The organism is Nonomuraea sp. NPDC050783, from assembly GCF_040802095.1.
In the GTDB taxonomy this organism is placed as follows: Bacteria; Actinomycetota; Actinomycetes; order Streptosporangiales; family Streptosporangiaceae; genus Nonomuraea.
The window spans coordinates 57,672-113,159 of the sequence record NZ_JBFAHK010000019.1 but is presented as its reverse complement, the minus strand read 5'-3'; the positions used below and the strand labels follow the sequence as shown (position 1 = coordinate 113,159).

At 69.9% G+C, this 55,488-nt stretch carries 57 protein-coding genes, 2 tRNA genes and 2 pseudogenes (2 of these 61 running past the window's edge); 33 read left to right on the top strand and 28 right to left on the bottom strand.

Annotated features, from left to right (window positions below):
• A protein-coding gene (locus AB0H75_RS37675; RefSeq protein ID WP_367804439.1) for an Lrp/AsnC family transcriptional regulator crosses the window boundary here: on the top strand, positions 1 to 231 show its final stretch. Its footprint begins 264 nt before the window's first position; 231 of the gene's 495 nt are visible here — the last part of the coding sequence; its start codon lies beyond the left edge, outside the window; it ends in the stop codon at positions 229 to 231.
• 31 nt (positions 232 to 262) lie between these two features.
• Here the strand turns inward: AB0H75_RS37675 and AB0H75_RS37670 are convergent, their stop codons facing one another.
• Positions 263 to 1,045, bottom strand: a complete 783-nt coding sequence (locus tag AB0H75_RS37670; protein ID WP_367804438.1) for a neutral zinc metallopeptidase — start codon at positions 1,043 to 1,045, stop codon at positions 263 to 265.
• 119 nt (positions 1,046 to 1,164) lie between these two features.
• On the opposite strand from AB0H75_RS37670, the gene AB0H75_RS37665 reads away from it, so the two are divergent.
• Complete coding sequence (locus AB0H75_RS37665; RefSeq protein ID WP_367804437.1) at positions 1,165 to 1,851, top strand: hypothetical protein; 687 nt, start codon at positions 1,165 to 1,167, stop codon at positions 1,849 to 1,851.
• A 66-nt stretch (positions 1,852 to 1,917) separates the two neighbouring features.
• On the opposite strand, the gene AB0H75_RS37660 is transcribed toward AB0H75_RS37665, so the two are convergent.
• Positions 1,918 to 3,150, bottom strand: coding sequence for a cytochrome P450 (locus AB0H75_RS37660; protein WP_367804436.1), 1,233 nt, complete (start codon positions 3,148 to 3,150; stop codon positions 1,918 to 1,920).
• A 158-nt stretch (positions 3,151 to 3,308) separates the two neighbouring features.
• Here AB0H75_RS37660 and AB0H75_RS37655 point away from each other — a divergent pair, with 158 nt between their 5' ends.
• The 6 genes from AB0H75_RS37655 to AB0H75_RS37630 all read left to right on the top strand — a co-directional run bounded on the left by AB0H75_RS37655 (position 3,309) and on the right by AB0H75_RS37630 (position 7,168).
• The gene (locus AB0H75_RS37655) at positions 3,309 to 3,914 is read left to right on the top strand and encodes a DinB family protein (protein WP_367804435.1); all 606 of its coding nucleotides are present in this window, start codon (positions 3,309 to 3,311) and stop codon (positions 3,912 to 3,914) included.
• 2 nt (positions 3,915 to 3,916) lie between these two features.
• Positions 3,917 to 4,462 (top strand): nitroreductase family deazaflavin-dependent oxidoreductase, encoded by a 546-nt coding sequence (locus AB0H75_RS37650; protein WP_367804434.1) that lies wholly within the window; start codon positions 3,917 to 3,919, stop codon positions 4,460 to 4,462.
• 65 nt (positions 4,463 to 4,527) lie between these two features.
• Entirely contained in the window at positions 4,528 to 5,178 is a 651-nt protein-coding gene (locus tag AB0H75_RS37645) for a hypothetical protein (RefSeq protein ID WP_367804433.1), read from the top strand.
• Positions 5,179 to 5,245: 67 nt separating this feature from the next.
• A complete protein-coding gene (locus AB0H75_RS37640; RefSeq protein ID WP_367804432.1) occupies positions 5,246 to 5,611 on the top strand; it encodes a bleomycin resistance protein in 366 nt (121 codons plus the stop codon).
• Between the two features lie 172 nt (positions 5,612 to 5,783).
• On the top strand, positions 5,784 to 6,800 hold the full coding sequence (locus AB0H75_RS37635) for a polysaccharide deacetylase family protein (RefSeq protein ID WP_367804431.1): 1,017 nt from the start codon (positions 5,784 to 5,786) through the stop codon (positions 6,798 to 6,800).
• 80 nt (positions 6,801 to 6,880) lie between these two features.
• Positions 6,881 to 7,168, top strand: a complete 288-nt coding sequence (locus AB0H75_RS37630) for a DUF4287 domain-containing protein (RefSeq protein WP_367804430.1) — start codon at positions 6,881 to 6,883, stop codon at positions 7,166 to 7,168.
• A 51-nt stretch (positions 7,169 to 7,219) separates the two neighbouring features.
• Here AB0H75_RS37630 and AB0H75_RS37625 read toward each other — a convergent pair whose 3' ends face one another.
• Positions 7,220 to 8,197 (bottom strand): hypothetical protein, encoded by a 978-nt coding sequence (locus AB0H75_RS37625; protein WP_367804429.1) that lies wholly within the window; start codon positions 8,195 to 8,197, stop codon positions 7,220 to 7,222.
• Positions 8,198 to 8,326: 129 nt separating this feature from the next.
• Between AB0H75_RS37625 and AB0H75_RS37620 the strand changes: the two genes are divergently transcribed.
• Both AB0H75_RS37620 and AB0H75_RS37615 read left to right on the top strand, forming a co-directional pair.
• Entirely contained in the window at positions 8,327 to 9,604 is a 1,278-nt protein-coding gene (locus AB0H75_RS37620) for a sensor histidine kinase (protein WP_367804521.1), read from the top strand.
• Positions 9,544 to 10,173, top strand: a complete 630-nt coding sequence (locus AB0H75_RS37615) for a response regulator (protein WP_367804428.1) — start codon at positions 9,544 to 9,546, stop codon at positions 10,171 to 10,173. The genes AB0H75_RS37620 and AB0H75_RS37615 overlap by 61 nt, the downstream gene beginning before the upstream one ends.
• Positions 10,174 to 10,182: 9 nt before the next feature.
• On the opposite strand, the gene AB0H75_RS37610 is transcribed toward AB0H75_RS37615, so the two are convergent.
• Positions 10,183 to 11,553, bottom strand: a complete 1,371-nt coding sequence (locus AB0H75_RS37610) for an FAD-dependent monooxygenase (RefSeq protein WP_367804427.1) — start codon at positions 11,551 to 11,553, stop codon at positions 10,183 to 10,185.
• Positions 11,554 to 11,626: 73 nt separating this feature from the next.
• Between AB0H75_RS37610 and AB0H75_RS37605 the strand changes: the two genes are divergently transcribed.
• On the top strand, positions 11,627 to 12,304 hold the full coding sequence (locus tag AB0H75_RS37605) for a TetR/AcrR family transcriptional regulator C-terminal domain-containing protein (RefSeq protein WP_367804426.1): 678 nt from the start codon (positions 11,627 to 11,629) through the stop codon (positions 12,302 to 12,304).
• On the opposite strand, the gene AB0H75_RS37600 is transcribed toward AB0H75_RS37605, so the two are convergent.
• Both AB0H75_RS37600 and AB0H75_RS37595 read right to left on the bottom strand, forming a co-directional pair.
• Positions 12,265 to 12,711 carry a DUF6461 domain-containing protein gene (locus tag AB0H75_RS37600; RefSeq protein ID WP_367804425.1) on the bottom strand — a complete coding sequence of 149 codons (447 nt, stop codon included), beginning with the start codon at positions 12,709 to 12,711 and terminating at the stop codon, positions 12,265 to 12,267. The two genes, AB0H75_RS37605 and AB0H75_RS37600, sit on opposite strands and share 40 nt — an antisense overlap.
• Positions 12,712 to 12,800: 89 nt before the next feature.
• Positions 12,801 to 13,163: a hypothetical protein gene (locus AB0H75_RS37595; RefSeq protein ID WP_367804424.1), complete on the bottom strand. Its 363-nt coding sequence runs from the start codon at positions 13,161 to 13,163 to the stop codon at positions 12,801 to 12,803.
• A gap of 104 nt (positions 13,164 to 13,267) precedes the next feature.
• On the opposite strand from AB0H75_RS37595, the gene sigJ reads away from it, so the two are divergent.
• Positions 13,268 to 14,218: an RNA polymerase sigma factor SigJ gene (gene sigJ, locus AB0H75_RS37590; protein WP_367804423.1), complete on the top strand. Its 951-nt coding sequence runs from the start codon at positions 13,268 to 13,270 to the stop codon at positions 14,216 to 14,218.
• Positions 14,219 to 14,240: 22 nt separating this feature from the next.
• Here sigJ and AB0H75_RS37585 read toward each other — a convergent pair whose 3' ends face one another.
• Positions 14,241 to 14,813, bottom strand: a complete 573-nt coding sequence (locus tag AB0H75_RS37585) for a TetR/AcrR family transcriptional regulator (protein ID WP_367804422.1) — start codon at positions 14,811 to 14,813, stop codon at positions 14,241 to 14,243.
• Positions 14,814 to 14,885: 72 nt separating this feature from the next.
• Here AB0H75_RS37585 and AB0H75_RS37580 point away from each other — a divergent pair, with 72 nt between their 5' ends.
• On the top strand, positions 14,886 to 15,458 hold the full coding sequence (locus AB0H75_RS37580) for a dihydrofolate reductase family protein (protein ID WP_367804421.1): 573 nt from the start codon (positions 14,886 to 14,888) through the stop codon (positions 15,456 to 15,458).
• A gap of 26 nt (positions 15,459 to 15,484) precedes the next feature.
• Complete coding sequence (locus AB0H75_RS37575; RefSeq protein ID WP_367804420.1) at positions 15,485 to 15,643, top strand: hypothetical protein; 159 nt, start codon at positions 15,485 to 15,487, stop codon at positions 15,641 to 15,643.
• Positions 15,644 to 15,663: 20 nt separating this feature from the next.
• Here the strand turns inward: AB0H75_RS37575 and AB0H75_RS37570 are convergent, their stop codons facing one another.
• On the bottom strand, positions 15,664 to 16,356 hold the full coding sequence (locus tag AB0H75_RS37570; RefSeq protein ID WP_367804419.1) for a TetR/AcrR family transcriptional regulator: 693 nt from the start codon (positions 16,354 to 16,356) through the stop codon (positions 15,664 to 15,666).
• A gap of 107 nt (positions 16,357 to 16,463) precedes the next feature.
• Here AB0H75_RS37570 and AB0H75_RS37565 point away from each other — a divergent pair, with 107 nt between their 5' ends.
• Positions 16,464 to 18,062, top strand: a complete 1,599-nt coding sequence (locus tag AB0H75_RS37565; protein ID WP_367804418.1) for an FAD-dependent oxidoreductase — start codon at positions 16,464 to 16,466, stop codon at positions 18,060 to 18,062.
• Here the strand turns inward: AB0H75_RS37565 and AB0H75_RS37560 are convergent.
• Both AB0H75_RS37560 and AB0H75_RS37555 read right to left on the bottom strand, forming a co-directional pair.
• Complete coding sequence (locus AB0H75_RS37560) at positions 17,967 to 19,214, bottom strand: MFS transporter (RefSeq protein ID WP_367804417.1); 1,248 nt, start codon at positions 19,212 to 19,214, stop codon at positions 17,967 to 17,969. The genes AB0H75_RS37565 and AB0H75_RS37560 overlap by 96 nt on opposite strands.
• A gap of 146 nt (positions 19,215 to 19,360) precedes the next feature.
• The gene (locus AB0H75_RS37555) at positions 19,361 to 20,554 is read right to left on the bottom strand and encodes an MFS transporter (protein WP_367804416.1); all 1,194 of its coding nucleotides are present in this window, start codon (positions 20,552 to 20,554) and stop codon (positions 19,361 to 19,363) included.
• Between the two features lie 87 nt (positions 20,555 to 20,641).
• Between AB0H75_RS37555 and AB0H75_RS37550 the strand changes: the two genes are divergently transcribed.
• Positions 20,642 to 21,610 (top strand): helix-turn-helix domain-containing protein, encoded by a 969-nt coding sequence (locus AB0H75_RS37550; RefSeq protein ID WP_367804415.1) that lies wholly within the window; start codon positions 20,642 to 20,644, stop codon positions 21,608 to 21,610.
• A gap of 18 nt (positions 21,611 to 21,628) precedes the next feature.
• On the opposite strand, the gene AB0H75_RS37545 is transcribed toward AB0H75_RS37550, so the two are convergent.
• Positions 21,629 to 22,540, bottom strand: coding sequence for a phosphotransferase (locus AB0H75_RS37545; protein WP_367804414.1), 912 nt, complete (start codon positions 22,538 to 22,540; stop codon positions 21,629 to 21,631).
• A gap of 225 nt (positions 22,541 to 22,765) precedes the next feature.
• Here AB0H75_RS37545 and AB0H75_RS37540 point away from each other — a divergent pair, with 225 nt between their 5' ends.
• The gene (locus AB0H75_RS37540) at positions 22,766 to 23,434 is read left to right on the top strand and encodes an erythromycin esterase family protein (RefSeq protein WP_367804413.1); all 669 of its coding nucleotides are present in this window, start codon (positions 22,766 to 22,768) and stop codon (positions 23,432 to 23,434) included.
• Between the two features lie 765 nt (positions 23,435 to 24,199).
• Here the strand turns inward: AB0H75_RS37540 and AB0H75_RS37535 are convergent.
• From AB0H75_RS37535 to AB0H75_RS37525, 3 genes are all read right to left on the bottom strand, one after another.
• Positions 24,200 to 24,757 (bottom strand): MerR family transcriptional regulator, encoded by a 558-nt coding sequence (locus AB0H75_RS37535; RefSeq protein WP_367804412.1) that lies wholly within the window; start codon positions 24,755 to 24,757, stop codon positions 24,200 to 24,202.
• 10 nt (positions 24,758 to 24,767) lie between these two features.
• A complete protein-coding gene (locus tag AB0H75_RS37530) occupies positions 24,768 to 25,628 on the bottom strand; it encodes an SDR family NAD(P)-dependent oxidoreductase (protein ID WP_367804411.1) in 861 nt (286 codons plus the stop codon).
• Positions 25,629 to 25,815: 187 nt separating this feature from the next.
• Entirely contained in the window at positions 25,816 to 25,995 is a 180-nt protein-coding gene (locus AB0H75_RS37525) for a hypothetical protein (protein ID WP_367804410.1), read from the bottom strand.
• Between the two features lie 254 nt (positions 25,996 to 26,249).
• Between AB0H75_RS37525 and AB0H75_RS37520 the strand changes: the two genes are divergently transcribed.
• Positions 26,250 to 26,543 (top strand): DUF1330 domain-containing protein, encoded by a 294-nt coding sequence (locus AB0H75_RS37520; protein WP_367804409.1) that lies wholly within the window; start codon positions 26,250 to 26,252, stop codon positions 26,541 to 26,543.
• A 592-nt stretch (positions 26,544 to 27,135) separates the two neighbouring features.
• A complete protein-coding gene (locus AB0H75_RS37515) occupies positions 27,136 to 27,396 on the top strand; it encodes a hypothetical protein (protein ID WP_367804408.1) in 261 nt (86 codons plus the stop codon).
• A 371-nt stretch (positions 27,397 to 27,767) separates the two neighbouring features.
• Here the strand turns inward: AB0H75_RS37515 and AB0H75_RS37510 are convergent, their stop codons facing one another.
• Together AB0H75_RS37510 and AB0H75_RS37505 are read right to left on the bottom strand one after the other, a co-directional pair.
• The gene (locus tag AB0H75_RS37510) at positions 27,768 to 28,154 is read right to left on the bottom strand and encodes a hypothetical protein (protein ID WP_367804407.1); all 387 of its coding nucleotides are present in this window, start codon (positions 28,152 to 28,154) and stop codon (positions 27,768 to 27,770) included.
• A 571-nt stretch (positions 28,155 to 28,725) separates the two neighbouring features.
• Complete coding sequence (locus tag AB0H75_RS37505; protein ID WP_367804406.1) at positions 28,726 to 29,670, bottom strand: C45 family autoproteolytic acyltransferase/hydolase; 945 nt, start codon at positions 29,668 to 29,670, stop codon at positions 28,726 to 28,728.
• A 1,512-nt stretch (positions 29,671 to 31,182) separates the two neighbouring features.
• Here AB0H75_RS37505 and AB0H75_RS37500 point away from each other — a divergent pair.
• The 3 genes from AB0H75_RS37500 (at position 31,183) to AB0H75_RS37490 (ending at position 33,551) form a co-directional block, all read left to right on the top strand.
• The gene (locus tag AB0H75_RS37500) at positions 31,183 to 32,325 is read left to right on the top strand and encodes a hypothetical protein (protein WP_367804405.1); all 1,143 of its coding nucleotides are present in this window, start codon (positions 31,183 to 31,185) and stop codon (positions 32,323 to 32,325) included.
• A 333-nt stretch (positions 32,326 to 32,658) separates the two neighbouring features.
• Entirely contained in the window at positions 32,659 to 33,315 is a 657-nt protein-coding gene (gene xerC, locus AB0H75_RS37495; RefSeq protein WP_367804404.1) for a tyrosine recombinase XerC, read from the top strand.
• A gap of 44 nt (positions 33,316 to 33,359) precedes the next feature.
• A complete protein-coding gene (locus AB0H75_RS37490) occupies positions 33,360 to 33,551 on the top strand; it encodes a hypothetical protein (RefSeq protein ID WP_367804403.1) in 192 nt (63 codons plus the stop codon).
• Between the two features lie 82 nt (positions 33,552 to 33,633).
• Here the strand turns inward: AB0H75_RS37490 and AB0H75_RS37485 are convergent.
• From AB0H75_RS37485 to galU, 7 genes are all read right to left on the bottom strand, one after another.
• Positions 33,634 to 33,707 (bottom strand) — tRNA-Ala (locus AB0H75_RS37485).
• A 50-nt stretch (positions 33,708 to 33,757) separates the two neighbouring features.
• Positions 33,758 to 34,351 (bottom strand): hypothetical protein, encoded by a 594-nt coding sequence (locus AB0H75_RS37480; protein WP_367804402.1) that lies wholly within the window; start codon positions 34,349 to 34,351, stop codon positions 33,758 to 33,760.
• A 124-nt stretch (positions 34,352 to 34,475) separates the two neighbouring features.
• Positions 34,476 to 35,129: a GNAT family N-acetyltransferase gene (locus AB0H75_RS37475; RefSeq protein WP_367804520.1), complete on the bottom strand. Its 654-nt coding sequence runs from the start codon at positions 35,127 to 35,129 to the stop codon at positions 34,476 to 34,478.
• 49 nt (positions 35,130 to 35,178) lie between these two features.
• On the bottom strand, positions 35,179 to 35,664 hold the full coding sequence (locus tag AB0H75_RS37470; protein WP_367804401.1) for a molybdenum cofactor biosynthesis protein B: 486 nt from the start codon (positions 35,662 to 35,664) through the stop codon (positions 35,179 to 35,181).
• Positions 35,661 to 36,131, bottom strand: coding sequence for a cyclic pyranopterin monophosphate synthase MoaC (gene moaC / locus AB0H75_RS37465; protein WP_367804519.1), 471 nt, complete (start codon positions 36,129 to 36,131; stop codon positions 35,661 to 35,663). The genes AB0H75_RS37470 and moaC overlap by 4 nt, the downstream gene beginning before the upstream one ends.
• A gap of 134 nt (positions 36,132 to 36,265) precedes the next feature.
• Complete coding sequence (glp, locus tag AB0H75_RS37460; RefSeq protein ID WP_367804518.1) at positions 36,266 to 37,453, bottom strand: gephyrin-like molybdotransferase Glp; 1,188 nt, start codon at positions 37,451 to 37,453, stop codon at positions 36,266 to 36,268.
• A 31-nt stretch (positions 37,454 to 37,484) separates the two neighbouring features.
• Positions 37,485 to 38,387: a UTP--glucose-1-phosphate uridylyltransferase GalU gene (gene galU, locus AB0H75_RS37455; protein WP_367804400.1), complete on the bottom strand. Its 903-nt coding sequence runs from the start codon at positions 38,385 to 38,387 to the stop codon at positions 37,485 to 37,487.
• 24 nt (positions 38,388 to 38,411) lie between these two features.
• Between galU and AB0H75_RS37450 the strand changes: the two genes are divergently transcribed.
• The 3 genes and pseudogenes from AB0H75_RS37450 to AB0H75_RS37440 form a co-directional block, all read left to right on the top strand.
• Entirely contained in the window at positions 38,412 to 38,981 is a 570-nt protein-coding gene (locus tag AB0H75_RS37450) for a 5-formyltetrahydrofolate cyclo-ligase (protein WP_367804399.1), read from the top strand.
• Between the two features lie 23 nt (positions 38,982 to 39,004).
• Positions 39,005 to 40,519, top strand: a complete 1,515-nt coding sequence (locus tag AB0H75_RS37445) for a potassium/proton antiporter (RefSeq protein ID WP_367804398.1) — start codon at positions 39,005 to 39,007, stop codon at positions 40,517 to 40,519.
• A 69-nt stretch (positions 40,520 to 40,588) separates the two neighbouring features.
• A pseudogene (locus AB0H75_RS37440) lies at positions 40,589 to 40,729 on the top strand (FmdB family zinc ribbon protein); the annotation flags it as partial.
• Between the two features lie 14 nt (positions 40,730 to 40,743).
• On the opposite strand, the gene AB0H75_RS37435 reads toward AB0H75_RS37440, so the two are convergent.
• Entirely contained in the window at positions 40,744 to 40,974 is a 231-nt protein-coding gene (locus tag AB0H75_RS37435; protein WP_367804524.1) for a hypothetical protein, read from the bottom strand.
• A 672-nt stretch (positions 40,975 to 41,646) separates the two neighbouring features.
• Positions 41,647 to 43,614: an MFS transporter gene (locus AB0H75_RS37430; RefSeq protein WP_367804397.1), complete on the bottom strand. Its 1,968-nt coding sequence runs from the start codon at positions 43,612 to 43,614 to the stop codon at positions 41,647 to 41,649.
• 115 nt (positions 43,615 to 43,729) lie between these two features.
• Here AB0H75_RS37430 and AB0H75_RS37425 point away from each other — a divergent pair, with 115 nt between their 5' ends.
• On the top strand, positions 43,730 to 44,536 hold the full coding sequence (locus AB0H75_RS37425) for an S-methyl-5'-thioadenosine phosphorylase (protein ID WP_367804396.1): 807 nt from the start codon (positions 43,730 to 43,732) through the stop codon (positions 44,534 to 44,536).
• The gene (locus AB0H75_RS37420; protein ID WP_367804395.1) at positions 44,533 to 45,228 is read left to right on the top strand and encodes an RcpC/CpaB family pilus assembly protein; all 696 of its coding nucleotides are present in this window, start codon (positions 44,533 to 44,535) and stop codon (positions 45,226 to 45,228) included. Before AB0H75_RS37425 ends, AB0H75_RS37420 begins: the two co-directional genes overlap by 4 nt.
• 141 nt (positions 45,229 to 45,369) lie before the next feature.
• Here AB0H75_RS37420 and AB0H75_RS37415 read toward each other — a convergent pair whose 3' ends face one another.
• A complete protein-coding gene (locus tag AB0H75_RS37415; RefSeq protein WP_367804394.1) occupies positions 45,370 to 46,473 on the bottom strand; it encodes a D-alanyl-D-alanine carboxypeptidase family protein in 1,104 nt (367 codons plus the stop codon).
• 918 nt (positions 46,474 to 47,391) lie between these two features.
• Between AB0H75_RS37415 and AB0H75_RS37410 the strand changes: the two genes are divergently transcribed.
• Positions 47,392 to 47,464 (top strand) — tRNA-Arg (locus AB0H75_RS37410).
• 333 nt (positions 47,465 to 47,797) lie between these two features.
• Here the strand turns inward: AB0H75_RS37410 and AB0H75_RS37405 are convergent.
• Positions 47,798 to 48,073 carry a hypothetical protein gene (locus AB0H75_RS37405; RefSeq protein WP_367804393.1) on the bottom strand — a complete coding sequence of 92 codons (276 nt, stop codon included), beginning with the start codon at positions 48,071 to 48,073 and terminating at the stop codon, positions 47,798 to 47,800.
• 36 nt (positions 48,074 to 48,109) lie between these two features.
• Here AB0H75_RS37405 and AB0H75_RS37400 point away from each other — a divergent pair, with 36 nt between their 5' ends.
• From AB0H75_RS37400 to AB0H75_RS37390, 3 genes and pseudogenes are all read left to right on the top strand, one after another.
• The gene (locus tag AB0H75_RS37400) at positions 48,110 to 49,060 is read left to right on the top strand and encodes an HNH endonuclease (RefSeq protein WP_367804392.1); all 951 of its coding nucleotides are present in this window, start codon (positions 48,110 to 48,112) and stop codon (positions 49,058 to 49,060) included.
• Positions 49,061 to 49,315: 255 nt separating this feature from the next.
• Positions 49,316 to 49,441: pseudogene (locus AB0H75_RS37395) on the top strand (IS630 family transposase); the annotation flags it as partial.
• 98 nt (positions 49,442 to 49,539) lie between these two features.
• Positions 49,540 to 50,529 (top strand): restriction endonuclease, encoded by a 990-nt coding sequence (locus AB0H75_RS37390; protein WP_367804391.1) that lies wholly within the window; start codon positions 49,540 to 49,542, stop codon positions 50,527 to 50,529.
• 136 nt (positions 50,530 to 50,665) lie between these two features.
• Here AB0H75_RS37390 and AB0H75_RS37385 read toward each other — a convergent pair whose 3' ends face one another.
• Positions 50,666 to 52,465 (bottom strand): hypothetical protein, encoded by a 1,800-nt coding sequence (locus AB0H75_RS37385; RefSeq protein ID WP_367804390.1) that lies wholly within the window; start codon positions 52,463 to 52,465, stop codon positions 50,666 to 50,668.
• 288 nt (positions 52,466 to 52,753) lie between these two features.
• Between AB0H75_RS37385 and AB0H75_RS37380 the strand changes: the two genes are divergently transcribed.
• Both AB0H75_RS37380 and AB0H75_RS37375 read left to right on the top strand, forming a co-directional pair.
• Positions 52,754 to 54,301, top strand: a complete 1,548-nt coding sequence (locus AB0H75_RS37380) for a DUF2397 domain-containing protein (protein WP_367804389.1) — start codon at positions 52,754 to 52,756, stop codon at positions 54,299 to 54,301.
• Positions 54,298 to 55,488, top strand: partial view of a TIGR02678 family protein gene (locus AB0H75_RS37375; protein WP_367804388.1) — the 5' portion only. The gene runs 60 nt beyond the window's last position; 1,191 of the gene's 1,251 nt are visible here — the first part of the coding sequence; the start codon lies at positions 54,298 to 54,300; the stop codon falls past the right edge of the window. Before AB0H75_RS37380 ends, AB0H75_RS37375 begins: the two co-directional genes overlap by 4 nt.

Below are 55,488 nucleotides of genomic sequence, written 5' to 3'. Positions count from 1 at the left end.
CTGCCCGAGACGCTGGCCGTCTTCGTGGTCTCGGGCGGGGACGACTTCATCATCCAGGTCGGCGTGCGCGACGCCGGCCACCTGCGCGACTTCGTGCTCGACCACGTCTCGCGGCACCGCAACATCGCCGACGTCCGCACCTCGCTGGTCTACGACCACATCCGCAAGACGTCGGTGGAGGTGCTGCCGCCGCAGGCCCCCTCACGCCCCCGCACCGCCCGCAAGCGGTAGTCGCGGGCCCCCGCTCGGGGGACGCGGACGCTCACGCCACCTTCGAGGACGGTGCCGTCCAGGTGTTGCAGGAGGCCGGGTCGCCGGTCTTGAAGCCGGCCCGCATCCAGTTCTTGATCGTGCCGGTCCTGCCGGACCAGCGCTTCTCGCCGCGCCGGTCGCCCTGGACGAGGTCCAGCAGCGCGTACCAGTCCTCCTCGGCCCGGTTCTTCATCGGCCAGACGCTCTTCAGGAACGCGGCGCTCAGGCAGTCGTTCTGGAGGCTCTTCCGCCGCGACTGCTCGTAGAACTCCGATTTGTTCTGGTACGGCAGCTTGTCGTAGGCCGCGTCGATGGCGACGAGCTTCTGCACGTGGTAGCCGTACATGAAGGCCGTCGTGTGGAAGAGCCACAGGTCGGAGGGGTCGTCGAGCCAGTCCTTGCCGATCTGGAAGGCAAACGTGTCATTACGGTCGCAGTACCACGCCTGCGACTCCTCATCGGTCACGTCGAATCCGCAGTACTTTTTCGGGATCCGTGACATGTGACGCACCTTGACCTTTTTGTAACCGAGTCCGGCGTCCACCAGGTGTCGTTCCCACGTCTTTTCCAGGCAGGCGAGTACCGCATTCACGTAGGCCCTGGCCCGCGCGCGGTCGCCGCGCCTGACGCGGGGCTCGCCGCACGTCGTGGCAGGCAGCGGGCCGGCCGCATAGAGCGGATTTTCGGTGAGCTGGCGGTCTTTGACGGGATATATGGCAGCATTCGCGGCCGGCGCTCCGGCAATGGGCGCCGCGAGCGCGCAGACGAGGGCCGCGAGTTGAAGAGTTTTCACGACCGGCGAGGATAAGGCCCCTCCGGTAAAGAGCGCTAGATCCAACTATGGAGTAATTCAAACACCACTAAGGGTAATGATCACTGCGGATGATCAGATAAGCACTCGCAGGAAGCATCATGTGCAAACACACCATCATGACCTTCGTCGTCGCCTCCGGCCTGCTGCTGGCCGCCGGCCCAGCCACGGCGGAGAGCCGTCCCGCCGCCGCGCTCTGCGGCGGCCAGCACCGCCACATCAGCTTCAACGTCTCGCCGCCGCCCTACGCCCAGACCTGGGCCATGGCTCCGACCGCCGCTGACGGTCCGACCAGGGCGTCCTACCGGGGGGTGATCAACCAGCTTCGCTCGTGCCTGGAGCACAACCCTTCCCGCACCTCGAAGTCCGGGCGACCGGGGATGCTCGGCTCCCCCGCGGTCGTAGAGCTCCTCGAAGCACTCGGCGCGGGGCCGGTGACCTGCGCGTCCGACGCGCAGGACGAGCCCCGCACGCAGTCCTGGCGCGCGGGCATCGCCCCGCGCCCGGCCTCGGCCTCGGGCCCGGCCCGGGGAGAGCAGCCCGTGCTCGACTCCGCCAGTCTGCGGGAGATCGTGGACGCCGTCCTCACCGGCCCGGCCGCCTGCCGCACGACCGGCGGCATGGCCGGTAAGGCGGCCGACGACATGGCCGATGACATGGCCGCCGACACGGACTACGAGCTCGCTCCGGCCGTGGGCACGCCGGTCTGGTCCGACGACCCGCCGCGGTACTCGTTCCTGAGCGATCTCGGGCTCAGCGGCCTGTTCGACGGGCTGCTGAACGACTGAGCCCGTCCCAGGGGACATCCGCCACGGACGACCCCCGCGAGCGACGTGGGCGGGCCATCGGCGCGCTCACGGCTCCCGGGGGTCGAGGATCACGGGAAGGGCGGCGGGCCCCTCGGTGATGAGGGAGGAGGTGTAGGGGATCGCGCCCGGCGCGACCGCCGGCCGGAGCTGGGGGTAACGGGCGAACAACGACGACAGCGCGACGCGCGCCTCCAGCCGGGCCAGCGGCGCCCCGAGGCAGAAGTGGGGGCCGCGGCCGAAGGAGAGGTGGACGTCCGGCGCCCGGGTCAGGTCGAAGCGCTGGGCGTCGGCGCCGAACCTGGCCGGGTCCGTCCCGGCGCCGCTCACGCCGAGCAGCACCGGCTCCCCTGCGCCGATCGTCACCCCGCCGAGCCGCACGTCGCGCAGCGGGTAGCGGAACGCGGCGCCGATCACCGAGTTGCGGCTGCGCAGCGCCTCCTCCACCACCTGCTCCCAGGCGTCGTTGTCGCGGGCGAAGGCGAGCTGCCCGGGGTCGGCGCACAGCGCGACGACCGCGTTGGCGATCAGGTGGACGGTGGTCTCGTGACCGGCGATGAGCACCAGCCACAGGATCCACACCATCTCCTCGTCCGACAGCCGGTCGCCGTCGTCCTCCTGCGCCCGGATCAGGGCGCTGGTCAGGTCGTCGCCGGGCTCGTCGCGCCTGCGCCCGATGTAGTGGGACAGGTATCCGAGCAGCCCCCGCTGGGCCGCCATGACCTGCTCGGGGGCGGCGGCGTGCGACAGCAGGATGCCGCTCCAGTCGCGGATCTGGAACCGCTCGCCCTCGGGGATGCCGAACAGCTCGCAGATCACGATGACGGGCAGCGGCTCGGTGAAGAGGTGGACGAGATCGACCTCGTCGGCGTGGCGGGCCTCGGCGGCGAGCTGGCGCAGCAGCTCGTCGGTGATCTGCCGGACACGGGGTTCGAGGCGCTGGACGCGGCCCGGGGTGAAGGCGTGGTTGATGAGGCCACGCAGCCGCCGGTGGTCCTCGCCGTCCTTGACGAGCAGGTGGTCGCCCTCGATGAGCCGGCGCAGCGGCCAGTCGGCGGGGATGGTGCCGTCGTTCAGCGCGGTGAAGTTGCGGGGGTCCTTGCTGTAGAGCAGGCCGTCGTGGGTGAGGACCTCGTTGACCAGCTCGTACGAGCTGACGAGCCAGGCGGGCACCCCGCCGGGCAGCTCGACGCGGATGACGGGCCCGCTCCGGTCGCGGTAGCGGCGGATGGTCTCGGACGTCCGCTCCGCGGGGGCGGGCAGCGGAAGAGGAGTAGCCATGAAATTTCCCGACATGGAGGGATGACTCCTTCACTGTCCGCGCTGCACCCGGCCGGGCCAAGTCGCGAACGTTGTCACTCCCGAGCCGCCAACACCTGCCGACCGCGCCACGTCCCGGCCCCCGCCCGGGCTCCCCCTGCGGTGACACAATGGCCCGCATGAGCGCATCGGACCCCAAAGCGGATCTTCACCATTACCTCAGGAGCGTCCGCGAGTCCCTCCTCTGGAAGCTCGACGGCCTGTCCGAGTACGACGTGCGCCGCCCCCTGACCCCCACGGGCACCAACCTCCTCGGCCTGGTCAAGCACCTGGCGAGCATCGAGCTCGAATACTTCGGCGGCACCTTCGACCGGCCGTCCGGCGAGCCGCTGCCCTGGGTGGCCGAGGACGCCGAGCCGAACGCCGACCTGTGGGCCACCCCCGACGAGTCCCGCGAGCAGATCATCGCCCTCTACCGGCGCGCCTGGGACCACGCGGACACCACGATCGAGGAGCTGTCCCTGGACGCGACCGGTCACGTCCCCTGGTGGCCGGCCGAGCGCAACCCGGTCACGCTGCACCGCATCCTCATCCACGTGATCGCCGAGACCAACCGCCACGCGGGCCACGCCGACATCGTCCGCGAGCTGATCGACGGCGCCGCCGGCCTGCGCCGGGACAACGGCAACCTGCCGGACGTGGACGACGCCTGGTGGGCGGAGCACCACAAGCGCCTCGAACAGGCCGCCCAGCAGGCCGCCGGCGACCAGCCGCACGGGGGCTGACGGTGGCGGGGCAGCGGTTCGGTGACCGCGCCATCGCCGCGGTCCGCCCGTTCTTCCAGTGGTTGTCGGGCACCAGGGGCTTCGCCCTGGCCGGGTCCAGGATCGTTCCCCCGCTGGACCGCGCGCTCAACCGCCTGACCGGCGGGCGCGTCCTCATGGGCGACCGCCTCATCCCCCACCTGCTGCTCACCACGACCGGCAGCAGGACCGGCCGCCCCCGCGACACGCCGCTGGCCTGCCTGCCCGGCGACGACGGGACGTTCCTCGTGGTCGGCAGCAACTTCGGCAAGGAGCGGCACCCTGCCTGGAGCGGCAACCTGCTCAGCACCCCGCGGGCCACGGTCACCTTCCGCGGCCGGGTCGTCCCCGTCACCGCGACCCTGCTGACCGGCGCCGAACGGGAGCGGGCCTGGGCCGCGCTCGTCCGCTTCTGGCCGCTCTACCAGGGCTACACCGACCGCTCGGGCCGCGAGCTGCGTGTCTTCCGCCTCGTCCCCGATGGCAACCCTCAACACCCCTTATCCGCCGGGCATCCCGATGGCCGGTAAAGACGGCCGGATCCTGCCTGCGCCCGGCCCGCGTCCGGGCGCGTTCCCTCGTTCATCATGACGGCATGTCCCAAGAGGTGATGCACGAGAACCCAGAGCTCGCCGAGCCCGCGGAGGACACCCGGCCGCGCCGCGCCGCGCGCCGCCGTCCCCTGATCGCCGGCCTCGCCGCCGTGGTGCTCGCCGCCGCCGGCATCGGCGCCTACCAGTACGTGCAGGCGCACGCCCCCCGTCCCGCCGACGGCGGCACCCCGCCGTGGCCGATCCCCGCCGACCCGCTGCCCGGCATCCGGGCCGCCGGCCTCGCCCCCGGCCCGATGGGCCACGCCGAGCACTACCACGCCCATCTCAGCGTCTTCGTGGACGGCGAGGAGGTGGAGGTCCCGGCCGACATCGGCATCGTCGGCGAGGAGATGTCCCCGGTGCACACCCACGACGACCGCGGCGTCATCCACGTCGAGTCGCACACCAAGGGCGACGTCTTCACCCTCGGCCAGCTCTTCCGGCAGTGGGGCGTCACCCTGTCCGCCGACCGGATCGGCGCGCTCAGGGCCGGCGGCGGGAAGGTCCTGGCCGCCGAGGTGGACGGCAAGCCGGTCTCCGGCGACCCCGCCGCCGTGGTGATCAGGTCGCACCAGCAGATCTCCCTGGTGTACGGGACGCCGGACCCGTCCTTCCGCCCGCCCGCGTCCTTCACCTTCAAGTCGGACGAGTGATCGCCGGCCGGGACCGCCCCGGCCGGGGGAGACTGGGGTCCCGGCTTCCGACGGCGAAGGAGATCCCGTGACCGACGACGTGGTGTTCGAGGACGTGGCCCCCGTGGTGCCGGTGCGCGACCTGGACGTGGCGCTCGAACGGTACCGCCGGCTCGGGTTCGCCGTCCGGGCCTACGACGGCCCGGCCCGCTACGGGTACGCCGAGCGCGGTCGGGTCTCGCTGCACCTGAGCGAGTGGGACGAGCACGACCCGGCCCGCACGGGCGCCGTGGTCTACCTGTACGTCTCCGACGCCGACGCCCTGCACGCCGAGTGGACGGCGACCGGCCTTCCCGGTCGCTTCCACCCGCCGCACGACACCGATTACGGGCTGCGCGAGTTCTCCTACGTCGACCCCGACGGCACCCTGCACCGGGTGGGCTCCCGCCGGTGAAAGATTCGCGTACCCGAAACATTTCGCCACACGAAAGACGACGTAGAAACGGTTGAAGGCATCGTTCTCCCGCCTGTCTTGCCGAAACATTTCTGACCATCGTTGACACATTTCTGGGCCGTATCCACAATGACCGGAGGTGAATCCGCCCCCCGACGATCAAGGAATCGGCATGATCGACCGGAAACGCCGTCAACCCCTCGCCGCCGCCCTCCTGGGCGCGCTCCTCGCCCTCTGCCTGGCCGCCACCGCGACCGCCGCGCTGGCGTCCGCCCGGCGCAGCCTCGCCGACTGCAGCGCCGGCTACGTCGGCCTGACCTACGACGACGGCCCCAACCCCGCCAACACCTCGAACCTGCTCAACGCGCTGACCGCCAACGGCCTACGCGCCACGATGTTCAACATCGGGCAGAACGCCCAGAACAACCAGGCCCTGGTCCGGGCGCAGCGCGACGCGGGCATGTGGATCGGCAACCACAGCTACACCCACCCGCACCTCACCCAGCTCGGCAGCTCGCAGATCCAGTCCGAGCTGCAACGTACCCAGCAGGCCATCCAGCAGGCCACGGGCACCGCGCCCCGCCTGTTCCGCCCCCCGTACGGCGAGACCAACGCCACGCTGAAGTCCGTCGAGCAGCAGCTCGGCCTCAGGGAGATCATCTGGGATGTCGACTCGCAGGACTGGAACGGCGCCAGCACCGCCCAGATCGTCCAGGCCGCCGGCCGCCTGCAGAACGGCCAGATCATCCTCATGCACGACCAGTACGCCACGACGCTGGCCGCCGTCCCGCAGATCGCCGCGAACCTGCGCAGCCGCAACCTGTGCGCCGGCATGATCTCCCCGACCACCGGCCGCGCCGTCGCCCCCGACGGCGGCACCGGCCCGACGGGCGGCCCGACCTCCCCGACGCCCGGGGGCGGCACCTGCACGGCCACCGTCCAGCAGGGCCAGCAGTGGAGCGACCGCTTCAACCTGTCGGTCACGGTCTCGGGCACGACCTCGTGGGCGGTCACGGTCACCATGAACCCGCCGCAGCGGGTCATCGCCACCTGGAACGGCACCCCGTCCTGGGACTCCAGCGGCAACGTGATGACGATGCGCCCGAACGGCAGCGGCAACACCTTCGGCTTCACGATCCAGCACAACGGCAACTGGACCTGGCCGTCGGTCTCCTGCCGGGCGGCCTGACCCCGGGCACGTCCGTTGACAGATCGCGCCACAGGACGACAAGCTCACCGCGGACAAGACCCCTCAGAACGGAGAACCGCATGTCGTTCCAGGCGTACCTGGACAACGTCGAGGACAAGACCGGGCTGACGCCGCGCCAGTTCATCGCCCTGGCGAAGGAGCGCGGCTACGACGACCCCGCCACGAAGGCCGCCACGATCGTCGACTGGCTGAAGGAGGAGTACGGCCTCGGCCGCGGCCACGCGATGGCGCTGGTCCACGTGATCAAGAAGGGCCCGAAGATCGACGCCAAGCACGTCGGCAGCTCGGGCTCCCACCGGGACGAGAGCGACACCTTGTGGCTGGACGGCAAGGCCAACCGTCCCTGACCGGCCGCCCCTGACCGGCCGCCCCTGACCGTCCGGCCCGGCCCGGGCCGGTCAGGCCGGGGACGGCTCCTCCCGGCGGCGCAGGTAGTAGGAGACGGTGGCCGCGGCCAGCGCGGCGCCCCAGATCGGCCAGAAGCACTCCGGCAGCCAGGCGCCCCATTCCGCCACGGAGAACCGCCCGGCCACCGTCCACCGGATGTAGGTCAGCCCGGCCACCGTGACGATGATCGAGACGAACCCGGCCGGGACGACCGCCAGCAGCGGCGGCACCCGCCTGCCGCGCAGGCCGGGCATCCAGCGCGGGAAGACCTCACCCCACCGCTGGATCAGCCCGAGGGTGAGCACGCCGCCGAACGCGCCGAAGGTCGCCAGGTAGGCGCCCGCCAGCCACATGCCGTCCTCGCCCTCGGCCAGGAACCGCGGGCTCACCCCGAGCGGGATGCCCAGCGCCCACGCCCACCGGGTGACGCAGTACACCAGGGGCACCGCGACGGCCACGTACACGGCCACGCGCCCCCGCTCCGGGGTGAACCACCGCGCGCGGGACCGGTCGCGGCCGTACGCCAGCGCCGCGGCGGCCATCAGCAGCCCGCCGAGCACGCAGAGGAGCTGGTTCAGCACGGGCCACGGCCAGGCGTCGGCCAGGGTGGCGCCGTCCAGGCTCCAGCCGAAAACCGGCGCCACCAGCAGCAGCGGCGTGTAGGCGACGCCCATCATCAGCCGCGAGTCCGGGACCACCAGGACCAGCGTCACGGCGATCGGCCAGGCCGCCCACAACGGCGCACGCCGGTCGCCCCCGCGGGTGAGCGCCAGCGCCGTCACCGCGGCGAGCAGGCAGAACGCGGCGATCCACCAGCCGGAGCGGGGTGTCACCCCGGCCAGGGCGGACAGTGCCCCGTCCGGGTCGGGATCGGAGAGACCCCAGGGGAAACCGGGCAGGCCGAGCGCCCACGCCGCGGCGAGCGCGCCGTAGACCAGTGCCCACAGTGCCGCCGCGTAGCCGCGCCAGGCGGAAGTCATGGTCCTCATACGATCAGCGTCGCCGGGCGGCAGGCCGGCGGGCCAGATGCCGTTCGGCACCTCCCACCCCCGGCGAACGTGCCGAACGGCACCTGTGGCCCGGCTCCCGCCTGGACGTATCGTCGTCCGGTGAGCTGGATGTGGATCGCCGTGTCGACGTCGCTGCTGGCCTCCCTGGCAGCGGTGACGACGGCGGCACTCTCCCGGCTGTCCCGGCCGCGCCCGGGACCCCGCGCTCCCGCGCCGCCGCCCGGATCGCACGCTCCCGCGCCGCCGCCCGGATCGCGCGCTCCCGCGCCGCCGCCCGGATCGCGCGCTCCCGCGCCACCGCCCGGATCGCGCGCTCCCGCGCCGCCGCGACGGCTGCGACGGCTGCCGCGGCGGCCGCGGCGGCCGCCGCTCGGGCCGCGCGCCGCCGTCCTGACGTGCTACGTGGCCGCGGCCGCCTCGCTGGCGGTCACGCTGGCCCACGCCACCGGCGCCGTACGGGCCGAGCCGGCCGCCGTCGCGCCGGCGATGGCCGAGAGCGTGGCGCTCATGGCGCTGACCGGCCTGACCGTCCGCCACGAGCCCGCCCGGCGGGCGGCGGTGGCCGCGCCCGTGGCGGGCCTGGCCTCGGCCACCTGGCTGCTGCGCTTCTTCGCTCCCGACTCGCCCCTGGAAGGGGTGGGCGCGTGCGCGTTCTGGAGCTCGGGCGCGCTGCTCGCCGCGGCCGCCGGCGGCTACCTGCGCTCCCTCGACGGCCGGCAGGCCCGCGCCCGCACCGCGCTGCGCCTGCGGCTGGCCAGGGACCTGCACGACTTCGTCGCCCACGACATCAGCGAGATGGTGGCGCACGCCCAGGCGGGCCAGGTCGCGGGCGACCCGTTGCGGGCGCTCGAACGCGTCGAAGCGGCCGGCCAGCGGGCCATGTCGATGCTCGACCGCACCCTGGACATGCTCCACCACGACCGGCCGCTCACCTCCACCGGCGACCTCGCCGGCATCCGCGAGGTGGCCGCGCGGTTCTCCGCCGCCGGCCCCGGGCAGGTCCGCCTGCGCATGGACCAGCGGGCGGACGTGCCGGCGGACGTCGCGGCGCTGGCGTACCGGATCGTGGTCGAGGGGCTCACCAACGTCCGGCGGCACGCTCCCCTGGCCGGCCGCGTCGAGCTGGACGTCACCGCCGCGCCCGGCCGCCTGGAGATCACCCTGGCCAACGACGGCGTGACCGGGACGCGCGGCGGCCGGCGCGGCGGGTCCGGCCTCCCCGCCCTGGCGGAGCTGGTCGGGGAGCGGGGCGGCGAGCTGCTGGCGCGGGCCGTGCCCGGCGGGTGGTCGCTGAGCGCGTACCTGCCGCTGGCACAATCACCGGAGTGCCCATCCGCATCCTCGTCGCCGACGACCAGGAAGGCATCCGAAGCGCCTTCCGCATGATCCTCGACGCTCAGCCCGACATGACCGTCGTGGCCGAGGCGGCCGACGGCCGCACCGCGATCGACACCGCCAGGGCGATCGGGCCCGACGTCGTGCTCGCCGACATCCGGATGCCCGGCGCCGACGGCATCGAGGTGGCCCGCGCCCTCGCCGGCTCCGGCGTCCACGTGGTGATCGTCACCACGTTCGGCCTCGACGAGTACGTCCACGCGGCGCTGCGCCACGGCGCCGCCGGGTTCGTGCTCAAACGCTCCGGCCCCGCCCTCCTCGTCGAGGCCGTCCGGGCGGCGGTGAACGGCGACGTGCTCATCAGCCCGCAGCTCACCGTCCGGCTGCTGCGCAGGCACGGCCTGCCGGACGAGACGCCGGGCGTCGTCCTCACCGAGCGGGAGGACGACATCGTGGCGCTGCTCGCGCACGGCAGGACCAACGCCGAGATCGCCGCCGAGCTCTTCATCTCCCCCGGCACGGTCAAGAACCACATCGCCGCCATCCAGCGCAAGACCGGCGCCCGCAACCGCGTCGCCATCGCCGCCTGGGCCTGGTCGACCGGCCGGGCCCGCCCCTGACCCGCGACGTCAGCGCCAGGGTCGCAGGGCCGTGGCCAACGCTTCACGGCCCAGCGGCCCTTTCCAGGCGGGGTGCCCGTCGGGCCTGATCAGCAGCGGCTCCCCGAGTCCCTTCAGCTCGCTCACAAGGCGGCCGTCCACAGGCTCGCCCGGGGCGTCGGCCAGGATCGGGCGGCCCGCGCGAAGGTGCTCGAACAGCCGCGTCCCGTCGGGCAGGTCCCGGTCGGGTACGCGCGGTCCGAGCCCGTAGGAGATGTCCAGCCCTGTGATCATCATGGCGATCCTCCGGTTCGCCTCCGGCGTGGCGAGCAGGTCGCCCACGTGCGCGCGGAGCGCGTCCACGTGCTCTCCGGGCGCGCTCAGCGCGCCCTGCGCGCGCGTGTTGGACAACACCCGGGCGCCCACGGGATGCCGCTCCTCGTGGTACGTGTCGAGCAGCTCCTCGCCGGCGCTCCCCCGCGCGACGAGGGCCAGCTTCCAGCCGAGATTGAACGCGTCCTGCAGCCCGGTGTTCAGCCCCTGGCCCCCGGCCGGCGAGTGGACGTGCGCCGCGTCCCCGGCCAGCAGCACACGTCCGGAGCGGTAGCGCGCCGCCTGCCGCGCGGCGTCGGTGAACCGCGAGATCCACCGCGGGCTGTGCATCCCGAAATCGGTGCCCGCCACCCGGACGAGCATCGCCCGCAGGTCCTCGAAGCCGAGGGCCGCCGAGTCGGCGACGGCCGCCCCGGCCTCGTCCACGATCACCCGCCACCACCCCTCCTCGAAGCCGAGCACCGAGAAGTTTCCCCGTGGCGTCCGCCGGAGCAGGAACCGCTCCTCGGGCGGGTCGGCGAGCTCGACGTCCCCGAGGATCGACGTGGTGGTCGCCGGCGTGCCCGGGAAGTCGACGCCCGCCAGCCGGCGCACCGCGCTGCGGCCGCCGTCACAACCGACCAGATAGCGCGTCTCCACGGGCCCGGCCGTGGTCTCGACCACGAGCGGCTCCCCGGCCGCCGGCGCCGGCCCCGGGTGCAGGCCCGTCACCTCGACCCCGCGGCGGATCCGCACGCCCAGCTCCCGGGCACGGGCTTCGAGCAGCCGCTCGATCCGGCGTTGCACGATCACCAGCAGGAACGGGTGCCGGGTCGGCAGCACCGACAGGTCGAGCGGCATTCCGGCGAAGCGCGCACCCGGCAGCGGACGCCCCTCGGCCAGGAACGGGTCGAGCATCCCCCGCTGGTCGAGCACTTCCAGCGACCGCGGGTGCAGCCCGCCCGCCCTGGAGTCGCGCGTGGGCTCGGTCAGCCTTTCGAGCACCAGCACGTCCACGCCGGCCAGCCGCAGCTCGCAGGCCAGCATCAGGCCGGTCGGGCCGGCGCCGGCGATGACCACGTCCTCCATGATCTCCCCTAACAACATTAGGGTTTTCTCGAACGATGTTAGGTCTAGCTCTAATACTGCTAGATTGTCAACCGTGCCTCTCACACCCGACCTGATCGCCCGGACCGGCCTGCGGCTGCTCAACGACGTCGGCCTCGACGGCCTGACCATGCGGATGCTCGCCAAGGAGCTGGGCGTCCAGGCGCCCACGCTCTACTGGCACGTCAAGAACAAGCACGAGCTGCTCGACCTGATGGCCGGGCTGATCACGGCCGAGGCGGCCGACGGCGTCGAGGGCCCCGGCCGCCACGAGACCTGGCAACAATGGATCGCCGGCCTCGCGCGCCGGATGCGCGACGCGATGCTCCGCTACCGCGACGGCGCCAGGGTCACCGCCGGGTCCTACTCGACGGGGCCGTCCATCGGGCGGACGTTCGAGCTGGTCCTGCGCACGCTCACCGACGCCGGCTTCCCGGCCGCCGAGGCGGCCCGCGCGTTCCCCGCCGTCCTGCACTACGTCGTGGGCTTCACGATCGAGCAGCAGGCACGCACGGGCGAGGGCTACGAAGGCCCCAACCCCTACGCGCAGGAGGTGGCCATCGACGGAGCCCGGTATCCCCTGACGGCGAGCGTGACCAAGGAGCTGCACGCCGCCGGCAGCGACGACAACTTCGAGTACGGCCTGCGCATCGTGCTGGCGGGCATGGAGGCCGTCCGCCAGGCGGCCCCCGATCAGAAGATCTCCGGCGCTCCGCCGCCCTCGGGCGCGTAGTAGTGCGCGATGGACGCGTACAGCGGCATCCCCCGCAGGTGCCCGGGCTCCAGGCGCACGCCGGTGCGATGCTCGGCGAGGGCGAACGCGGCTTCGAGATGGCGGGCGACGAACCCGTCGCCGGGATCCCGGTAGCCGGGGATCATGTCCGGGTACTCGGCGTCGAGGACCTGGTCGTCCGGGTGCCGGGTGCCGCCGTGACCGCGGTACGCGGGATCGAACCCACCCTGGGCCGGTCCGGCCTCGACGCCGCCGGGGCCGCTGTGGTCGGGATCGTCCACGGCGCGCAGGCGGCGCAGCACCTCGCGGGGATCGAGCTCCTTGACGAAGGTGACGCAGAAGCCGGAGCCGAGCAGATCCCCGAACTCCTCCACCCAGCGATAGTCCTCAGCCGTGACGCCCCTCACGATCATCTCCTCCGTCCGGGGAGTGACCACCATAGAACGGAACCGCCCGGACGCCGCAGGACGCCGGCGCGCCGCCCGTCCCGGGGGTCTCAGCGCCGGGCCAGCGCCAGCACGCTCAGCCCGAACATCAGGACGCCCAGCGGGAGGTGCACCGCGGGCACGTGCGCGATGCCGAGCAGGACCTGCGCCGAGGCCAGGACGAGGAACCCGGCCGCCTGCCCGACGGGCCGGAGCGGGCCGCCGCCCGGCTTCCACGCCAGCACCGCCGCGACCAGGTACAGGACCGTGGCCCCGTACATCACGCGGGCCCCGGCGCTGTGCAGCGTCTCCCCGTAGGACGTGGTCAGCAGCAGCCCGGCGGAGACCGCCTGGAGGAAGATGGTCAGCGTCTGCAGGGCGATCGCGATCCGCAGGAACGAGAGACGGCGCTGTGCCGTCGCGTGAGTGGCCATGCCGAAGGTCCCCCTTTGTCCGCCCGCAGGCAGTAGGTCGATAAGGTCTTAACGGTCCGACGAAGCGGGCCCGCGAAAGGTAAGGCGAGGGGACGGCCGCGACCGTGGGAACGGCGGGAACGAGCGCCGAGGCGATGGCCGGCGAGCGGCGCCGGCTGATCAACGTCGCCTACCGGCTGCTCGGCTCGCTGAGCGAGGCCGAGGACGCCGTCCAGGAGGCCTACGCCCGCTGGTACGCGCTGCCCCGGAGCCGGCAGGACGAGATCGTCTCCCCCGGCGCCTGGCTGACCACGGTGACCGGCCGCATCTGCCTGGACGTGCTCGGCTCGGCGCGGGCCCGGCGCGAACGCTACGTCGGCGAGTGGCTGCCCGAGCCGCTGCCCGACCGCGCCGAGCGGAGCGGCGGCCAGGGCGCCGACCCCGCCGACCAGATGGTCCTGGACGAGTCGGTGACCATGGCGTTCCTCGTCGTCCTGGAGTCGATGACGCCCGCCGAGCGGGTGGCGCTCGTCCTGCACGACGTCTTCCGCTACCCCTTCGCCGAGATCGCCGGCGTCCTGGGCCGCACCCCCGCGGCCTGCAAGCAGCTGGCGGCCTCCGCCCGGCGACGGGCCGAGGCCGCGCGCGCCCCGGTCAGGGCGTCCGCGCAGGCCGACACGGTGCGGCAGGTCAAGGCGGCCTGGGAGACGAAGGACATCGCGGCCCTGGTGGACCTCCTCGACCCGGCCGCCGTGCTGACCGCCGACGGCGGCGGCCTGGCCGGCACCACCCCGCACCCGATCGAGGGCGGCGCGCGCGTCGCCCGCTACATGGTCGCCCTCGCCGACCTGGCGCCGGGGCTCGAACTCCTGGAGCGGCCGGTCAACGGCGTGCCGGGCCTGGTGGCCCGGCGCGACGGCGCCGTCATGGTGGTGGCCTCGTTCGACGTCGCCGACGGCCGCGTCACCCGGATCTGGGCGGTCCGCAACCCGGAGAAGCTGCGCCCGTGGACCCGCGAGGACCGGCCCCTCACGGAAGGCTCGCCCGGCGCGGACGGCGGGACGACCCCGGGCTGATCCACCCGTCGGACGTCAGGCGTCAGGCGTTCAGCGACCTCCGCACGGCGGCGTCCACCAGCTCGTGGATCTCCTGGTCGCTGAAGATGCCGGGCAGGGTCAGCCGCTCGACGATGAGCCAGTTCAGCGCGAGGTAGAGGAGCACCACCGAGGTCGAGTCGCCGGGCAGGCCCGAGGCCGCGTGGTAGCCGATGTTGGCGTCGATGTCCTGGCGGATGCGTTCGGTCAGGACCTCGCGCAGCTCGGGCCGCCGGGTGGACTCCAGCCGGAGTTCGAGCAGGGCCAGGTAGCCGGAGTTGAAGGCGGAGACCCGATCCACCAGCTCGTGCATGAGCCGGGCGTAGCGGGTCTCGTCCTGGACGCCCTCCTGGCCGCGGGCGAGCGTGACCTCGTCGGGCAGGAGCCGCTCGTAGATGCGCCCGCCGACCTGGGTGAACAGGTCGTCGCGGTTGGCGAAGTAGTTGGAGGCGGTGCCCGGGGGCACGGCCGCCTCCGCGTCGACGGCCCGGAACGTCAGCCCGCGCGCCCCTTCCCTGGCCAGGACCTCGATGGCCGCGTCGATCAGCGCCTGCCGCCGTTCGGGATTTCTCCGCACTTGACACCACTCCACATGTAGTACTACGTTCAAACCACTTCACACAGAGTACTACATCGGGAGTTGCTTGATATGCGAAAGCTCGTCTACTACATCGGCGTCTCCCTCGACGGCTACATCGCCGGCCCGAAGGCGGAGTTCGACTTCTACCCCCTGTCCGACCAGATGGCCGCCTGGATCAACACCCGCTATCCCGAGACGCTCCCCACCCACATCCGCGAGCCCCTCGGCCTCGCGAACGAGCCCAACAAGGTCTTCGACACCCTGGTGATGGGCCGCGGCACCTACGAGCCCGCCCTGGACGTCCCCACCACCAGCCCCTACTCCCACCTGCGCCAGTACGTCGTCTCCAGCACCCTGAAGATCGACGACCCGACGGTGACGGTGGAGAGCGGCGACCCGCTCGCACTCGTCCGGCGGCTGAAGGCCGAGGACACCGGCATGGACATCTACCTCTGCGGCGGCGGCAAGCTCGCCGGCGCCCTGCTCCCGGAGATCGACGAGATCATCCTCAAGAGCTACCCCGTGGTGGCGGGCGCGGGCATCCCCATGTTCTCCGGGCCGTTCCGCCCCACCCTGTTCACCCCCACCCGGCGCGAGTCCTTCGACAACGGCGCCCAGGTCACCTGGCTCGCCAGGGCCTGATCCACAAGAAACGCGAAGGAGCACGTATGCGCATCAAACTCCCCGCCTCCCTCGACCAGTCCAAGCCCGGCCACCAGCCTCCGCCCCCGCACCGGCACGAGCACCCGGCCCGTGCCCTCAAGCCCACCGCCCGGACCAACCCCTCCCGCCGCTCGACCACCGCCCCGCGCCGCACCGGGTACTGAGCGCGCCCGTTCCAGCCACCTCAGGAGCGGCGGGCCCGCCGCTCGGCGGCGTCGAGCGCGGGCACGAGCGGGGCGAGCGCGGCCCGCAGCAGCTCCGGCAGCGAGCCGGACGGCACGACGAGCCCTCCGGCCGTGAAGGACGCGGCGGCGGCCCGCAGCCACTGCTCAAGGGCGACGCGGACGGCGGCGGCCACGCTCGCCGCGAGCACGCGAGCGGTGTGCGGGCCGGCGTCCGGGCCGACATCCGGGCCGACATCCGGGCCGGCGTCCGGGTCAGGGTCGCCGAGGCGTCCGGCGATCGCCTCGACGAGGGGCCCCTCGATCGCGCCTGCGCTGTCGACGAACGCCCCGCACAGCGCGGGACTGGTCGTGATCAGCAGCAGCGCGTCACGCCCGGCCTCGCCCGGGGCGGTGAACTGGTCCACGACCGCCTCCACGACCGCGACGGCGAGGCCGACGCCGGCGGGCCGGCCGGCCACCGCCGCCGCGATCCGCACCTCCCGCTCGCTGGTGACGGCGGCGACGATCGCCTGCTCGCGGCTGGAGAAGTAGTTGTTGTACGTACGGGGCGAGACGCCTGCGGCCTCGGCGATGTCGTCCACCCGTACGTTGTCCGGCCCGCGCTCCAGCGCCAGCCGCAGCGCCGCCGCGCTCAACGCCTCCCGGGTGGCCTGCTTCTTCTGCTCGCGCAGCCCCGTCCGCCTCGTCGTCACCGTCCTATCCTCCCAGAAAAGGTGCGTGTACGCAAACTTGCGTGTACGCACTTTTCCTGTCTAGCCTGGCGTCCCTCTCCGATCCCTCCCACGAACGAGGAGACGCCATGATCACCGATGTCGTCATCGCCGGCGGCGGCCCGAACGGATTGATGCTGGCCTGCGAGCTGAGCCTGGCAGGGGTCCGGCCGCTGGTGCTGGAGCGGCTGCCCGAGCCCGCCCAGGAGCCGAAGGCGAACGGGCTGCTGGGCCAGGTCGTCCGGCTGCTCGACCACCGCGGGCTGCACGAGCGCCTGAGCGGCAGCCCGCGACCGCCGCGGCCGAACTCGGCGTACTTCATGTTCGGCGCGATGGCCCTGGACCTGAGCCTCCTGGAGGACAGCCCCGTCCACGCCCTGCCGGTACCGCAACGGCGCCTCGTCGAGGTCCTGGAGGAGCGGGCGGCCGAGCTGGGCGTGGAGATCCGCCGGGGGCACGAGGTCGTCGGCCTGTCGCAGGACGACGACGCCGTCACCCTCGACGTCGCGGGCCCGGACGGCCGTCACCGCCTGCGGGCCCGGTACCTGGTCGGCGCCGACGGCGCCCACAGCACCACGCGCAAGCTCTCCGGCATCGGGTTCCCCGGCGTCACCTACGACCGCATGACCGTCCGCTCGGCGCACGCCACCGTCCCCCCGGAATGGATCGACCCCGCGACCGGCGCGCTCGACGTGCCCGGTTACGGCGCCGTCATGCCGTTCCTGCCCCACCGCACCGAGCGCGGCGGCTTCTCCTACGCGCCCATGCCCGGCCACCCGCCGCTGGTCAGCACCACCGAGTGGGACCAGCCCGCGACCGACGCCCCGATGAGCCTGGAGGAGCTGCGGGCGAGCGTCCGCCGCGTGCTCGGCGCCGACGTGCCGCTCGGGCCGCCCGACGGCCACGGGCCGCACGTGCTGCGCCGGCTGACCGGCGGCAACACCCGGGTCGCCGAACGGTTCGCCCAGGGCAGGGTGTTCCTGATCGGGGACGCCGCCCACGTGTTCGCCGCCACGGGAGGCGGCCCCGGGCTCAACCTCGGCCTTCAGGACGCGGCCAATCTCGGCTGGAAACTCGCCGCCGAGCTGCGCGGGAGCGCCCCGCCCGGCCTGCTGGGCAGCTACGGGAGCGAGCGGCGCCCGGCCGCGCTGCGCATGGTGCTGAACGCCCGGGCGCAGTCGGCGCTGATCGCCCCCGGCGACGACGTCACCGGCCTGCGCGAGCTGTTCGCCGAGCTGCTCCGCGACCCGGACACGGTACGCCGCCTGGCCGAGCTCACCACCGGCGCCGACGTCCGCTACGACATGGGCGGACCCGAGCCGTCCCACCCGCTGACCGGCCGCTTCGTCCCGGACCTGGAGCTGCGCACCCCGGCCGGGCCGGTCCGGGCGGCCGAGCTGACCAGGGCCGCGCGCCCCCTGCTGCTCGACCTGACCGAGGAGTCGTCCCTGGCGCGAACGCCCGCCCTGCGGCACGACCAGGTGGATGTCGTCACCGGGCTCCCCGGGCTCCCCGGGCTCCCCGCGCTCCCCGGGCCCCACGCGCCCACCGCCCTGCTCCTCCGCCCCGACTGCCACGTGGCCTGGGCCTCCTCATCGCCCCGGCCGGACGCGGCGGAAAGGGCGGCGCTCCAGGCCGCCATGCGACGGTGGTTCGGCGCGGGCGCCCGAGCCGCCACGGGTGAGTGACCACAGGCACGCCGCCATGAGCAGGGCGGTCAGCCCGCCGCAGACCATCACGGTGGAGACCGAGAAGGCATCGACGACGCGGCCGCCGAGGAAGGCCCCGAGAGCGAAGGTCGCCTGGAAGGAGGAGGTGAAGACGACCGTGGCGGCCTCGGGTGCCCGGGGGGCGGCGGCGACGAACGACGCCTGCGAGCAGACGGGCACGCCTCCGTAGGCCAGGCCCCAGACCACGAGCGACGCCACGGCTCCGGCGGCCGTGCCACCGGCCGAGGGCAGCAGCAGGGTGGCGGCCGCGACCAGGCAGCCGCAGGTCGCGAAGGCGGCTCGCAGGCGTGTGGCGGCGACCCTGCCCGCCAGGAAGTTGCCGGCGATCCCGGCGGTCCCGTACGCCAGCAGGACGGCGCTGACGGCCGCGGGAGACAGGCCGGTGACGTCCTGGAGGAAGGGCGTGACGTAGGTGTAGGTACCGAAGTGGGCCACGACGATCAGGAAGGTCGCCACCAGGGCGACGGCGGCCCCACGGGTGCGCAGCAGCCCGAGCAGGACGCGACCGCTGGTGACCTGCTGGGCGGGCAGCGGCGGCAGCAGCACCAGCAGCGCGGCCAGCACCAGGACGGCCAGCACGGCCAGGGCCAGGAAGGCGGTCCGCCAGCCGGCGAGGCCGCCGATGAAGGTCCCGGCCGGTACGCCGAGCACGGAGCCCAGCGGCACGGCCGAGAAGATCACCGCGGTGGCGGCGCCGACGGCGCGCGGCGGCACCAGGCGCCCGGCCAGCCCGGCCCCGATCGACCAGAAGCCGCCGATGGTGAGGCCGACGAGCACCCTGGAGACCAGCATGACCTCGTAGGAGGCCGCCGCCGCGGCCAGCACGTCGGCCACGGCGAGCACCGCCATGCAGGCGCACAACATCAGCCGGCGGTCCAGACGCGCGGTGGTCAGCGTGACGGCGGGCGCGGCGACCGCGGCGACGACGCCGGGCAGCGTCATGGTCAGCCCCGTGGTGCCGCTGGAGATGCCGAAGTCGGGGCCGATGGCGGTCAGCAGGCCGATGGGCAGGATCTCGCTGGTGACGATGGCGAAGATGCCCAGCGTGATCGAGATGACCGCGAGCCGGCTGACGAGGGGCGAGCGGGGCGGGGCGAGCGTGGTGGACATGATTCCCGTTCGGAAGGCGCGTGTGGCGTACGGTCACCCAGCCAAGCAGTGCCGGAGCACCAGGCACTGGCACCTTTCGGACGCAACCGTCGGCCGGTCCCCGAGATCGGGCGGGAACCGATCGGGGCCCTCCCGCCGGGGCTCCGTCACACCTTCTCCTCCGCCGCTTCCTCCGCCGCGCGCCGGGTGCGGGCGAGGGCGAGGACGAAGGTGGCCAGCGCGACCACGATGATGCCCGCGCCGAACACGCGGAACGTGGCCACCGGGCCCAGGGCGTGCACCACGAACCCGGCGGCGATGGCGGGCAGGGAGATGGCGGCGTACGCGACCAGGTAGAACGCCGACATCACCCGGGCGCGGTGCTCGGGCGGCGCCGCCGCGCCCAGCAGCCCCAGGGACCCGCCCAGCCCGAGGCCGCCACCGAGACCGATCACCACGCTGCAGACGACGAACCCGGCCGCGCTGCCCGCCGAGATCGCCCAGGCCAGCAGCGCGATCCCGGCGGCCAGGACGAGCATGCCGGACCAGAGCTGCGCGGGCGCCGGCAGGCCCCGCCCGGCGGGGCCGGGCAGGCGGCGGGCCAGGACGGGGGCCAAAGCGGCGGCCGTCCCCATGACGAAGATGGCCAGCCCGCCGGGCAGGTTCCCGGCCGAGCCCATCAGGGCCGGCGCCAGCGCGGGCACCAGGGCCAGATACAGCCCCACGATCGACCACGACGACGTCACCCCGAGCCCCGACACCACGAACGATGCGAGGATCGGCCTGGGCACCCCGGGCGCCGCCATCCGGAACCCGGCCCGCGCGCCCAGCGTCTCCGGCCGCCGCCGGACCCCGGCGAGCAGGAGCAGATCGACCGCCGCGAGCACGGCGAAGGGCGTCAGGAGCGGGGCGGGGGCGTACTCGACCAGGACCGCGCCGAGCAGCCCGCCGCCTCCCATCCCGAGCCCGCTGGCCAGCGTGTTGAGCAGCCCGGCGGTGGCCGGGCGCAGGTCGAGCAGCGCGGCGCCGGCGGCGCTGATCGCCACGCCGGTGGCCACGCCCTGCAAGCCGCGCGCGAGGAACAGCCAGCCCACCCCGGAGGCCACCAGGAACATGCCCAGCGAGACGAGCAGCCCGGCCAGGCCGGTCAGGATGGCCGGGCGCCGCCCCCACGAGTCGGAGATCCGCCCGAACAGCAGCAGCGCCGCGAGCACGCCCAGGCAGTACGTGGCGTAGATCAGCGACAACGTGGAGGTGGGGATCGCCCAGGCGGCGGCGTAGAGCTTGTAGAGCGGGGACGGCGTGGCCGACGCGGCCAGGCACAGGCCGATGACCCCGGCCTTGATGGTGGTGTCGTTCACGCCTTTCACCCTGGCAAGGGCCTTTTCCCCGGCACGAGTGGCAGGACTGCCCACCTTCGTCAAAATCCTGCCGCTAAGCTGGGCCGCGTGAAGGTCCCCGGAATGGTCGTCCTGGCCGTGATCGACGGCATGCCGATGTTCGAGCTGTCCATCGTCTGCGAGACCTTCGGCCTGGAACGCCTCGACCTCGCCGACCCCTGGTACGAACTGCGCCTGGCCGCCTCCGGCCCGGTCTGCACCCGCAACGGGTTCACGCTGAGGCCGCGGTACGGGCTCGAGGCGCTGGTGGAGGCCGACACCGTCGTCGTCCCCGCGCTGCCGGGCGACTACGTGGACGGGGACGCCCGGCTGGAGCCCGCCCTGCTGGACGCCCTCAAAGCCGCGCACGAGCGCGGCGCGCGCCTGCTCTCGCTCTGCACGGGCGCGTTCGCGCTGGCCGCGGCGGGCCTGCTCGACGGCCGTACCGCCACCACCCACTGGATGCGTACCGACCTGATGCGCGCCCGCCACCCGCTGGTCCGCGTGGACCCGTCCGTCCTGTACGTCGACGACGGCGACATCTTGACCAGCGCGGGCCGCAGCGCCGGGCTCGACCTGTGCCTGCACGTCATCCGCAAGGACCTCGGCTTCGAGGTGGCCAACCAGGTGGCCCGCCGCCTCGTCGTCCAGACGCACCGGCCGGGCGGCCAGGCCCAGTACATCCAGGCCCCGATGCCCCGCACCGACGGCGACGGCCTCGCGCCGCTGCTGGAGTGGGCGACCGAGCGCCTGCACCGTCCGCTCACCGTCGCCGCGCTGGCCAGGCAGGCCGGGCTCAGCCCCCGCACTCTGGCCCGCCGCTTCCACGACGCCACCGGCACCACTCCCCTGCGCTGGCTGCACGCCCAGCGGCTGTCCCGGGCCAGGCAGCTCCTGGAATCCACCGACCTGCCCGTGGACCGGGTCGGCCAGGAGAGCGGGCTGGGCTCGGCCGGCAACCTCCGGCACCACTTCATCCGCGCGGTCGGCGTCACCCCGACCGAATACCGCCGGGCCTTCCACGAGGTCCGCCCGTGAGCGCGCCACGGGGCGTTCTCAGACGCCCTGCAGAACCCGATCGAGCGCCGCCCGGCCCGCGGGCCCCCAGCTCGGCTTGCCGCCGGGGAGGCCCCGGTCCCCGTTCTGCCCCATGAGCATCAGGAAGAGGCTCTTCATCGCGGCCAGCCCGCGGGCCCGCCGGACCGCCGCCTCGTCCGCCCGCGCGTACGCCTCGAAGAACCGCGCGGCCGCGCCCGCGGGCAGCAGCACCCACGCGGCGCCGAGGTCCCACGCCGGATCGCCGGCGAACAAGGTACCGAAATCGATCACGCCCGAGAGCGTCCCGTCCGAGACGACGACATTCGCGGGATGGAGGTCGCCGTGCACCCACACCGGCGGGCCCTCCCACTCGGGGGCCGCGACGGCGTCGTCCCAGACGGCCCGGACGGCCCGGACGGCGCCGGCATCGCCGACGGCGCCGGGATCGACGGCCCGCAGGAACCGCTCGAAGCCCTCCGTGCACCTCTTGGGGTGAGCGCCGAAGGCCCCGCCGGCCGGAGCCCCGGCGGGCGCCTCCACGTGGAGCGCCCTGAGGAAGCCCGCCAGCGCGCCGGCCGCGTGGGCGCCGCGGCTGATCGAGCCGTGGTCCAGCGGCTCACCGGGAACCCACGTCATCACGGTCCAGTGCTTGGGAAAGCGCCCGGACGGCTCACCGAACCGCACCGGGACCGGCACCGGGAGCGGCAGGCGCGGGGCCAGCACAGGCAGCCACCGCCGCTCCTTGAGCTGCGGCTCCGGGGTGGGGTCCATGCGCTGCATGCGTACGGCCAGCTCGTCCCCGAGGCGCCACATCTGGTTGCCCCAGCCGCCCGCCACCTCGCGGACGGGCAACCCCGCGAGATCCGGATGTTGCTCCCGCAGCAGATCGCGGACCAGGTCGGCGGTGATCTCGAACTCGGTGCCGGTCATGCGACGTCACAGTACCGAGGCGGCGGGGGTCCGTGCCGAGCCGCGATGCCTGCCCCGCTCGCCGGGCGGAGTGGTGGGTTCACGAGCCGTCAGCGGCATCGCGCCCGCCGGCCGCGGTTCGTTCCGCGTAGCCGTACAGGAAGGCCGAAACCCCTGCGGTGACCATCTCCCGGAGCGCGTCCTCGTTGCGGAGGTCCGCCCGGTCGGTGAGGTTGTCGGCGCGAAGTGCGGGACCAGGTCGGAGGTCAGCACGACGAGCACGTGCAGCGGGCCAGGGGCCTGCACCCGGGCCGCCCCTTCGCCGAGCACGCCCGCGACGCGCTCGCGATCGTCGAGCAGTCGCCCGGCGCCCTCGTCCTGGAGCGGATGCGCCTCATCGTGGACTTCCACCAGCGCAGCGTCGCCGGACGCGACAACCACGCCGGCGACGCCCGGACCTGGGCCGGCTCGATCATCGCCCACCAGCAGCGGACCGGCCGCCGCGTGGCCTACTGGGACGGCATCGCGCACACCTCGGCGGCTCCGGCGACCCTGGGCCTGGCGCCGCACCGCGGCCCCCAGCCCACGGTCGGCAGCGTGCTGCGCGACCACTACGGCACGCGCTACGTCTCCGCGGCGATCGGCTTCCACCACGGCGACCTCGGCACCGTCACCGTCCCCGCACCGGCCCCCGACTGGCTCGACGCCCGCCTCGGCGCCACGGACCGGCCCGCCCACTGGCTCGACCTGCGTGACGGCGGATGGGACGGGCCGATGAGGGCCCGCGTCATCAGCGGCGTTTACCACCCTTCCAGGGACGCGGCCGAACACCTCGCCGTCGCCTCCCTGCCCGACGCGTTCGACGTGCTCGTCCACCTGCGCCAGGTGTCCCCCGTGCGCTGGTCGACGGCGTAGGGGCGCGCCGGCATCCGGCTGACACCCGAGCACGTACGCGGCCCGTCGCCGTACGCGGCCCCGAACCAGGATGAACCCGATCCGGAAACCCTCGAAACGACAAGATCCCGCTCGATCCCAATGATCAGCCGGGATCCCGTCAACCTCAGTCCAGCCGCCCAGGACACGAACGGACCTGGCCTGGGACGAAGGAGAGCCCGAGAAGACCACCTCCCAAGACCGGCGCAATCGTTTCCCGGACACCGGCCCTCCCTGTCCTGTCTGGCCGTTCTTGCTCAAGGGTCACTGCGCGGACATCTGCTCCATTCCGCTTGCCGGCGAGCCAGGTAAGCATCGGGGTTCTCCTTCGCCTCGATCACATGCTCGATCGTGACGCGGGCGACGCCACAGTGACGCGGCGAGCAACTACGTGGCCAACTACCGTCGATGAGGGAAACGCCGCGTCATCATGTCGAAGTGCCGCAGGTAGAAGTCCTCGAAAGCCTGCGTCCGTGTTAACGGGTCCGCCGGGCCCGGGGGCGCCCAGAACAACTCCCGAACCGGAGCCCCAGGACGACGACGGCGCCGTCATACCATGCCGGATCGTTAGAATCCGAGAACCTTCCCGGCTCGGCATCGCTTGCTCTCATCCGGCGCGGCCACTCGATCAATCACCCGGTAAATGCGGATCGTTCCCAGCGGGAAGTGCTCGTTTCCCGCGGACCGCAGCCAGCGATCGGGAGGAAGCCGGACCACCGTTGGCAGCTCGGCGCACGTCGGCGTCCCTCACTCTGCCGGGAGTGCCCGTCGCGGCGGCTCGTCCGGCAGCGCCGCGCGGCCGGTGCCGGTGACGGCACCGGGGGCCTGGACGTCCGGCCCGGCCGTGCCTCCGTACGTGGCGATCTTGTATTCGATCGCCGTGAGGGAAAGAGTCAGCTCGCGGATCCGGCGGCGGATGGTGTCGCGATGCTCGACCAGCACATCCAGCCGCTCCGGCACCGTGTGCCCGCCGGCATCGACGAGCGAGATGTAGTGCTGCAGGTCACGCATCGGCATGCCGGACAGCCGCATCCGGGTGAGGAACACCAGGCGCCGAACCGCTTCGGCGTCGTAGACGCGATGACCATGACCGTCGCGGGCCACCTCGATCAGCCCGGCCCGCTCGTAATAGCGCAGCGTGTGGGGCGAGAGGTCGAGGAGGTCGGCGACCTCGGCGATCGTCATCGTCTCGGGCAGACCGGCCAGGTCGGTCAGATCGGCGAGACGGTGGATCGCCTCGACCGACAGCGGACCGTCGTCCCCAAGCGCTTCGAGCGCCCGGGTCATCAGATCGTCGGTGGCCATGACCACGAGCCTAGACGGGCCGTACCGATGCGGAGACACCCTCGAAGTCGGCGCTGCGGGCGGTCTCGGCCCACTGCTCGACCTCGTCCAAGCCGCGCCGGTAGGCACGCGAGATCCGCTCGACCGCCTCGCGCCCGAGCGGCAGCCGCAGCGGCACCTCGTCACCGTGCGCGAGGGACACGATGATCTCGGCCGCCCGCGCAGGGTCACCTTCCTGGCGTCCGTCGGCACCGGCCATGTCCGCGCGGACGCCGGCGAGCAGGTCACGGTAGGTCGCGGACGGCTCGACGACCTCCAGCACGTCACCCCCGTTGAAGCCGGTCCTGAACCGGCTGGGCTCGACGAGCATCACCCGGATCCCGAACGGCGCGACCTCCCCGGCCAGGGCCTCGGACCAGCCTTCGAGGGCGAACTTCGACGCGGAGTACGCCGACACGCCGGGGAACGACATCCGCCCGCCCTGGCTGCTCATCTGCACGATCGTCCCGGTGCCCCGCTCACGCATCGTGGGCAGCGCCGCCCGGACGAGCGCGGCGGGGCCGAACAGGTGCAGATCCATCAACTCGCGCAACTGCGCGTCGCTGATCTCCTCGACCGCTCCGATCACGGCCCGGCCCGCGTTGTTGACCAGCACATCGAGCTGACCGAAACGGTCGAGGGTGTCGCGTACGAGATCCGCGGCCGCGGCGACGTCCCGGGCGTCGAACTTCGCGACCAGGCAGTCGTCCGGGTACGCGGCCTCCAGATCGGCCACACTCTCGGGCCGGCGCACCGCCGCCACCACGTGGTCGCCCGCCGCGAGCGCCGCCTCCGCCAACGCGCGCCCGAACCCGCGGGACGCGCCAGTGATGATCCAGGTCTGTGTCGTCATGGCGGGGACGCTACGCCTTCGAGCGCACTCGAACGCAAAACCGACGTGACCACCAGAAGGGAAGATCACGACCTGGCCTTCCGCAGGACCGTCGGCACTCCACCGGACACCTCGAACGTACGGCGGACGTTCCCCAAGGTCACCAAACGAGCGGGACTCGGAACGACCTGGAGCGCCGAGAACTACGTCACTTGTTCACCTCCACCAAGAGCGACCAGAACGTGCCCACCGCGCCCATCGCCGACCCCTGCTCCTGACTGGCAGCGCCGTCGTGGTCGGCGTCGGCATCGGCATCGGCATCGGCATCCGCGGCTTCTCGGCCGCGATGCCCGGCGTCATCCTGGCCGTCACCCCAAGAGCGAGACATCGAGCGCCATGAGCTTCACCTACGTCATCCGCCACGCAACGTCGGTACTCTCGTGGCATATGTCACACATGTCCCCCCTCGGATGATGTGCCATCATGAGTATCGTCACTTAGACGATAAGGGGGTGCGCCGCGACGCCGGCCGGCATCGGCGCAACGGCGATCCCCACACCGGCAAGCCTCGCTCTCGCCCGCCGACGCACGCCCGAGACCAACCCGTAAGTCAGATGCACTCATCCCACCACTGGAGGTTCCATGCCCAAGGGCTACTGGGTCAGCGTCTACCGCACCATTTCAGACCCCGAGAAGCTGGCTGCCTACAACAAGCTGGCCGGTCCAGCCGTCAAGGCCGGGGGCGGCCGGACCTTCGTCCGTGGCGGCCGGGTCGTGGCGCACGAAGCCGGAATCGCCGAGCGCACCATCCTGATCGAGTTCGACAGCTTCGAGCAGGCCGTCGCGGCGTACGAGAGTGCGGCCTACCAGGAGGCGCTGGTCACCCTCTCCGACGCCGTCGAGCGCGACTTCCGCATCGTCGAAGGCATCGACTGACCGAGGTCCAGTGGATTTTCACTGAAGATCCACTTCCTTGATCTCGCCGGTCGCGGGCGGAGTGCGTACGGAGTTCGGTGAGGATGCGCCAGGTCTTCAGGGCGCACGAAGCAGTGCTCAACGACGGCAGCAGCCACGTCCCCAACCTCACATTCAACCAACCACCCCACCTGCCGCCGCCCCCGCCACAACAACGGGGCCGGCCCCATGCCCACCGCCAGAGCCGCGACCCCCTACGCCGGCCCGCCCACATCCGGGGCACCCAAGGACAGACGTGGAGCGCCGCCAAACCGACCCGCAAACGCTGTTGCTGCTGCTGGACATCGACGAAACCACCACCCCATCGCAACACCCCGCTCACCACCGGCTCCGCCATGCCCAACGGCCGGATCCCGCCCGATCGCGATGATCAGACGGGATCCCGTCAACTTCAGTCCAGCCTTTCCAGGAACGACCCCTGTCGGGGCGTTCACGAATAGGGCCGCCCTGCGGCGCAAGACGGGTTGAGAAGATCGCTTCCCGACTTTGCTGTGATCGTCTCCCGGACGCCGCCGCAATCGCATCTTGATCTCAGCGTGAGAAGCTCCCGCCCATGGCCACACAGGACAACCCCAACCCCCAGCAGGCGCCCCGCAAGGACTTGGAGGAGGCGGCAGCGCTGCGCTACACGGTGGCCGCGCTACGCCTGCTGGGATCGATGGGCATCGGCGGAGGTTTTGCTGGAGCAGTGATCGAGTTGGTCTGGCATCCGAACTTCCCGTCGCTTCCATGGCTTGCCGTCTTTCTGGTCGCCGTCATGGCGGGTGTCGGCTTGCGGATCGAGGCAGCTGTGCAGGACCGTTCATCGCGCTGAGCACAGTTCCACTCAAGCTTGCTCCAGGCGATGACAAGACCGACCAAGGGAGTCCCGGGGCATTTGCGCGAAGGCTGGGATCTGCGCTGGAGGCTGCACAATCGCTTTCCAAGATGCGTGCGCGTCGGCGAACATTATCCCATCGGTCCGGCTCCCCCAGAAAGAAGCGAACTGCGGTCTTCAACAGACCGATTCTGCCCGAGCACAGCGAACGGGGGCAGAACTCAAGAGTCCTGCCCCCGTTGCGCCCACCACGGCTCCGGCCTCCAGTTCAGAGGCTCACCAGATAGCGTCTGGCGGCGCGGCCAGCATCTATACCCGCAGGGGTTTCTCCTGCGAGCCACCTGGTAGGAGCCCGAGCAGCTGGGCTACTACCAACGCAGCTGCAGCTTATAGGTCACGCCGAAGCTCGTCCGCTTGCATCGGTAGGCCTTGGCCCGCAGGGCGAGCTTCTGGGCCTTTCCGTTCACCCGGCACTGCCATTTGAACGGATACACCCCCACGGTCTTCCAGGCGCCAGCGGTCTGGACCGGATCGCTCACGGTTACGGCCATCGGCGCCGACGAGATGATCTGAGCATGATGAGTTGTTTGTGCGGAGGCCGTGGCACCGCCCAAAACCGCTGGTGCCATCGCGAAGGCGCCGACGGCGACAAGAGCCGCCACGGTGGTACGCATACGCATGTTGATTCCCTTCGACGAATTCCGCAGCGCCTCCGTCCCCTGCTGGGCGGGAGCATCAACGGATATCTGCACCATCGCCGGTGCCGCCTTGAGGATGTGTTGAGAAAGCGTTGAGCCACCTCGCCAACGACCCCGGTGACCACGGCCAGGGCTCCAGCACTCTTGAACGAGGAATCGAGCTGCAGGGCAGCCAAGAGCGTCGCCGACCCCGAGGTCTGTGGGCTTCAGATGCGGGCCAGTGGGACAAGGTCAGACTTCGGTCCGCCGGTCCCGAAGATCGGCCTGGTGCGCATTGCGCTGGCCTGCAGCCGAGCCACGACAACTCAAACTTCAATGAGAATCGCTCAGCCTTCACTGCGACAGAACAGAAACGACAAGATCCCGCCTGATCGTGATGATCAGACGGGATCCCGTCAACTTCAGTCCAGCCGTTTCAAGAACGGCCCCTGGTGAGGTGTTCACGAATAGGGCTGGCCTGGGGCGCAAGAGGGGTTGAGAAGATCGCTTCCCGCGTAGGCGGCCGGGCGCTGAACGCTCAGGGGATTGCCACGTGGCAAGGCCGGCCGAGGGAGGGCTTGGCTGCGGCGGGTGGAATCGCGTTCTTGCAAGATCTTCGTGCAGGGGTGAGCAGGAGTCCCGAAAGCTTTCAGCTGGCCCGGCCCAAGGTCACGGTGCGGGTTCCGGGTGTGAAGTCGCCGAAGGACTGTTGCCAGGACTCACCGGGCCAGTAATACGTCACAAGGCCCTCGGCGGGTCGGTAGTGGGCGGTGTAGAGCGTTACCGTCCCCTGCTCGTCGACGGATCGATACAGCGGCGGCTTGAGCATCGCCGCCACGTCCGCTCCCGCGGCGCGGACGGCTCGCAGCCGCTCCTGCGTCCGCGTGGCCCGCTCCTGCTCGTCGGTCACCGGCAGGTGCTGGTGATTGGCGGCGCAGGCGTCCGGTGCCACCGTCGGCGGCATATCCGGTCCCACGAACACCGTCATCGCCTTCCTGGGATCGACAAGGGTGAGGTTCTGGGGGACGGCGACCGGCAGGGACCGCAGCCTGTCGACCGCCTCATCGACGGTGTCGCACGTCTCCAGCAGGTAGCGCACGAGGATGAGAATGGCGAAGCCACGTCCGTAGACGGAGCGTCCGCCCCAGGTGAGCGAGACCGCGAGACCGGCGTCGTTCATCCCGTCCAGCAAGCCCCACAGCATGTCCTGCATCCCGATCACGGGCCGCAGGAAGCAGGAGGAGACGATGGTCCCCTCGCACTGATCGGGCCGTAGGTCATAGTTGCGCAGCAGAGTGCCGTTCTGGCCGATCTGGGTGCAGGACTGGGAGAACGGCCGCAGTGCCGCGTGGGTGAGGAAGACTTCCGCCTCGGGCCGGTCGAGTTGGCCGGCCAGGCGGTCCAGAACCGGGACCAGTTCCGGCATGTGCGCACGGAACAGCACCCGAACACGATCCGCGCCCTCCGGAGTCCGGCCCTCCTCGGTCAGCAGGTCCTCCATCTCCGGCCACAGGGCCCGGGCATAGGCGGCCCACCGCCCGTCGCCGCCGTCGCCGACTTCGATCGCCTGGAAGGTCTTGTGCTGCTGCCGCACGGCTGCCACTCCCCTGCGAGAATCGGACGAGGTGAGAGCAACCTAGCTAATTGGGCAGGTATTCACCAGATGGCCGCCATCGGCGACGGCCAGGCGCTGGACCTGGTGAAGCCGCTGAACGCGAGCGTGGCTGATTCCAAGTAGACGAACATGTCCCGCGTTGGAGAAGCCAGGAGTCAGGAAGGCTGGCGCTTGGGACATCCCTCGTGCGCGGAGCACGCCATCTATCGGGTGATCCGTACTCCGTGCCCTTTGACAAGTTGGCGCTGGATCGCCGCGGCCGGGTCGCGCGCCGTGGCCGCGTCGGCAGGGGACGCGCCGACGAGGGCCGGTCCGGCCAGGGCCGCCATAACCCGATCTGAGGGCGACCAACTGCCGAAGATCTGCAACCAGCACGCCATTACCATCCACAAGGACGATCTCGGCCACCTCGACAAGTTCCGCCAGGACCTGGCCCACCCGAGTCCCGCCTGGAACGTGACGTACAAGTCCGTCCACGCCGACACCGAAGGCATCAACAGCAGACTCAAGGGACACGACCTCGACCTCGGCGACCCCAGAACCCGCCGCGCTCATGGTCGCCGTCACCAACGAGCTCATCCTGCTCGCCTGGCGGCAAGCCCACGACCACCGCGAGCCTCCGCCCGAGGACACCTACGCATTCGATGCACAAGATCCGGATCCGGAACCGCCGGCAGCATCTGGAAGACCGCCACCGGGCGCCTGATTCGCTGGGTTGATAACCGGACAGCACTACTCCGACCGGTCCCGCACGCCCGGCCGCCAGCCCTCCACGCGCTCCCAGCGGCTCAACACCACCAGCGCCCTTCACCACGAACGCCAAACGAGCCAGAGCCAGCCCGCCCAACGATCCGAAGACCTCGGGAAACGCGAAATCCCGTCCGATTCAGATGATCGGACGGGATCCCGTCAACCTCAGTCCAGCCGTCTCAAGAACGGCCCCTGGTGGGGCGTTCACGAGTGTGGTTGAGCAGTGACGATGACGCCCTGGCGAAGATCGCTTCCCACGGTGGTCATGATCGCTTCCCAGCCGAGCGGGCGTGACGCGGAACCCCGGCGGGCGCAGGAGATCGCCTCAATTCCCCATCGCATCGACCCCGCAGTCCAATCTTTGCTTACGCTACGTGTCTGCGAATCGGCCCGTTATCGCGACGGCGCAGGCCGAACTCGGCGAGCTGCTGCGCACGACTGCCGCCGGACGCACCGGGCCGACCGCCTGCGGCGCCGGCACGCGGCCACCCGCGGAGCAGATCCAGCAGGCTCGCCCTACCTGCCGGGTGAGACCGGCACCCTGCTAGCCGCCGTCCTTCGCGAGGCCGTCACCAATGTGGTGCGTCACTCCGCGGCCCGTACCTGCCGGATCGGGGTGTGCCTGCGCGACGGACGGATACGGCCGTGCGTGATCAACGACGGCGCCACCGTCACGTGCGCCCTGTGCAGGCGCCAGAAACGTCACATCATGCCCGGGTGTCTGCGAGACTCCGGAAAGCCATGAAGATTTTGTGGATCGTCTGCGTCCTCGTCCTGGCGGGCTGCACGGCAGCCCCAGGGGGCACCGTGCCGAGGACACCGGCGGCGAGCACGCCCCCTGCCGCATCGCCCACGGAGAGCGACCTCGACGACGAGGAAGACGAGGATGCCTCTGACGACAGCACCAACACGGTGCTCGACGTGGCGGTGGCGGGCCCGGACGCGGCCTGGGCGGTCGGCTATGCCGTGACAGCGGAGGACGAGCCGCCCGACGGCGTGCTCCTGCGGATGGACCGCGACGGATGGCGTGTCGACCAGCGCCTGTACGAGCGATTCCCCGACGCGATCGACTCCATCGTGTCGGGCGTGGACGCCGACGGACCGGACGAGGTCTGGGCAGTCGGCGACACCGGCGACCTCGACGAGGACTCCGAGGAAGTGCGGCTCCCCTTCGCCCTGCGCTGGGACGGCCGGCGTTGGAAGACGTTCGGACCTGCTCAACTCCCGAAGGTCGGCGCGCTGGCCGACGTCGCCGTGGACGGTTCGCGGGCGTTCCTGGTCGGCGGGCGCGGGGAGGGCAAGACGTCCGTCCCTGTCCTCGTGACCTGGAACGGCAGGCGTTTCGGCAAGCAGGAAGTCCCACGCGGAGGCAGATTCCATGCCGTGGACGCCGGAGCCGGGCAGGTGTGGATCGCGGGCAGCTCATCCAGCGGGCGATGCGCTGATTCGCGCCCGGCGATCTGGCACAGTGCGACTCCCGGCAGCGCGCCGGTGGAGATGCGATTGCCCGCGCTCGGCCAGGGCATGCTGCGGCACGTCTCGCAGAACGGGCCGTCCGACGTGTGGGCCGTGGGTGAGCGCGGCACCTCGGGGGACTGTGACGAGTACGGTACAGGCAAACCGCTGATCCTGCACTGGAACGGAAGCTCCTGGACACAGGTCGAACCCCCCAGGTGGAAGGGCACGCTGTACGGCGTCGCCGCCGTCGGCGAGGACGACGTTTGGGCGGTGGGTTACGAACAGGACGTGACAACCGAAGTCACGTTGCTGCACTACGACGGGCGGCGGTGGAAGCGCAAGGCCGGGTACACCGAAGGCGGCTCGAACGTCTCCGGCCTCGCCCGGGTCGACGCCAACCTGCTGCTGGCCGCCGGGGACCGCTGAGCCGACCGTTCTCTCCGATCCCGCCCTCTCCTCAACCCGATCGGCATTCCAGCGGCCACCGCGCGATCCGGAGGTGTGGCTGCGGCATGAGACGATCGACGCGTTCGTCCTGACCGGCTGCACCGATCTGGCCCCGGGTTCGGCGCAGACCTACCGGTCGTGGCTGCGGCACATGCGCGCCACGCTGGCCTGGCTGGAGCGAGGCGAGCAGGTGCCGCCGCCGATGAAGGTCCCAAGACGGTCAGCCCGCCCCACTCGCCGGCCCAACTCGATCGCCTCCGCGACTGGGCCGAACGCCTGCCCGGCCAAGCCAGAAGCGACGCGCTCGCGCTGATGGCACTCGCCTTCGGTTGCGGTCTGACCTCTGGGGAGGTGGCCGCCGTCCAGACCGGGCATCTGCGCCGCGATGTGTTCGATGCGATCAGGTACATCACGGACAACGCGGCAAAATGGGCCGCTGGGCCAGGGCCGGAGTCTCCAACCGGATCCGTGATGAGCTCCGCCGCGCCATCCGGCTGTGTTCAGGCCGCTGTCCTCACCCGTCGCCGGCGTCATCGACTCCCAGGAGGAGGAGACACCAAGACCAAGGAGTCCCGCCCCACCCTGGCGATGCCGAGGCGCTGCGCGGATGCCCTCAAGTTCCACCATGAACGCCAGGACGTGGCCAAGGAGGCAGCGGGCGACCGCTGGCAGGACAACGACCTCGTGTTCGCGTCCAAGGTCGGCACGGAGCTCGACGCGCACGACGTCCGTCGCTCGTTCCGGGGTGTCCTTAGAAAGGCCGGCCTCGACCCGAAGGATCGGACACCTCGCGGGATGCGGCACAGCTTCGTCTCGCTGCTCTCCGACTCCGGCATGCCCATCGAGGCCATCTCACGCCTGGCCGGCCACCGTAACACCACCGTCACCGAGACCGTCTACCGCAAGCAACTCCGTCCCTTGCTCCTGGAAGGCGCTGAGGCGATGGACCGGATCTTCCTCGATGGCTGACACATACGCCATCATGGAGGCTCACCCGCCACGAAGGACGGCCGTTGAACCACAACATCAAGACCTACGGCTTACTAGCCCTCGGCTGGGTCATCCTCATCTTGGTCGGCTGGACTGCTTACTTCACGAATGTCTTGGCCAATAATGTCCCGTCCACGATCGCGATCGTGGGCATAGGGCTGGGATGCCTGCTAACCGCAGTCGTCGTAGCCATCACCGACCGCTCGCCACGCTGACCAGGACATGTAATCGCTCAGTTAGTCACCCAGCAACACAAAAGGCCGCTCCCAACGCCCTGGAAGCGGCCTTTGACCTGGGTGGAGATGAGGGGATTCGAACCCCTGACCCCTTCGATGCGAACGAAGTGCGCTACCGGACTGCGCTACATCCCCAAAGGACTCGTTTAGATTAGCATCCCCTCAAGGGTTCTCGCGCCACCGTTTCAGTCCCCCACGGCCCGCCTGGGCGGCTCCGCGTACTGGTCGAACAGGACGTCCTCGTGCAGCGTCAGCTCGATCACCTCGGCCGGCGGCTCCTCCACGGCCTGGCGTCGCTGGCGGGCCCGGCGCAGGCGCTCGGCGCGGGCCTGGCGGAGGCGTTCGCGGCGCTCCTTGTCCACGTGGACGGCGACCCGTAGGAAGCACAGGTAGCCCACCATCACCACCCCGGACGGCGCCACGCCCCACCACGGGATCATCTGGACCGCCGCCGTGACGACGGAGGCCACCACCAGCAGCACGCAGAAGAACAGCAGCCGGCGCCGCCGCGCCACGATGATCGCCCGCCGCCGCAGCCGGAACTGGCGGACGTCGACCTTCTCGAACTCGCCGGTGACCGGCTGGGCGGTGCCGTCGTCCTCGTAGCCCTCCGCCGCGGCCGCCAGGCTCTCCAGGTCGGGCAGCTGGTGCTCGCCCGTGTAGTACTCCTCGAGCTCGGCCAGCTCGGCGAGGTTGGTCTTGTCCTTGCGCAGCCACATCGGGATGAGGACGCACAACCACATCACGACGATGGCGAGATAGAGGAGGACGCTGCTCACGAGCACCTCCGGGCAGCATGAAGACGCGTGTGGGTCTGTCGCGTCTTCAATCTGCTCACGTCACGCACCGTAAGACCGCGTGTCACTGATTGACGAGCATTCGGTGCGGTGTGTCGCGAGATCGTCAAACCTCTTCGACGGAGGAACCCCCGTGAGCCGCTGACTCACGGGCGCGACGCCACTGCACGAGCAGCCCGCCGGGTACGTCCTCGACGGTCAGCGCGTAGCAGATGTGGTCGCGCCAGGCTCCATCGATGTGAAGCTGACGACGCCGAATGCCCTCTTCCCTGAATCCGAGTTTCTCGACTACCCTACGGCTGGCGTGGTTCTCGGGGCGGATGTTCGCCTCCAGCCGATGCAAACCCGTGGTGAAGAAGCAGTGGTCGACGGCCAGGGCGAGCGCGGTGGGGGTGATGCCCCGCCCCGCCAGCTTGCCGTCGATCCAGTAGCCGACCTGGGCAGAACGGGCGGATCCCCACACGATGGCGCCTACGGTCAGCTGTCCGGCGAAGCGCCCTTCGTAGGTGACCACCCAAGGCATCGCGAGCCCCTGCCGCGCCTCCCTCCGCAGGGTGCCGACCATGGACACGTAGGGGCCGAGCCCGGTCCTGAACAGAGGCGTCTCAGGATTGCTCGGCTCCCAGGGACGCAACCAGTCGGCATTGCGCAGCCTGGTCTCGCGCCACACGCGCACGTCGGCCAACCGCAGCGGCCGGAGGCCCACCGGCCCCTCGTTGAGGTTCACCGGCCAGCCACGAAGTCGATCCACAACTCTCATCATCCCCCCAACGGGGAGGATGTCGCCACGCGCGGATCGAGATCGGGACTCAACGGGGATGATCGCCACCCCTGATCTGCTCGACGGCGTGCCGCAGGATCGGGGCGAGCACGGCGACGCCGTCCCGCACCCCGCCGGACGAGCCGGGCAGGTTGACGATCAGCGTGTCACCCGCCTGGCCCGCGAGCCCCCGGGACAGGACGGAGGTGGGCACCTTCTCCCGGTTCGCCTGCCTGATGGCCTCCGCGATACCGGGAATCTCGCGAGATATCACCCGAGCGGTCATCTCCGGCGTCAGGTCCATCGGCGTCAGCCCGGTGCCGCCGGTGGTCACGACGACCCCGTAACCGCTCTGGACGCCGTCCCGCAGCGCCGCCTCCACGGGCTCGCCGTCGGGCACCACCACCGGCCCGTCGACGACGTCGCAGCCGGCCTCGTCACGCAGCAGCCTGACGAGCAGCGGCCCGGATCTGTCCTCATAGATCCCGGCCGACGCCCGGTTCGACACCGTGATCACCAGCGCCCGCACGATCATGCCGGCTGCTCCCGCGTCCACCGGCCGGTCTTGCCGCCCAGCTTCTCCTCCACCCGCACATCAGTGATCACCGCGCCCGGGTCCACGGCCTTCACCATGTCGATCAGGGCCAGCGCCGCCACCGACACCGCCGTCAACGCCTCCATCTCCACACCGGTGCGGTCGGCCGTCCTCACCCGGCAGGTGATCGCCACGCCCCAGTCCTCGACGTCCAGCGTCACCTTGACGCCGTGCAGCGCGATCGGGTGGCAGAGCGGGATCAGGTCCGGCGTGCGTTTCGCCCCCATGATCCCGGCGATCCGGGCCACCCCCAGCGCGTCGCCCTTCGGCACCTCCCCCGAACGCAGCAGCTCGACCGTCGCGGCCGACAGCAGCACCCGGCCGGTGGCGACGGCACTGCGCGCGGAGACGTCCTTGGCGGAGACGTCCACCATGCGCGCGGCGCCGCTCTCGTCCACGTGGGTCAACCGGCTCCCGCCCGCGCCGGTCGGCCCGCTCCCGCCCGCGCCGGCCGGCCCGCTTCCGCCCGCGTCGGCCGGCCCGCTCCTGCCCGCGCCGGCCGGTCCGTTCCCGTCCCCCTGGGTCAGCCCGTTCTCGACGCTCACAGCCGGATCACCTCCACCTCGGCCCCGCCGGGCACTTCGGTCACGTCCTCGGGCACCACGATCAGCGCGTTGGCCGAGGCCAGGGCGGCGAGCTGGTGGGAGCCCTGTCCGTGGACCGGCGTGACCGTGCCGTCGGCGGCGAGCACGCCCCGCAGGTACGACCGCCGCCCCCCGGGCGAGCGCAGCGCCCCGGTAACGCGCGCGGCGACGGTCTGCGGCATTCCGGCCGGCAGCCCGCGCATCTTGTCCAGTGCCGGGCGGACGAACAACACGAACGACACGAACGACGACACCGGATTGCCGGGCAACGCGAAGATCGGCACCTGGTCGTCCCCCAGTACGCCGAACCCCTGCGGCATTCCCGGCTGCATCGCCACCTTCTCGAACCGCACGGTGCCCAGCGGCGACAGGGCCTCCTTGACGGGCTCGTACGCGCCCATCGACACCCCGCCGCTGGTGATGATGGCGTCGGCCCGCACCAGGTCGGTGTCGAGCCGGTCGAGCAGCAGGGCGGGATCGTCCCCGACCGCCCCGGCACGGAACCCCTCGCCGCCCGCCTCCCGCACGGCGGCGGTCAGCGTGAAGCTGTTGGAGTCCCAGATCTGGCCGGGCCTGAGCTGCCCGCCCGGCTCCACCAGCTCGGCGCCCGTGGCGATGACGACGACCCGGGGGCGCGGCCGCGCCAGCACGCGCCGCCGCCCCACCCCGGCGATGATGCCGAGCTGCGCGGGCCCGATGAGGGTGCCCGGCTTGAGCACGACCTCGCCGGCCTGGACGTCCTCGCCCGCCCGGCGGATCGCGTTGCCGGGCTGCGCGGAGCGGTCGATCCGGACGGATGCCGTCCCGCCGTCCGTCCACTCCACCGGCACCACGGTGTCGGCCCCGGCCGGCAGCGGCGCGCCGGTCATGATGCGGACGGCGTGGCCGGGCCCGACAGCCCGCAGTTCGTCGGATCCGGCCGCGACGTCGTCGATCACCGGCAGTGTCACCGGGACCTCGGATATGTCAACAGCTCGAACGGCATAGCCGTCCATGGCCGAATTGTCGAAGGGCGGCAGCGGCACCGGCGAGGAGACCTCCTCGGCCAGCGTCGCTCCCAACGCCTGCTCCACGTCCAGCTCGATGGGCGCCAGAGGGCGCACCGTGGCCAGGATGTCGGCCAGGTGCGCCTCGACGGACTTCATCCCCGAGCCCGAGCCCGGGCCCGAGACCGGCTCAGCCGACCTCATCGAGGAACTCCCGCAGCCACGGCACGAACTCCGCCGCCAGATCCTCCCGATCCGCCGCGAACTTCACCACCGTGCGCAGATAGTCCAGCTTGTCACCGGTGTCGTAACGCCGCCCGCGGAACAGCACCCCGTGCACCGGGCCGCCCTCCTCGGAGCCGCGCCCGGCCAGCGTGCGCAGCGCGTCGGTGAGCTGGATCTCGCCGCCGCGCCCCGGCGGGGTGTTCTCCAGCACCTCGAACACCGCCGGGTCGATGACGTAACGCCCGATGATGGCCCAGTTGGACGGGGCCTCGTCGACCGCCGGCTTCTCCACCAGGTCGGTCACCCGGACGACGTCGTCCTCCGTGGTGGCCTCGATGGTCGCCACGCCGTACAGGGACACCTGCTCCTTGGGCACCTCCATCAGGGCGATCACGCTGCCGCCGTACGTGTCGCGTACCTCGATCATGCGCTTGAGCAAGTGATCGCGGCGGTCGATGAGGTCGTCGCCGAGCAGACAGGCGAACGCATGGTCGCCCACGTGCTGCTTGGCGCAGAGCACGGCGTGGCCGAGGCCCTTCGGCTCGCCCTGCCGCACGTAGTGGAGCGTGGCCAGGGACGCCGGCTCGCGGACCTGCGACAACCGGTGCTCATCGCCCTTGGCTTCCAGAACCTCCTCCAGCTCGAACGCGCGGTCGAAATGGTCTTCGATCGAGCGCTTGTTCTTGCCGGTGACCATCAGAACGTCCAGGAGCCCGGCGGAAGCGGCCTCCTCGACGACATACTGGATCGCGGGCTTGTCGACAATGGGCAACATCTCCTTGGGTGTCGCCTTGGTCGCCGGAAGGAACCGGGTGCCCAGACCCGCGGCGGGCACGACGGCTTTCGTCACAGGGTCGAAGTCAGCCATGAGTAGACCCTAGTGGAGGGACCTGTGGACAAGACGAACCTCCGTCGTCAACGGAACGCGGCGCGCGCCTCCCTCTCCCCGGAGGAACTACGCGCAAACGCCATGAAAACCCGCGAAACGCTGCTCGACCAGCCGTGGGTCCAGATGGCCGGATTGGTGGCCTGCTACTGGTCGACGGGGTCGGAGCCGGACACGCACGGGCTCGTGTTCGCTCTCTGGAAACATGGAGCCACCATCCTGCTGCCGGTCCTGCGTGCCGACCATGACCTGGATTGGGCGGTGTACGACGGGCCGGACACGCTCGCGCCCGGCCCCTACGGGATCATGGAGCCGGTGGACACCCGCCGCGGCGTCGACGCCATCCGCACCGCGGCGCTGGTGATCGCGCCCGCCCTGGCCGTCGACCGCGTGACGGGCGTGCGCCTCGGCCGCGGCGGCGGATCCTACGACCGCGCCCTGGCCCGCGTCGGCCCGAACGTCCCGACCGTGGCCCTGCTGCACAGCGGCGAGCTGATCGACGGCGTCCCGGCCGAGCCGCACGACCAGCCGGTCCGCTATGCGATGACTCCGGAGGGACTCACTACTCTTATGTGAACACAGGGACGAGAGGGGAGCGGATGACGCATGATGTCTGGCTGCTCGTCGGCGCCGGAATCGTCATCGCGGCCATCGCGTCCGTACGCATCACGCATCTCAGCGGCCTGCCCAGTCTCCTCCTCTTCCTCGGGTTCGGCCTGGTCCTGGGCGACTTCGGGTTCGGGCTGTCGTTCGAGAGCCCGCTGCTCGCCCAGCAGATCGGCCTGACCGCGCTCGCGCTGATCCTGGCCGAGGGCGGCCTGACCACGACCTGGTCGCACGTGCGCCGGTCGGTGCCCATGGCCCTGATCATGGCGCTGCTCGGCGTGACGGTCAGCATCGTCGTGGTCGCGTTCGCCGTCCGGGGCGTCCTCGACCTGGACATCAACACCGCGCTGCTCCTCGGCGCCGTGCTGGCCTCCACGGACGCCGCCGCGGTGTTCTCCGTCCTGCGCCGCCTGCCGCTGCCGTCCAGGCTGGCCGGCATCCTGGAGGCCGAGTCGGGATTCAACGACGCCCCGACGGTCATCGCCGTGACCCTGCTCAGCACGGCGGCCGGGGCGGCCCACGAGGCGCCGAGCGTCGGAACGTTCCTCCTCGAAACCGGGCTCGAACTCCTCATCGGCGCCGCGTTCGGCCTCGCCGTGGGCCCCGCGGGCGCGTACGCGCTGCGCCGCGTCGCCCTGCCCGCCTCCGGCCTCTACCCGCTCGCGGTGCTCGCGCTCACCTTCGTCTCGTACGGCGGCGCCGTGCTGCTGCACGGCTCGGGCTTCCTGGCCGTCTACCTGACGGCGCTGGTCCTCGGCAACTCGCGACTGCCGCACCGGGCGGCCACCCGCGGGTTCGCGGAGGGCGCGGCCTGGCTGGCGCAGATCGGGCTGTTCGTCATGCTGGGCATGATGGCCAGCCATGAGGAGATGCCGTCCGCCGTCGTCCCCGGGCTGATCACCGGGACCGTCCTGGTGCTCCTGGCCCGGCCGCTGTCCGTGCTGGTCAGCTCCGTGGCGTCGTGGGCGCTGCGGCTGGGCTGGGTGAGCTGGCGCGACCAGGCGTTCCTGTCGTGGGCGGGGCTGCGGGGCGCGATCCCCATCGTGCTCGCGACCATCCCCTGGGCGGCCGGCGTCCAGGGGTCCAAGGAGATCTTCAACCAGGTCTTCGTGATCGTCATCGTCTTCACGCTGCTGCAGGGGCCGACGCTGCCGTTCGTGGCCCGGGTGCTCGGGGTGACCGCGCCGGGCGAGGCCCACGACCTGTCGGTGGAGGCCGCGCCGCTGGAGGAGCTCAAGGCCGACCTGCTGCACGTCAAGGTCCCGCCCGGCTCCCGCCTGCACGGCGTGGAGATCTTCGAGCTGCGCTTCCCCGCCGGGGCACAGGTCACCCTGATCGTGCGGGACGGCAAATCGTTCGTACCCGACAACACCACCCGCATCAGATCCGCCGACCAGCTCCTCATCGTCACCACCGCCACCTGCCGTGAGCAGGTCGAACGCCGGCTGCGCGCCGTCAGCCGCAGCGGCAAGCTGGCCGGCTGGTACGGGGAGCGGGGGTTGGAATAGGCGTTTGACCTAATCGGTTACCATTAGCAGTCGCAACGCTCGAGTGCCAGAGTCTGTAGGAGGAGCCGCGTGCCGACTTACCAGTACGCCTGTAACGACTGCGGTGAGCAGCTCGAGGTCGTCCAGAAGTTCACGGACGACGCGTTGACGGTGTGCCCGAAGTGCGAAGGCAACCTGCGGAAGGTCTTCTCTGCGGTGGGCATCGTGTTCAAGGGCTCCGGCTTCTACCGGACCGACAACCGCACGTCGTCCTCGTCTTCCTCTTCGTCGGCCTCCTCGTCGAACGGATCGTCCAACGGGTCTTCCGAGGGGTCGTCCAAGTCCTCGGAGAGCAAGTCCTCCTCGGACTCCTCCAGCTCGTCGACCTCCTCCTCACCGGCCGCCGCCGCGGCATCCAGCTGACCTTCCGGCCGACCACCGGCCGACCAGGCACTTGCACGCCCGGGAACTCGCACAGGTGATCATCCCCATCGGCTGACCACCTGCCCGCCGACGACCGGCACGCGGCTCTGCCCAGCACCCGCCCCGCATACGGGACACCCTGTATGCGGGGCGGTTTGCATGCGGGGCGGTTTGCATGCGGGATGGCCCGCGCGGGACACCGCCCTGCCGAAAACGCCGCCCTGCCTACGGCGACGTCCCGCCTATGACGACTCTGCACGGAGGCAATGCGGCACGCCGGCGACCCACACGCCAGCGACCTACGCACCGGCGACCTACGCGACATACCCCCGCATGGCGACGCAGCCCTGCACGACAACGCAACCCTGCACGACAGTGGTGCCTTGCGCTGCTGCCATCGCCGCTCCTTCCCCGCCGCCCTGCACCGCGCACCGCGCACCGAACGCCGTACAGCGAACGCCGTACAGCGAACGCCGCGCACCGAACGCCGCGCACCGAACGCCGCGCACCGAACGCCGCGCACCGAACGCCGCCATGCATCCCGCATCGCCACCAGAACAGACGCCATCAGCCCAGACAGCACCTATGGGTGTTCGGCCACATCCATCTCACAGAGGCGCGCCTCACCAGCCCAGTCCGCCAACGACCAACGACCAGCGACCAGCGACCAGCGACCAGCGACCAGCGACCAGCGACCAGCGACCAACAATCAATGACCGAACCCTTCACCGAGGCCGATCGGCATGCGCCCCCAACAACTCCGGCGCCACCCGATCAACCATCCGCTCAAGCTGCGCATCCTCCCCCCAATCCTCGACCAGCCGCCTGAGCCCCTCTCGCGAACACCGCACCAGCTTCACCCCCGCCCGTTTCCCCTCATCCGTCAGCCGCAGCGCCTCCCCGTCCTCCGACCTCCGTACCAACCCCACCGCCACGAGCTGATCGACGTAAGGCCGCCCCCACGCCCTGCTCACATGGGCCCGCTCCGCCAGCGCCTCAGCCCGAACCCACTCCTCCCCGCTCAGCCGCGCGATCACCCACACCCCCTGAGGCGAGACTCCGTCCAGCCCCGCCGCCGCCCCGAGCCGCTCGTAGTACCCCCGCCGCAGGTCGGCATCGGCCAGCCGCATGAGCCCGCGCTCCACCTCGGCCAGCGACGACCGCTCGGTGGACGCGGCGCCCAGCCCCTCCCCCAGGTCCGTCGCCTTGGTCGTCTCCCGCAGCCGCGCCTGCGGAATGAACCAGCTCAGCACGAACGCCCCGAACACGACCGGCGCCGCCGCCCGGAACACCGCCGCGATCGCATCCGCGTACACGTGCAGAAAGTCCGCCGCCAGCCCCGCTGGCAGCCGCTGAATGACGGTCGGGTCCTCCTGCACCCGCCCCGGGTCGAACCCGGCCGGCAACCGCACCCCTCGCAACGCCTCACGCAGATCCTCGTCGAGCGTCGCCGCGAACACCGCCCCCAGCGTCGCCACCCCGAACGACCCCCCGATCGACCGGAAGAACGTGGCCCCCGACGTCGCCACCCCGAGATCCTTGAAGTCCACGGCGTTCTGCACCACGATCACCAGCACCTGCATGGTCATCCCGAGCCCGACCCCGAGCACCAGCAGGAACACCCCCATCGTGAGCAGGCTGCTGTGCTCCGTCATCGTCGAGAGCAGGAACAGCCCGGCCGACGCGAGCAGAGTCCCTCCGATCGGAAGAAACCGGTACTTCCCGGTCTTGGAAATGATCTGCCCGCTCACGATCGACATGGTCAGCGTCCCCGCCATCATCGGCAGCAGGTACACCCCCGACATGGTGGGGCTGACCCCGTGCACGACCTGCAGATACAGCGGCAGATAGGTGAGCGCCCCGAACATCCCGAACCCCACCACGAACCCGACCACCGAGGCCGTCGAGAACGCCCGCAGCCCGAACAGCCCGAGCGGCATCACCGGCTCGGCCGCCCGCCGCTCCACGAGCACCCACATCGCCAGCAGCGCCACCGCCGCCACCGCCAGCCCCACCACCACGGGCGACGTCCACGCGTACGTCGTCCCGCCCCAGGTGGCGACGAGCACCAGACACGACGTGGCCCCGCCCAGAAGCACGATCCCCGCATAATCGATCGTGTGCTTGTCCCGCGTGCCGTCTCCCGGCAGCACGGCCACGATCACGAACAACGCGATCGCCCCCAGCGGCAGGTTCACGTAGAACACCCAGTGCCACGACAGCCGGTCGACGAACACCCCGCCCAGCAGCGGCCCCACGATGCTGGAAACCGCGAAGACCGCACCGAAGAACCCCTGGTAGCGCCCTCTTTCCCGTACCGACACGACATCGCCCACGATGGCCTGGGCGAGCACCATCAATCCGCCGCCCCCGAGCCCCTGGACGGCACGGCACGCGATGAGCTCCCCCATGTTCCGGCTGAGCCCGCAGAGCGCCGACCCCACCAGGAAGATGACGATGGCGCCGACGAACAGGCGCTTCCTCCCGTACTGGTCGCCCAGCTTGCCCCAGAGCGGCGTGGACACCGTCGAGGCCAGCATGTAGGCCGTCACGACCCACGAGAGCTGCTCCAGCCCGCCCAGGTCGCCGACGATCGTCGGCAGGGCCGTGGACACGATCGTCTGGTCGAGCGCCGCCAGCAACATGCCGAGCATGAGCGCGACGATGATGAGCCCGAGACCCTGTTGCCGCATGCCGCGATCCTACTCTTCGTACTGATGTTCTCACGCACCGCAACCGTACACCGGTTATCCACAGAACGCCGCTCGGCCGATCAGGGCCACCCCCGGCCCGGATACTCTCGGCGCCATGGTCACTCGCGCAGACATCGGCGTCATCGGCGGCTCCGGCTTCTACTCCCTCCTCGACGAAGCCGAGGAGATCGAGCTCACCACTCCCTACGGCCCTCCGAGCGACGTCGTCACCGTCGGACGCATCGGCTCCCGCTCGGTGGCGTTCATCCCCCGGCACGGCCGCGATCACCGCTATCCGCCCCACCGCATCCCCTACCGCGCCAACCTCTGGGCGTTGCGCTCCCTCGGCGTCCGTCAGGTGCTCGCGCCCAGCGCCGTGGGGTCCCTGCGAGCCGATTACGGCCCCGGCACCATGGTCATCCCCGACCAGCTCGTAGACCGCACCTCAGGCCGCGCCCAGACCTATTACGACGTCGGCGGCGCCATCCACGTCTCCTTCGCCGATCCCTACTGTCCGTCGGGCCGCGCGGTGGCCGTCGACACGGCTCGCTCGGCCGACTGGCAGACGGCCGACGGCGGCACCCTCGTCGTCATCGAGGGGCCCCGCTTCTCCACCCGCGCCGAGTCCCAGTGGTTCGCCGCCAACGGCTGGTCCATCGTCGGCATGACCGGTTTCCCCGAGGCGATCCTCGCCCGCGAGCTGGCCCTCTGTTACACCTCGCTCTGCCTCGTCACCGACCTCGACGCCGGCGTCGAGGCGGGCCAGGGCGTGACCCATGACGAGGTCCTGGAGTTCTTCGCCCAAAACGTCACCCGCATGCGCTCCCTGGTCTCCGCCACCGTCCAGTCCCTCCCCGAGGAGCGCACCTGCCCCTGCGGCAGCGCCCTGGACGGTCTCAAGCTCCCGTTCGACCTCCCGTGATCAAGACCTGGTTCATCCGTTACGGCCGTCGCCGCCGCCTCATCGCGGCGGCGCTCGCCGCCCTGGCCGTCCTCGCCGCCTACGCGGCCACCCGTCCCGCACGGCCCACCACGGTGCTGGTGGCCGCCCACGACCTCCCCGCCGGCCTTCTGACGCCCGCGGACCTGACTCCCGTCCCCCTCAACCATCCACCGGCCGGCGCGATCCGCCACCTCTCCCTCGCCACCGCCCACCACCTGACAGCCCCCATGCGCCGCGGGGAGCCCCTGACGGACGCCCGCCTGCTGAAAACCGCCTACACCCGCCTCCCACCAGGCATGGTCGCCACCCCGGTACGCATCGACGACCCGGACATCACGGCCCTGCTCTCCCCCGGTTCCACCATCAACGTCCTGGCGACCTGGCCCGAAGCCACCACCCCCGCCCGCACGATCGCCGAAGCAGTATCCGTGATCACCATCCCTCCGCCCCGCTCCGCAAAGAACATGACATCCGCCACCCCCCGCGGCACGCTCCTCCTCCTGGCCACCACCACGACGCAAGCAGCGACACTGGCGACCGCCCAGGCCACCGCCCACCTGTCGATCACCCTGCCACCACCGCCGACACCGAGCATCACGCCGACCACGACCACACCCGAAGGTCCCCTGTCACCGGCCCAGCCATCACCATCGCCACCGGCACGCCCCTGAGCGGACGATGGCGCACTCCTTCACAACAGCCTGGCAACCACCCGCGGAAGGACCTCACGTGCCTGTCTGCCTGCCTGCCGGAACCCGATGCCGCACCCAACGGACGCATCCCGCATCCGCCGGCACCAGCCCACCCGGACCTCAATCGAGAAGCGAACCCAGCTTGGGGTCGTACTCCCAATGCCACGGCTCGAAGGGGCTGCTGTAGGCCCACGAAGGATGGAACCACCCGTACTTCTTGGAGTTCTTCTCCATCCACACGAACTCCGCGGACCCCGACCGCTCCACGCCGCCGCACAGGTCCACAGCCAGCCCGAGCCCGTGGTTGCTCCGCCCCGGCACCGCCGCGAACCCCGGCCGCCGATAGTAGACAGCCTGCTGCTCGGCCAGGTTCCGATAGGCGTCCGTCACGCACATCTGCCTGCCGAACCGCTGCCGATAAGCCTCATTAAGGCTGACGAACGCGATCGTCGCGTCCGCCCGCAAGCTGAACCCCTTCTGCTGCAAAGGACAGAGCATGCCCTTGGGAATGAGCCCGTTGGGATATTCACCGGCGGTAGCGGCCCGCAACGGGTCACACCCGAGCGCCGCCCGCCCCACCTTGTCGACCTTGATACCCAGCTTCACCAACGCCGCGGTCAACGACTTCACGATCTTGTCCGACCGCTGCCGCAACGTGTCGACCTCAGCGGCCAGCTGCGCCTCCGCCAGGAGGTTACCCGCCCGCAGTTCCTGCGCCTCGCCCGCCAGCTTCTCGGCCTGCGCGTAGAGCACACTGGTCTGCTCGACGACCTGCTGCCGCGCCGCCACGATCTGATTGGCATCGCTGAGCGCCCGCAGAGTGTGCTCATCAGCCCCCCCGGCCAGGAACGGCAGGACCCCGCCCCCGGTGAGCGGCTGCACGTACATGAGCTCGGCCATCTGCGACACGGGCTGCCGCATCACCGCAAGCCGCCGCTCCAGATCCTGCAGCGCCGTCAGCTTGCTCTTGAGCTCCTTCTCCGAGGCGGCGATCGTACTGCGCCGTTTCTCCAAAGCCTTGGTGGCCTCTTCGAGCTCCTTGGCCGACCGCTCCGCCTCTTTCCTGAGCTCCGTCAGGTTCCCCGGATCCCGCCGCTCCTGGGCTCGGGCCCGCGCTTCCACCCGCCGGTCAACCTGCGCCGAAGCCTCCGAAGAGGGCACCACCAGAGAAGCCACCATCGCCACGGCAACCGCGATCAGACCCGCTGATCGTGGGGCTGGCACGTTCGACTCCTCCGTATGCAAACTCGTTACCCGGGTCAGGGACGCACGTTACTACAGCCCCCCGAGTGTCCGGACCGAACTCCAGAGAGCTGTTATGAGACATAAAGCCCCCTTTGCTCAATCACCCCGCCCCACGAGCACCATCTTCCTCTCACCCAGACAACTTCGAGCCCGGTCCCTCATCACTCAAATCCCAGGAAGCAGACCGCCGGCGAACTCCTGAACGTCCTCCCGCAGACCGTCCCGGCACACCTCCCACAACCACGTCTCCTCCCACTCCCCAGGGCACTCCCGCTCCCGAGGCCGAACCGGAACAGGCGTATAAGGCTCCTCCACCACCTCCCGACGCCGCCGCCCAGACCCTCCAGGAGCAAAAGCAGAAGCCGCCACCTCTCCAGCACCGGCCCGACGCCTCTCCCCCTCGCTCCTGCTCCTCTCTCCACCCACTCCCCTCGCCACCTCACCCGCACCCTCGCTCTCACCGGCAGAAGCAGCTCTCCTCTTATCGGCGACAACATCCACCGCCCCAGGAACGAACCCCTCGTACATCCGCACGGCCCATCGACGCTGCACCGGCACGAACACCGGCTCGAACGCGACCACCCCTCCCCCATCACCTCCCCCCATCGCCCGAGCACGCCCCGAAGGTTCCCCGAACCCCTGCGCCTGCCCCGCCAGCAACCCTCCGGCCAGAATCCCCGGCGCCAGCAACGCCCCGAACAACACAGCAGGCCGCCGCCGCGCCCGCCTACACCGCCTCATGGTCACGCCCAGAAGCTAGCCACGCCCGATGAGCAAGAATCTGACCACTTGTCATGCCTTTACCGCAGCTCAGACCACCCATAACCAACCCCCTCGAACTCATCCCAGCCCCACGTCCCACGCAGTGCCAGACTTTCGCTAGGCTTACGAGCGTCCGCCTCCGTAGCTCAGGGGATAGAGCACCGCTCTCCTAAAGCGGGTGCCGCAGGTTCGAATCCTGCCGGGGGCACTCACCCAGATCGGCATTACAGGCCCCCGACCTGCGGTTTCACAGCCGCAGGTCTTTTGTTTTGTGTCCCTGGTAGGCAGCAGACGGCGCCCGCACGCAACCGTAAGACCATGATCAGGGGACATACACGGGATGATCTTGATAGCGTTTCCGCAGCTCAGGCCCTGATTATCCACCATCCCGGCCTCCGGCACCCGCCACGGCCACCCGGACATTAGACGAACGCCACTGGCGATCGCGCCAAAGAGGCGCGTACCCCACCGCGTCACTCCACGTCCCCCGAGCAACTCTCCGGCCCATGTTCAGGCTGCTGCCACACGAACGCCGGGCCTGTTAGCGCTTGCGGCCACAACGACTGCCGACTTGCAACTGGTCCAGCAGCGCGCGCATTCGCCCCGCGCTGGCCCGGCAGACGAACGTGCGCGCCTCTTCGATCACCCCCAGTACCGGCGGGCACGGCCGGCCCTGCTTGCCGATGGGTTCATCACGGAGCACCGCGATCACCCGATCGGCCATCGCCTGCAGCAGGAAGACAGGTGGCGATGCATCCCGAGAACCGGACATCAGGACCCATAAGACGACCGGCCAACCTACCTCGGGCATATCCACTAGCAGCAACGATCTTCGAGCTGCACAATTCCGTACGTGAAGGCATATGTCGGAGTCACCGACGGCGACTGGTATCGATTCATGTCGGCGCGCCCAACCTTGACGGAGGCCAACTTCTGGCGTCCCTCAGGCAACACGAACTTCCGCGCACTGCGTCCCGGCGAGCCGTTCTTCTTCAAGACCCACCATCCGGACAGGAACCCGGTCAACGGCTTTCCGTACAACCAGGTGGTCGGCGGCGGCATCTTCGAAACCTTCCAGCCGCTTCCCCTGTCCGAGGCATGGGAGACCTTCGGCGAGGCCAACGGCGCCGACCATCAGGAGCAGATGAGGGAGAGGATCAGCAAGTATCGTCGAAGTCCCATAGCAGCAGGTGAGGACCCGATCATCGGCTGCGTCCTGCTTCGAGACACTCGATTCTTCGAGCTTCCAGCGGGCCCGCCCCCTGACTTCGCCTCCAACATCGTTCAGGGCAAGGGCTACGACATGGCCACCCCTCCCTACACCGACTACTTCACCGACCTCATGACCCGCCTTCTCGGCAACGACACCACCGACGTGTCACAACCATGGCGGCTCGAAGGCCCCATCTTTGGGGACCCCCGCTTGACCCCCCGCCGGCTTGGCCAGCGAGCCTTCAAAGCTGTGGTCCTCAACGCCTATGAGGGACGCTGCGCCATCACCGGCTCGGCCATCCGCCCAGTACTACAAGCAGCCCACATCCGACCAGTGACACGCGGAGGCGAACACCGGCTGGACAACGGCATCCTGCTGCGTTCGGACATGCACATCCTGTTCGATCAGGGATATCTCGGGATCGGTACGGATTACCGGCTACGAGTGAGCCCGCGCTTGAGCAAAGAGTTCGGTGACGACGAGCTCTACCAACATGCAGGAAGTGCGGTCACCATGCCTGCCCACGCATCCGACCGACCCAGCCGCGCCTTCCTGGAGTGGCATCTGAACCAGGTGTTCCTCGCAACGTAAGGCTGATGTGCCCTGGGTTGAATGAAGCAGCCATAACGCGGTAGAACTCCTCATGCGCTGGGCCGGGCTGGAAGGCCTCAGCGGGCAGCCGCCTATGTGGCGGCGTACCAAGCCTGATCAGGTCGCCACCGACCTGGTCGACCGGGCCTTCACCCGGACCGGCCCCAATCAGCCGTGCGTCACCGACATCACCGAACACCCGACCGCGAAGGCAAGGTGTACTGCTGCGCGGTGCTGGACGCCTACTCCCGCCGCATGGTGTGCTGGTCAAATGCTCCGGCCGCGTCGATCAAGCAGCTACAGGCGGAGTTGCGAGGCCGCTGGCGGCAGGCAATTCGGGCGGTGATGATGCTGTTGTCGCTGCAGGAACTGTCGGCAAGCTGCGCGGCGATTCGAAAAGGCAGGCAGAGCTCCGGATGCTACAAACGAACTTCTATTCGTGTTTTCTGTAAGATCGATTGTCTTAGCGAGGGGACGATATGGACTGGAACGAAAACTCGGTATGGCGGTCCCTGTTCACGGCCCTAGACGGTCTTCCTGCTAACGTCAGCAATGCCGAGAAGCAGCGCCGAGGCAACCGGTTTGAACATGTGCTCTACATCATGTTTGATGCAGCGGATATGGACCCACGCACCCGTTACAGGCCCCAAGGAGAAGAGATCGACGGTTCTTTTCTTCATCGCGGCCGACCAATGCTATTTGAGGCGAAATGGACTAGCGATCCAGTTCCCGCATCATCGCTTTATCAATTCCGTGGCAAAGTTGACGGGAAGCTAACAGGAACGATCGGATTATTCATCAGCATGGCTGGCTACTCCGACGATGCAGTGGATGCCCTCGTGGCCGGAAAGACGCTAAATCTGATCTTGTTCGATGGATTCGACATGCGCAAAATAGCCCAACCTAACGGGATCAGAATCAATCAGGCAATCGACATTAAGCTTCGAGCTGCCGCAGAAGAAGGCACACCCTACATACCTCTGCCGGATATCATCTCAGCCCCGATCACGACTTCACAGAGAAAAGTCACTGTGATCGTAGAGGGCAAGGTTGATGCTCATATCATCAGCACACTCGCACGCCTACGTTACCCCGAAAAAGCAGTCTCCGTCATCCCTGCGATGGGTCGACTCAACCTTCCACTCGTAGCACGAGTACAGCTGAACCAGCCATCTGATCTCAAAGAACTCATCATCGTCGCTGACGGCGACGGCCTGCCCGAAGAGGCCAGGCGCAACCTTGAACGAGTCGTTTCCGACGCTGACGCTTCTCAAGAGTTGCAAATCACGCTGGTCGTCGTCAATCCAGATCTTGGGGCTGCACTCGGACTGAGACAACCAGAAGAACATCTACGTGTCGATCGTCAGAAATTCGAGAAGGATCTCCTAGAACTGAATCTACGACGGCTCGCTGCATCCAACCCAGAGCTTAAGCGGCTGTTTTCTGCGATGAAAATATTGGAAGAATGAACATCAGCCTCCAGCACCCTCCGCGACGGCCGATCAGGAATCCTTGACCGCGACCGACCGACCATTGGCTTCGCTGCCAAGAATCCGGATGACTTGTCACTCCTGCAACATTGCTACGCTTGACGGGGCCCTAACTTTATTCATCACTCACCGTAACAGTGAATTCCGCGCCCAATGCCGCGATTCCTCCTCCAACCGTGTTGAGCAAGGTTTCGAGGAGTGCCAGCCGACGGCTCGGCTTCCGAATGGCCGTCCGCGTGACGTGCGGTTGCACTATGACGACACGGCATCGGTCGCGCTGATGTCTGCTACCGAGCGCTACGAGCATCTCGCGGCGGTCGGCGACACGCGTGCCGTACTCCCATGTAGCAGGATTCGGGATAGGCGGCGATTCAAGTCGACGGAGAAGTCGATCTCCGTCCAGGTAGGCGAGGTTCTTCGCTGCCTGACCTGCGACGGCTTCGTAGGCCGCGACTGCTATTTCCCGTCTCTTGGCCCTGCTCTTAGCGGATTTGACGTGGATGAGACTGAGAGCCCCCTCTTCGTCGACGTGAATAAAATCCGCGATCTCGCCCGGTCCGTCGTCGCAGGTTAGCCATCCGGATGCATATTGTCGAGAAACCCAGCTGAAAAGCGAATCATCACCCGGCTCACCGGTCCTGGCGTGGATGCGCGCGGGCGAATCCGCCGGCTTCTCCCGCGTGATGTCGTAGCCAGTGAAGTCATCGAACTGCCATCCGCGGAAAGGTGCATTTCGTGTCTCAGGCTTGTACACGCAACGGCCATCGATGACATGGCCAGAATCGAAGTAGATCCGTATCAGCCCTTGCGAGTCGCGCAAGGCGTCAAGAATCTGACGCGTTTCGGGCAGACTGGTCGGGGCTCGCGATGGGTCGAAGCCGAATTCTATTGAGACGCCTCCATTCCTTGCATGGCCTACTGCAGCTTGTATGCTTCCGCACAACACTCCGTCGAGGCCTACATCCATGGAGAAGCCAGCTGAATCCGATCTGCCCTGAACATGGAATGTTGTTCTCTCCAGAAGCGCTGCCGCTTCGACCGTGGCCTCGTCACGTTGCCCCTCAACGAGCTCGCCTGGCGTTACGGTGGAGAGGTCATAGGCTCCCCGGACACCAGAAAGGCTATGAACCTCCGTAGCCAGTATCGGGAAGGGCGGTCGCGCGGTCGCGCTCGTTCCTGAGACCTCATCCAACCGCCGTAGTACATCTCCTGCCATAGCGATGAAGTCCTCAAAGTCGCGCGAAGCTCTGGACCAGATAAGCCCATCCTTCGGCGTGACGCCGATATTTCCCGTCCGTGGGCCACCAGGCGCTCCCCACGAAGGAGCCGTACGTGCCGAAGAATATATGAACGAGCTGTCCTCCAACGGACTCAGCGCATCCTGCAGGCGTTGACCATTGAGGGCCTTGGCATCCGGCCGGGTTGTGCGGCGGGCATGTGTGCCACGCAACCAGAGAGCACGCGTCTCTCCTTCGCAGAAGGCGCGTTGCAATACTTCGGGGGCGATGATGATGAGAGGTGTACTATTTTTTCGGAGCCAGCGCCTGATGTATCGCTTCTGTGTGTCGTCACAGTGGACCACCAAGAGGTCTTTATATCTCAAGGTCAGGACCAGAGCGTGCTCCAAGTCCACGAGCGATGGAGCCGCAGTGGTGGCCCATGAAGGACTGAACTCTCTGCGATAGATGAACCCGTTGACGAGCAGCCCCGCCGCACCAGCCGATTTCTCGATACCGTCAGCCAATACAGCGGTTGCGGTTTCCGTCTGATCAGCAAGTGATTTCTTAAGCACATCAAGCAGTACTTGTGTCGCATGCTCGGGGTCATACCGAACGCACCGAAGTGCGATGACCGAGAAATAGGGCCTCAACCAACGGCACCGGATGATTCCCAGATCTGCCACATCAGGGAACATCGACCAACGCTGAGCCCTCTAATCCGCGACCCATGCGATGGTAGCCGAAACGTAATATGCGAGTGCCACCATATCACCATTTACCCGACTTCAGCGGACTGGCGCTCGCTCGGCACATCTCTCACCTTTCCTTACATATCACCCCGACTGGACTTCGAATGGATTTTCGATTCAAACCGTCGACCGGAAACTGTCAGTGGCCATGTTTACCTTGAAGTGGAAGTATTTTTTCCCTGGCCAACGGCTCTGAGCCGCTGGCCAACCGTCAAGAACCTAGGCGGACGAAGCATGGAACAGGATGATGCTGTCGACTCCCCGTCCGATGCGCAGGCGCGGCTAGAGCTGTACAGTTACGCCACCGCTGACAAGCACGCCCACGAGTACATCGCGCTGATGCGACTCTTCACCGACACCCTCCTGACTGACCTGTCGGCAGCGGAAGCGGCCACGCTTCTGGCGGAAGCCGGAATCGCGCTCTCGATGGACGACGTAGAGGCGCGCTGCCGTCAGCTGAAGCATTGGGGAAACCTGGTCCCGTCCACACGCGACGCACGCGTGGCGACGGTCGCCGAATGGCTACGCTCCCGTTCTCGCTATCAGGTTTCGAAACTCGGCGGTCGCGTGCACCGCCAGATCGAGGACGTGCTGTCTGCCACCGACGGCGCGAGGGAAGTGGCCCGGGAACTGCTCGGCGGTACCGTCGAGATCCTCGATCGCATCCTGCTACGGATCTCCCGGGACCGGTACCTGGACGCAGAGGCTCTGGCCACCGACGTGACCACCGTTTTTAACAACCAAAGACTGTTCACGGAGAGCGTGCGGGATTTCTACGCCTACCTGCACCAGGTCCTGTCCCGATATGACCTGGCGGGTGCCGAGTACGCGGCGTTCAAAACCCTTCTCCTCGAATACGTCGATCTCATCTCCGCCGACGTCGCCCGGCACGCGCCCGCGGTAGCCGTCCGACTGGAGAAGATCGTCGCCGGCCTCGATCGGCTGCTCACGGCGCTCGCCACCCTCCCCCGGCTCACCGGCCCTGACGGCAGCCCTGCGGAGCGGTCGCCGGGGCGAACGGCGGCTGAATGGAACGAGCTGGTCATGTGGTACGGCGGCGGAGAGGGGCGATCAGGCCCCGCTCAGCTACGCGCGGCGGCCGAGCAGGCGCTCGGTCAGCTCTTGGCGAACGCCAAGCGCATGCTTGCCGCCTCGGGCACTGGAGTGTCCCGCCGCGCCGACTTCCTGCGGCTCGCGGCGTGGTTCGCCGAGGCCGACACCGAGGAGGCGCATCGCATTTTCGCAGCCGCGTTCGGCGCCTACCCCTCACGGCACCTTCTGATGGGACCCGACGAGACCGGAGCACGGGCCACGCCCGGCACCTCGTGGTGGGAGGCCGATCCGGTGGAGGTTCCGATCTCGCTGCGCATACGCGGAGACAGGGCCGCGCGGGGTCGTACGGCACGCGTTCCGGATCCGGGTCTCGACCGGGAGCGGCTGCTGACCGAAGCGCGTGAGGAGGCCGAGCGTAAGGCTGGAGCGGCGGCGGAGTTGCTCGCCGTGGGCGATCTCAGCGACGCCGCCATCTCCCGCGCGGCCCGCGATCTGCTGCTGGAACGGCTCTCAGCCCTGCTCGCCCTGGCGCAGGAGCTGACCACGCCGGTCGCCTCCCAGGACACCGACCTGGGCCTGACGCTGGTCGCCACGCCGCTTCCGGGAGGCGAGACCAGGGTCCATTCCGACGACGGCCAGCTCACCGTTCACAACCTGGCACTGAGCGTCCTGCCTCTCTCGAGATCCGGCGATCCCGCCGACGTCACCCAGACAGGAACCGACGGATGACTACCGCAGCTCACGACGCCGACGAACGCCGCATGGCCGCCCGCGCGCTACTCGCCAACCCCGTGCTCACCGCGTACCGCCATACTGAGGAGTTCGCGCTCGTACGCAGGCACGCCTCCGCGCTCAAGCCGGCCTTCGGGCGGTTGCTCGGCTACGCGCTGGTCGTCGAGTCCGGTTTCGCCCGGCTGATCAAGGCACCTTTGCCCGCGCAGGCCCCGGTCCGCCCCGCTCGCCGCTCTTCCGGCAGCGAGTTCACACCGCGTACCTACACCTATCTGGCGCTGGTCTGCGCCGGGCTTCTGGCGCGCGATGTGGGTGAGCAGGTTCTGCTGTCACAGCTCGTCGAACAGATCCGGGCGGACGCGGTCACCGCGGGAATCACGATCGACGACACGCTTGCCGAACGGCGCGACCTCGTCGCCGCCATCGATCTTCTGCTGGCCTGGGGCGTCCTGACCGAGACGGACGGAACCGTGACGGCATGGGGTGAACGTCGCGAGGAGGCACTGCTGACCGTCACCCGCGGGCTGCTGCCCCATCTTGTCTTCCGCCCCCTGCATCCGCTGGACCGTCCCGACCTGCTGTGGGTAGCGGATCCGGACGAGCCCGAACAACCGCGCCGCACGCTGCGCCGCAAACTCGTGGAAAACCCCCTGGTACATCGCGGCGACCTCAGCGACGCCGAGCGCGACGTGCTGCGCCGGGAACGCACCGAGCTCACCCGTGTCCTCGAGGAGAGCTTCGGCCTGACCCTCGAAGTACGCGCGGAGGGAGCGCTCGCCTACGACGCCGACGCGCAGCTCACCGACGTCGTCTTCCCCGGCACCGGTACCGTACGCCAAGCCGCGCTGCTCCTCATCGACGCCCTGATCGAGGCCCTGCAGCCGAGCCCCGGCACAGAGGTGACGCTCGACGGCCGGACCCTGCCTGGCGTGCTCGCCCCCTGGCACGTCGTGGACGACGAACTCGGCAAGCTCGCGCAAGCCCACGTCGGCGTCTGGCGGACGGACGTCCTCGACCATCCGCTGCAGCTCCGGGACGAGGCGGCCGACCTGCTGAAAGCCGTAGGCCTCTGCACGGTCACGGGAGAGGGCCTGGTGGTGCATCCCGCCGCCGCCCGCTACCGGCCGGCGGTCCGCCTCGCGCCCCCGGCCACCCGCGCCAAACGGCGGCTCGACGACGACGCG

Bases quoted from the DNA above. Each gene is read 5' to 3' on its own strand.
- AB0H75_RS37665 (WP_367804437.1), top strand. From the start codon at position 1,165: ATGTGCAAACACACCATCATGACCTTCGTCGTCGCCTCCGGCCTGCTG.
- AB0H75_RS37660 (WP_367804436.1), bottom strand. From the start codon at position 3,150: ATGGCTACTCCTCTTCCGCTGCCCGCCCCCGCGGAGCGGACGTCCGAG.
- AB0H75_RS37655 (WP_367804435.1), top strand. From the start codon at position 3,309: ATGAGCGCATCGGACCCCAAAGCGGATCTTCACCATTACCTCAGGAGC.
- AB0H75_RS37645 (WP_367804433.1), top strand. From the start codon at position 4,528: ATGTCCCAAGAGGTGATGCACGAGAACCCAGAGCTCGCCGAGCCCGCG.
- AB0H75_RS37635 (WP_367804431.1), top strand. From the start codon at position 5,784: ATGATCGACCGGAAACGCCGTCAACCCCTCGCCGCCGCCCTCCTGGGC.
- AB0H75_RS37630 (WP_367804430.1), top strand. From the start codon at position 6,881: ATGTCGTTCCAGGCGTACCTGGACAACGTCGAGGACAAGACCGGGCTG.
- AB0H75_RS37625 (WP_367804429.1), bottom strand. From the start codon at position 8,197: ATGAGGACCATGACTTCCGCCTGGCGCGGCTACGCGGCGGCACTGTGG.
- AB0H75_RS37620 (WP_367804521.1), top strand. From the start codon at position 8,327: ATGTGGATCGCCGTGTCGACGTCGCTGCTGGCCTCCCTGGCAGCGGTG.
- AB0H75_RS37610 (WP_367804427.1), bottom strand. From the start codon at position 11,553: ATGGAGGACGTGGTCATCGCCGGCGCCGGCCCGACCGGCCTGATGCTG.
- AB0H75_RS37595 (WP_367804424.1), bottom strand. From the start codon at position 13,163: ATGGCCACTCACGCGACGGCACAGCGCCGTCTCTCGTTCCTGCGGATC.
- AB0H75_RS37580 (WP_367804421.1), top strand. From the start codon at position 14,886: ATGCGAAAGCTCGTCTACTACATCGGCGTCTCCCTCGACGGCTACATC.
- AB0H75_RS37575 (WP_367804420.1), top strand. From the start codon at position 15,485: ATGCGCATCAAACTCCCCGCCTCCCTCGACCAGTCCAAGCCCGGCCAC.
- AB0H75_RS37565 (WP_367804418.1), top strand. From the start codon at position 16,464: ATGATCACCGATGTCGTCATCGCCGGCGGCGGCCCGAACGGATTGATG.
- AB0H75_RS37560 (WP_367804417.1), bottom strand. From the start codon at position 19,214: ATGTCCACCACGCTCGCCCCGCCCCGCTCGCCCCTCGTCAGCCGGCTC.
- AB0H75_RS37545 (WP_367804414.1), bottom strand. From the start codon at position 22,540: ATGACCGGCACCGAGTTCGAGATCACCGCCGACCTGGTCCGCGATCTG.
- AB0H75_RS37535 (WP_367804412.1), bottom strand. From the start codon at position 24,757: ATGGCCACCGACGATCTGATGACCCGGGCGCTCGAAGCGCTTGGGGAC.
- AB0H75_RS37530 (WP_367804411.1), bottom strand. From the start codon at position 25,628: ATGACGACACAGACCTGGATCATCACTGGCGCGTCCCGCGGGTTCGGG.
- AB0H75_RS37525 (WP_367804410.1), bottom strand. From the start codon at position 25,995: ATGTCTCGCTCTTGGGGTGACGGCCAGGATGACGCCGGGCATCGCGGC.
- AB0H75_RS37520 (WP_367804409.1), top strand. From the start codon at position 26,250: ATGCCCAAGGGCTACTGGGTCAGCGTCTACCGCACCATTTCAGACCCC.
- AB0H75_RS37515 (WP_367804408.1), top strand. From the start codon at position 27,136: ATGGCCACACAGGACAACCCCAACCCCCAGCAGGCGCCCCGCAAGGAC.
- AB0H75_RS37510 (WP_367804407.1), bottom strand. From the start codon at position 28,154: ATGGTGCAGATATCCGTTGATGCTCCCGCCCAGCAGGGGACGGAGGCG.
- AB0H75_RS37500 (WP_367804405.1), top strand. From the start codon at position 31,183: ATGAAGATTTTGTGGATCGTCTGCGTCCTCGTCCTGGCGGGCTGCACG.
- xerC (WP_367804404.1), top strand. From the start codon at position 32,659: ATGGCACTCGCCTTCGGTTGCGGTCTGACCTCTGGGGAGGTGGCCGCC.
- AB0H75_RS37475 (WP_367804520.1), bottom strand. From the start codon at position 35,129: ATGAGAGTTGTGGATCGACTTCGTGGCTGGCCGGTGAACCTCAACGAG.
- AB0H75_RS37470 (WP_367804401.1), bottom strand. From the start codon at position 35,664: ATGATCGTGCGGGCGCTGGTGATCACGGTGTCGAACCGGGCGTCGGCC.
- glp (WP_367804518.1), bottom strand. From the start codon at position 37,453: ATGAAGTCCGTCGAGGCGCACCTGGCCGACATCCTGGCCACGGTGCGC.
- galU (WP_367804400.1), bottom strand. From the start codon at position 38,387: ATGGCTGACTTCGACCCTGTGACGAAAGCCGTCGTGCCCGCCGCGGGT.
- AB0H75_RS37445 (WP_367804398.1), top strand. From the start codon at position 39,005: ATGACGCATGATGTCTGGCTGCTCGTCGGCGCCGGAATCGTCATCGCG.
- AB0H75_RS37430 (WP_367804397.1), bottom strand. From the start codon at position 43,614: ATGCGGCAACAGGGTCTCGGGCTCATCATCGTCGCGCTCATGCTCGGC.
- AB0H75_RS37425 (WP_367804396.1), top strand. From the start codon at position 43,730: ATGGTCACTCGCGCAGACATCGGCGTCATCGGCGGCTCCGGCTTCTAC.
- AB0H75_RS37390 (WP_367804391.1), top strand. From the start codon at position 49,540: ATGGACTGGAACGAAAACTCGGTATGGCGGTCCCTGTTCACGGCCCTA.
- AB0H75_RS37385 (WP_367804390.1), bottom strand. From the start codon at position 52,465: ATGTTCCCTGATGTGGCAGATCTGGGAATCATCCGGTGCCGTTGGTTG.
- AB0H75_RS37380 (WP_367804389.1), top strand. From the start codon at position 52,754: ATGGAACAGGATGATGCTGTCGACTCCCCGTCCGATGCGCAGGCGCGG.